This window comes from Cyanobium sp. Copco_Reservoir_LC18, assembly GCF_009834675.1.
In the GTDB taxonomy this organism is placed as follows: Bacteria; Cyanobacteriota; Cyanobacteriia; order PCC-6307; family Cyanobiaceae; genus Cyanobium; species Cyanobium minutissimum.
In genome coordinates this window covers 1-54,749 of sequence record NZ_ASAC01000024.1, presented here as the reverse complement: position 1 = coordinate 54,749, position 54,749 = coordinate 1, and the positions used below count along the sequence as shown (strand labels likewise).

Annotated in this window: 57 protein-coding genes, 1 tRNA gene and 1 pseudogene (1 of these 59 running past the window's edge); 30 read left to right on the top strand and 29 right to left on the bottom strand. The window is 70.7% G+C overall.

The features are described 5' to 3' along the window. Positions 1 to 1,615, bottom strand: partial view of an AarF/ABC1/UbiB kinase family protein gene (locus tag L107_RS13975; RefSeq protein WP_236550708.1) — the 5' portion only. The gene continues 101 nt to the left of window position 1, outside the view; 1,615 of the gene's 1,716 nt are visible here — the first part of the coding sequence; the start codon lies at positions 1,613 to 1,615; its stop codon lies off the left edge, out of view. Here L107_RS13975 and L107_RS13970 point away from each other — a divergent pair. Genes L107_RS13970 through L107_RS13960 form a run of 3 tightly spaced genes read left to right on the top strand, consistent with a single transcriptional unit; the run spans position 1,614 to position 4,496 of the window. Further along, positions 1,614 to 2,975, top strand: coding sequence for an aminotransferase class I/II-fold pyridoxal phosphate-dependent enzyme (locus tag L107_RS13970; RefSeq protein ID WP_159819839.1), 1,362 nt, complete (start codon positions 1,614 to 1,616; stop codon positions 2,973 to 2,975). The genes L107_RS13975 and L107_RS13970 overlap by 2 nt on opposite strands. Before the next feature lie 5 nt (positions 2,976 to 2,980). Next, positions 2,981 to 3,580, top strand: coding sequence for a precorrin-6Y C5,15-methyltransferase subunit CbiT (cbiT, locus tag L107_RS13965; protein ID WP_106221172.1), 600 nt, complete (start codon positions 2,981 to 2,983; stop codon positions 3,578 to 3,580). Between the two features lie 10 nt (positions 3,581 to 3,590). Then, a complete protein-coding gene (locus tag L107_RS13960; protein ID WP_159819837.1) occupies positions 3,591 to 4,496 on the top strand; it encodes a phosphatidate cytidylyltransferase in 906 nt (301 codons plus the stop codon). A gap of 16 nt (positions 4,497 to 4,512) precedes the next feature. Here L107_RS13960 and L107_RS13955 read toward each other — a convergent pair whose 3' ends face one another. After that, positions 4,513 to 5,160: a DUF2993 domain-containing protein gene (locus L107_RS13955; protein WP_106221177.1), complete on the bottom strand. Its 648-nt coding sequence runs from the start codon at positions 5,158 to 5,160 to the stop codon at positions 4,513 to 4,515. A 31-nt stretch (positions 5,161 to 5,191) separates the two neighbouring features. Beyond that, a complete protein-coding gene (locus tag L107_RS13950; protein ID WP_159819835.1) occupies positions 5,192 to 5,512 on the bottom strand; it encodes a hypothetical protein in 321 nt (106 codons plus the stop codon). 72 nt (positions 5,513 to 5,584) lie between these two features. Here L107_RS13950 and L107_RS17055 point away from each other — a divergent pair, with 72 nt between their 5' ends. Continuing rightward, a complete protein-coding gene (locus tag L107_RS17055; RefSeq protein WP_370515496.1) occupies positions 5,585 to 7,087 on the top strand; it encodes an NAD(P)-binding protein in 1,503 nt (500 codons plus the stop codon). On the opposite strand, the gene L107_RS13940 is transcribed toward L107_RS17055, so the two are convergent. The 5 genes from L107_RS13940 to L107_RS13920 all read right to left on the bottom strand — a co-directional run bounded on the left by L107_RS13940 (position 7,038) and on the right by L107_RS13920 (position 12,786). Continuing rightward, entirely contained in the window at positions 7,038 to 7,511 is a 474-nt protein-coding gene (locus L107_RS13940; RefSeq protein ID WP_159819833.1) for a DUF1499 domain-containing protein, read from the bottom strand. The genes L107_RS17055 and L107_RS13940 overlap by 50 nt on opposite strands. Next, positions 7,508 to 8,419 carry an alpha/beta fold hydrolase gene (locus L107_RS13935; protein ID WP_159819831.1) on the bottom strand — a complete coding sequence of 304 codons (912 nt, stop codon included), beginning with the start codon at positions 8,417 to 8,419 and terminating at the stop codon, positions 7,508 to 7,510. Before L107_RS13935 ends, L107_RS13940 begins: the two co-directional genes overlap by 4 nt. Then, on the bottom strand, positions 8,416 to 9,519 hold the full coding sequence (locus L107_RS13930; RefSeq protein ID WP_159819829.1) for an iron-containing alcohol dehydrogenase: 1,104 nt from the start codon (positions 9,517 to 9,519) through the stop codon (positions 8,416 to 8,418). The genes L107_RS13935 and L107_RS13930 overlap by 4 nt, the downstream gene beginning before the upstream one ends. Positions 9,520 to 9,573: 54 nt before the next feature. Next, positions 9,574 to 12,123 carry an ATP-dependent Clp protease ATP-binding subunit gene (locus L107_RS13925; protein WP_159819827.1) on the bottom strand — a complete coding sequence of 850 codons (2,550 nt, stop codon included), beginning with the start codon at positions 12,121 to 12,123 and terminating at the stop codon, positions 9,574 to 9,576. Between the two features lie 186 nt (positions 12,124 to 12,309). After that, positions 12,310 to 12,786: a GNAT family N-acetyltransferase gene (locus tag L107_RS13920; protein WP_159819825.1), complete on the bottom strand. Its 477-nt coding sequence runs from the start codon at positions 12,784 to 12,786 to the stop codon at positions 12,310 to 12,312. A gap of 62 nt (positions 12,787 to 12,848) precedes the next feature. On the opposite strand from L107_RS13920, the gene lysA reads away from it, so the two are divergent. Genes lysA through L107_RS13880 form a run of 8 tightly spaced genes read left to right on the top strand, consistent with a single transcriptional unit; the run spans position 12,849 to position 21,026 of the window. Next, positions 12,849 to 14,273 carry a diaminopimelate decarboxylase gene (gene lysA, locus L107_RS13915; protein ID WP_159819823.1) on the top strand — a complete coding sequence of 475 codons (1,425 nt, stop codon included), beginning with the start codon at positions 12,849 to 12,851 and terminating at the stop codon, positions 14,271 to 14,273. 48 nt (positions 14,274 to 14,321) lie between these two features. After that, positions 14,322 to 15,137, top strand: coding sequence for a diadenylate cyclase CdaA (gene cdaA, locus L107_RS13910; protein WP_159819821.1), 816 nt, complete (start codon positions 14,322 to 14,324; stop codon positions 15,135 to 15,137). Next, the gene (locus tag L107_RS13905; RefSeq protein WP_159819819.1) at positions 15,134 to 15,934 is read left to right on the top strand and encodes an isoprenyl transferase; all 801 of its coding nucleotides are present in this window, start codon (positions 15,134 to 15,136) and stop codon (positions 15,932 to 15,934) included. Before cdaA ends, L107_RS13905 begins: the two co-directional genes overlap by 4 nt. Next, entirely contained in the window at positions 15,931 to 16,929 is a 999-nt protein-coding gene (bioB, locus tag L107_RS13900) for a biotin synthase BioB (protein WP_159819817.1), read from the top strand. The genes L107_RS13905 and bioB overlap by 4 nt, the downstream gene beginning before the upstream one ends. Further along, a complete protein-coding gene (locus L107_RS13895) occupies positions 16,926 to 17,870 on the top strand; it encodes a rhodanese-related sulfurtransferase (RefSeq protein ID WP_370515497.1) in 945 nt (314 codons plus the stop codon). Before bioB ends, L107_RS13895 begins: the two co-directional genes overlap by 4 nt. A 4-nt stretch (positions 17,871 to 17,874) precedes the next feature. Next, a complete protein-coding gene (locus L107_RS13890) occupies positions 17,875 to 18,909 on the top strand; it encodes a DUF952 domain-containing protein (RefSeq protein WP_159819813.1) in 1,035 nt (344 codons plus the stop codon). Beyond that, entirely contained in the window at positions 18,903 to 19,403 is a 501-nt protein-coding gene (locus L107_RS13885; protein WP_159819811.1) for a hypothetical protein, read from the top strand. The genes L107_RS13890 and L107_RS13885 overlap by 7 nt, the downstream gene beginning before the upstream one ends. A gap of 33 nt (positions 19,404 to 19,436) precedes the next feature. After that, on the top strand, positions 19,437 to 21,026 hold the full coding sequence (locus L107_RS13880; RefSeq protein WP_159819809.1) for a M10 family metallopeptidase C-terminal domain-containing protein: 1,590 nt from the start codon (positions 19,437 to 19,439) through the stop codon (positions 21,024 to 21,026). Between the two features lie 96 nt (positions 21,027 to 21,122). On the opposite strand, the gene L107_RS13875 is transcribed toward L107_RS13880, so the two are convergent. Beyond that, entirely contained in the window at positions 21,123 to 21,317 is a 195-nt protein-coding gene (locus L107_RS13875) for a DUF2256 domain-containing protein (protein WP_159819807.1), read from the bottom strand. Positions 21,318 to 21,388: 71 nt separating this feature from the next. Here L107_RS13875 and L107_RS13870 point away from each other — a divergent pair, with 71 nt between their 5' ends. Beyond that, entirely contained in the window at positions 21,389 to 22,435 is a 1,047-nt protein-coding gene (locus tag L107_RS13870; protein WP_159819805.1) for a magnesium transporter CorA family protein, read from the top strand. Here the strand turns inward: L107_RS13870 and L107_RS13865 are convergent. The 3 genes from L107_RS13865 to L107_RS13855 form a co-directional block, all read right to left on the bottom strand. Then, positions 22,408 to 22,851, bottom strand: a complete 444-nt coding sequence (locus L107_RS13865; RefSeq protein WP_159819803.1) for a hypothetical protein — start codon at positions 22,849 to 22,851, stop codon at positions 22,408 to 22,410. The genes L107_RS13870 and L107_RS13865 overlap by 28 nt on opposite strands. A 4-nt stretch (positions 22,852 to 22,855) precedes the next feature. Beyond that, positions 22,856 to 23,551 carry a hypothetical protein gene (locus L107_RS13860; protein WP_159819801.1) on the bottom strand — a complete coding sequence of 232 codons (696 nt, stop codon included), beginning with the start codon at positions 23,549 to 23,551 and terminating at the stop codon, positions 22,856 to 22,858. A 65-nt stretch (positions 23,552 to 23,616) separates the two neighbouring features. Beyond that, positions 23,617 to 23,835, bottom strand: a complete 219-nt coding sequence (locus L107_RS13855) for a hypothetical protein (protein ID WP_236550707.1) — start codon at positions 23,833 to 23,835, stop codon at positions 23,617 to 23,619. 193 nt (positions 23,836 to 24,028) lie between these two features. On the opposite strand from L107_RS13855, the gene L107_RS13850 reads away from it, so the two are divergent. Both L107_RS13850 and L107_RS13845 read left to right on the top strand, forming a co-directional pair. Beyond that, positions 24,029 to 24,424 carry a hypothetical protein gene (locus L107_RS13850; RefSeq protein WP_159819797.1) on the top strand — a complete coding sequence of 132 codons (396 nt, stop codon included), beginning with the start codon at positions 24,029 to 24,031 and terminating at the stop codon, positions 24,422 to 24,424. A 12-nt stretch (positions 24,425 to 24,436) separates the two neighbouring features. Further along, positions 24,437 to 24,640, top strand: coding sequence for a Nif11-like leader peptide family natural product precursor (locus L107_RS13845; protein WP_159819795.1), 204 nt, complete (start codon positions 24,437 to 24,439; stop codon positions 24,638 to 24,640). Positions 24,641 to 24,648: 8 nt separating this feature from the next. On the opposite strand, the gene L107_RS13840 is transcribed toward L107_RS13845, so the two are convergent. From L107_RS13840 to L107_RS13825, 4 genes are read right to left on the bottom strand one after another with little or no spacing between them, the layout of a single operon-like run. Further along, the gene (locus L107_RS13840) at positions 24,649 to 25,092 is read right to left on the bottom strand and encodes a nuclear transport factor 2 family protein (RefSeq protein WP_159819793.1); all 444 of its coding nucleotides are present in this window, start codon (positions 25,090 to 25,092) and stop codon (positions 24,649 to 24,651) included. A 13-nt stretch (positions 25,093 to 25,105) separates the two neighbouring features. Continuing rightward, positions 25,106 to 25,345: a hypothetical protein gene (locus L107_RS13835; RefSeq protein WP_159819791.1), complete on the bottom strand. Its 240-nt coding sequence runs from the start codon at positions 25,343 to 25,345 to the stop codon at positions 25,106 to 25,108. 13 nt (positions 25,346 to 25,358) lie between these two features. Continuing rightward, entirely contained in the window at positions 25,359 to 25,595 is a 237-nt protein-coding gene (locus L107_RS13830) for a chlorophyll a/b-binding protein (protein WP_094585176.1), read from the bottom strand. A 48-nt stretch (positions 25,596 to 25,643) separates the two neighbouring features. Further along, positions 25,644 to 25,787, bottom strand: a complete 144-nt coding sequence (locus L107_RS13825; RefSeq protein WP_159819789.1) for a chlorophyll a/b-binding protein — start codon at positions 25,785 to 25,787, stop codon at positions 25,644 to 25,646. A 115-nt stretch (positions 25,788 to 25,902) separates the two neighbouring features. On the opposite strand from L107_RS13825, the gene L107_RS13820 reads away from it, so the two are divergent. After that, positions 25,903 to 26,487: an EF-hand domain-containing protein gene (locus tag L107_RS13820; RefSeq protein WP_159819787.1), complete on the top strand. Its 585-nt coding sequence runs from the start codon at positions 25,903 to 25,905 to the stop codon at positions 26,485 to 26,487. 2 nt (positions 26,488 to 26,489) lie between these two features. Here L107_RS13820 and L107_RS13815 read toward each other — a convergent pair whose 3' ends face one another. Beyond that, on the bottom strand, positions 26,490 to 27,566 hold the full coding sequence (locus L107_RS13815) for a DUF3616 domain-containing protein (RefSeq protein ID WP_159819785.1): 1,077 nt from the start codon (positions 27,564 to 27,566) through the stop codon (positions 26,490 to 26,492). Between the two features lie 72 nt (positions 27,567 to 27,638). Beyond that, positions 27,639 to 28,907, bottom strand: a complete 1,269-nt coding sequence (locus L107_RS13810) for a glycoside hydrolase family 10 protein (protein WP_159819783.1) — start codon at positions 28,905 to 28,907, stop codon at positions 27,639 to 27,641. A 130-nt stretch (positions 28,908 to 29,037) separates the two neighbouring features. On the opposite strand from L107_RS13810, the gene L107_RS13805 reads away from it, so the two are divergent. Continuing rightward, positions 29,038 to 30,057 carry a glutathione S-transferase family protein gene (locus L107_RS13805; RefSeq protein WP_159819848.1) on the top strand — a complete coding sequence of 340 codons (1,020 nt, stop codon included), beginning with the start codon at positions 29,038 to 29,040 and terminating at the stop codon, positions 30,055 to 30,057. Here L107_RS13805 and L107_RS13800 read toward each other — a convergent pair. Beyond that, the gene (locus L107_RS13800; protein WP_159819781.1) at positions 29,942 to 30,925 is read right to left on the bottom strand and encodes an ion channel; all 984 of its coding nucleotides are present in this window, start codon (positions 30,923 to 30,925) and stop codon (positions 29,942 to 29,944) included. The genes L107_RS13805 and L107_RS13800 overlap by 116 nt on opposite strands. A gap of 149 nt (positions 30,926 to 31,074) precedes the next feature. On the opposite strand from L107_RS13800, the gene L107_RS13795 reads away from it, so the two are divergent. Continuing rightward, positions 31,075 to 32,214 carry a hypothetical protein gene (locus L107_RS13795; protein WP_159819779.1) on the top strand — a complete coding sequence of 380 codons (1,140 nt, stop codon included), beginning with the start codon at positions 31,075 to 31,077 and terminating at the stop codon, positions 32,212 to 32,214. A 77-nt stretch (positions 32,215 to 32,291) separates the two neighbouring features. Here L107_RS13795 and L107_RS13790 read toward each other — a convergent pair whose 3' ends face one another. Beyond that, positions 32,292 to 32,474, bottom strand: coding sequence for a metallothionein (locus tag L107_RS13790; RefSeq protein ID WP_159819777.1), 183 nt, complete (start codon positions 32,472 to 32,474; stop codon positions 32,292 to 32,294). A gap of 149 nt (positions 32,475 to 32,623) precedes the next feature. Continuing rightward, positions 32,624 to 32,920: pseudogene (locus L107_RS16725) on the bottom strand (MTH1187 family thiamine-binding protein); the annotation flags it as partial. A 377-nt stretch (positions 32,921 to 33,297) separates the two neighbouring features. On the opposite strand from L107_RS16725, the gene L107_RS13780 reads away from it, so the two are divergent. Then, positions 33,298 to 33,999 (top strand): hypothetical protein, encoded by a 702-nt coding sequence (locus tag L107_RS13780; protein WP_236550706.1) that lies wholly within the window; start codon positions 33,298 to 33,300, stop codon positions 33,997 to 33,999. A 51-nt stretch (positions 34,000 to 34,050) separates the two neighbouring features. On the opposite strand, the gene L107_RS13775 is transcribed toward L107_RS13780, so the two are convergent. Next, on the bottom strand, positions 34,051 to 35,454 hold the full coding sequence (locus L107_RS13775; protein WP_159819771.1) for a cytochrome P450: 1,404 nt from the start codon (positions 35,452 to 35,454) through the stop codon (positions 34,051 to 34,053). Between the two features lie 448 nt (positions 35,455 to 35,902). On the opposite strand from L107_RS13775, the gene cynS reads away from it, so the two are divergent. Then, positions 35,903 to 36,349, top strand: a complete 447-nt coding sequence (gene cynS / locus L107_RS13770; protein WP_159819769.1) for a cyanase — start codon at positions 35,903 to 35,905, stop codon at positions 36,347 to 36,349. 245 nt (positions 36,350 to 36,594) lie between these two features. Here the strand turns inward: cynS and L107_RS13765 are convergent. The 6 genes from L107_RS13765 to L107_RS16950 form a co-directional block, all read right to left on the bottom strand. After that, positions 36,595 to 36,668: transfer RNA gene (locus L107_RS13765), tRNA-Pro, on the bottom strand. Positions 36,669 to 36,761: 93 nt separating this feature from the next. Next, positions 36,762 to 37,151 carry a PilZ domain-containing protein gene (locus L107_RS13760; protein ID WP_159819767.1) on the bottom strand — a complete coding sequence of 130 codons (390 nt, stop codon included), beginning with the start codon at positions 37,149 to 37,151 and terminating at the stop codon, positions 36,762 to 36,764. Positions 37,152 to 37,465: 314 nt separating this feature from the next. Next, positions 37,466 to 37,828, bottom strand: coding sequence for a dihydroneopterin aldolase (locus L107_RS13755; RefSeq protein ID WP_159819765.1), 363 nt, complete (start codon positions 37,826 to 37,828; stop codon positions 37,466 to 37,468). Further along, positions 37,825 to 39,156, bottom strand: a complete 1,332-nt coding sequence (locus L107_RS13750; RefSeq protein ID WP_201295906.1) for a glutamate-5-semialdehyde dehydrogenase — start codon at positions 39,154 to 39,156, stop codon at positions 37,825 to 37,827. Before L107_RS13750 ends, L107_RS13755 begins: the two co-directional genes overlap by 4 nt. Before the next feature lie 8 nt (positions 39,157 to 39,164). Beyond that, complete coding sequence (locus L107_RS13745) at positions 39,165 to 40,079, bottom strand: ROK family protein (protein ID WP_159819761.1); 915 nt, start codon at positions 40,077 to 40,079, stop codon at positions 39,165 to 39,167. Next, positions 40,079 to 44,368, bottom strand: coding sequence for a translocation/assembly module TamB domain-containing protein (locus L107_RS16950; protein WP_159819759.1), 4,290 nt, complete (start codon positions 44,366 to 44,368; stop codon positions 40,079 to 40,081). The genes L107_RS13745 and L107_RS16950 overlap by 1 nt, the downstream gene beginning before the upstream one ends. Before the next feature lie 113 nt (positions 44,369 to 44,481). Here L107_RS16950 and L107_RS13735 point away from each other — a divergent pair, with 113 nt between their 5' ends. The 10 genes from L107_RS13735 (at position 44,482) to L107_RS13690 (ending at position 53,939) form a co-directional block, all read left to right on the top strand. Continuing rightward, on the top strand, positions 44,482 to 44,946 hold the full coding sequence (locus L107_RS13735; protein ID WP_159819757.1) for a DUF2518 family protein: 465 nt from the start codon (positions 44,482 to 44,484) through the stop codon (positions 44,944 to 44,946). A gap of 6 nt (positions 44,947 to 44,952) precedes the next feature. Beyond that, positions 44,953 to 45,354, top strand: a complete 402-nt coding sequence (locus tag L107_RS13730) for a DUF4332 domain-containing protein (protein ID WP_159819756.1) — start codon at positions 44,953 to 44,955, stop codon at positions 45,352 to 45,354. A 63-nt stretch (positions 45,355 to 45,417) separates the two neighbouring features. Beyond that, entirely contained in the window at positions 45,418 to 45,792 is a 375-nt protein-coding gene (locus tag L107_RS17050) for a hypothetical protein (protein WP_370515495.1), read from the top strand. 56 nt (positions 45,793 to 45,848) lie between these two features. After that, positions 45,849 to 47,483 carry a CocE/NonD family hydrolase gene (locus L107_RS13720; protein WP_236550709.1) on the top strand — a complete coding sequence of 545 codons (1,635 nt, stop codon included), beginning with the start codon at positions 45,849 to 45,851 and terminating at the stop codon, positions 47,481 to 47,483. A gap of 22 nt (positions 47,484 to 47,505) precedes the next feature. Next, positions 47,506 to 48,276: a DUF3887 domain-containing protein gene (locus L107_RS13715; protein ID WP_159819754.1), complete on the top strand. Its 771-nt coding sequence runs from the start codon at positions 47,506 to 47,508 to the stop codon at positions 48,274 to 48,276. A 51-nt stretch (positions 48,277 to 48,327) separates the two neighbouring features. Beyond that, the gene (gene glgB, locus L107_RS13710) at positions 48,328 to 50,622 is read left to right on the top strand and encodes a 1,4-alpha-glucan branching protein GlgB (RefSeq protein ID WP_159819753.1); all 2,295 of its coding nucleotides are present in this window, start codon (positions 48,328 to 48,330) and stop codon (positions 50,620 to 50,622) included. A gap of 97 nt (positions 50,623 to 50,719) precedes the next feature. Then, the gene (gene hemE / locus L107_RS13705; protein WP_159819752.1) at positions 50,720 to 51,778 is read left to right on the top strand and encodes a uroporphyrinogen decarboxylase; all 1,059 of its coding nucleotides are present in this window, start codon (positions 50,720 to 50,722) and stop codon (positions 51,776 to 51,778) included. Then, positions 51,775 to 52,806, top strand: a complete 1,032-nt coding sequence (locus L107_RS13700; protein ID WP_159819751.1) for an NAD(P)-dependent oxidoreductase — start codon at positions 51,775 to 51,777, stop codon at positions 52,804 to 52,806. The genes hemE and L107_RS13700 overlap by 4 nt, the downstream gene beginning before the upstream one ends. A gap of 134 nt (positions 52,807 to 52,940) precedes the next feature. Further along, positions 52,941 to 53,282, top strand: a complete 342-nt coding sequence (locus L107_RS13695) for a c-type cytochrome (RefSeq protein WP_159819750.1) — start codon at positions 52,941 to 52,943, stop codon at positions 53,280 to 53,282. Positions 53,283 to 53,594: 312 nt separating this feature from the next. Further along, entirely contained in the window at positions 53,595 to 53,939 is a 345-nt protein-coding gene (locus L107_RS13690) for a hypothetical protein (RefSeq protein WP_159819749.1), read from the top strand. Positions 53,940 to 54,011: 72 nt separating this feature from the next. Here L107_RS13690 and L107_RS16415 read toward each other — a convergent pair. After that, on the bottom strand, positions 54,012 to 54,749 hold a 738-nt coding region (locus L107_RS16415; protein ID WP_370515493.1), incomplete at its 5' end, for a L,D-transpeptidase family protein.

Here is a 54,749-nt window from a genome sequence, read left to right as displayed (position 1 = left end):
TGTGCAGCCGGTCGTGGCTCACCAGGCTCAGCAGCAGCCGCTGGCGCAGGCTGGTGCCCTCCTTGCCCAGCAGCAGGCGCAGGCCGTCGCGGGCCACCGGCAGCAGATCGGTGGAGGCCGAACCGTTCTCGACCACGGCCAGCAGGTTCTCCAGCCGCTCCACCCGCAGGCGCCCGTCCTTGTCGAAGATCACCTCCAGCAGCTTCTCGCGCATCTCGGCGGTGTCACCGGCCAGCAGACGCTTCGCCACGTAGGGATAGGCCACGCGGATGATGCGGAAGTCGGGGTCGAGCCGCATCGCCAGGCCCTCCTGGCTCACCACCGCCCGGATGATCAGGGCGAAGCGGGCCGGCACCCGGAAGGGGTAGTCGTACATCAGCTCCGAGAAGCGATCGGTGATCGCCTTGAAGTTGAAGCTGCCCACGTTCTCCCCCAGGGCACCCCCGAGCACCTCCTCGAGGGCCGGCACGATCGGCCCCAGGGGGGTGCTGGGGTTGAGGAAGCCCAGGGCAACGAAATCCCTGGCCAGGGCATCGAAATCCCGGTTGATCAGATGCACCACCGCCCCGGTGAGGGTGAGCCGGTCGGCATCACTGAGGGAATCCATCATGCCGAAGTCGACATAGGCCACATGGCCCAGGCCGTTGGTCTTGCCCGGCAGGGCGAACAGGTTGCCCGGATGGGGATCGGCGTGGAAGTAGCCGAACTCCAGCAGCTGCTGCAGGCCGGCGATCACACCGGTGCGGATCAGGGCCGCCGGATCCAGGTGGTGGGCCTCCAGCTCGCGGCGGCTCTGCAGCTTGGTGCCGTTGATCCAGCTGGTGGTCAGCACCCGGCGGCTGCTGAGGGACCGGACCACCGCCGGAACGGTCACCTCGGGATGGTCCTGGAACAGGCTGGCGAAGCGTTCGGCGTTATCGGCTTCGCGCCGGTAGTCGATCTCCTCGAAGAGGGTGGAGCCGAATTCGTCGATGATCGCCCCGAGCCCGAAGCCCAGGTTCAGGGGCAGGAACGGGGCCGCCAGCACCGCCAGGGAGCGGATGAGGACCAGGTCGCGGCGCAGGATGAAGGGCAGGTCGGGCCGCTGCACCTTCACCGCCACCCAGTGGCCCTCCGCCAGGCGGGCCCGGTAGACCTGACCGAGGCTGGCGGCCGCCATCGGGTAGTCGGGGAACTCCTCGAACAGCTGGTGGGCCGGGGCCCCGAGTTCCGCCTCGATCAGGGCCAGGGCGACCGGGTGGGGGAAGGGGGGCAGGTCGTCCTGGAGGCGGGCCAGTTCCTCCAGCCAGTCGCGCCGCACCAGGTCGGGGCGGGTGGAGAGGGCCTGGCCCACCTTGATGAAGCAGGGGCCCAGGTCGTTGAGGGTCTCGAGGATGGCGCGGGCCAGCCGCTGCTGCACCCGGGCGTCGGTGCTGCTGGACTGCACGGCCAGCCGCAGGCCCAGCCCCGCCAGGCGCCACAGCACCACGATCAGCCGGCTGACCAGGACCCAGGGGCGCCGCAGCAGCCAGCGCAGGTCGGCGTTGGGGTCGTAGCGGGGGGTGGGGGAAACGTCCTCGGCCAGGGTCCTGCCGCATCGATGGCCAGACTCTAGGAACTGCGTTCCCCGGTCCATGGGCCCCTTCTGGCGGCCAGCGCCGCTGGCTCTGCACCTGCCGGCCCACGGCCGCGGCCGGGCCCTGGCCCCCGAGCTGCGGCGCCTGCTGCGCGAGCCTCCGGGCAGCTGGGATCTGCCCGAACTGCCCGGCTTCGGGGGGCCGCTGGAGCCGGAAGGAACGGTGGCCGAGGCCCAGGGGCGCGCGGCGGCCCTGCTGGGGGCCGATCGCTGCTGGTTCGGGGTGAATGGCGCCTCGGGGCTGCTGCAGGCGGCCCTGCTCGCCCTCGGCCCGCCGGGCTCCCGGGTGCTGCTGCCCCGCAACCTGCACCGCAGCCTGCTGCACGGCTGCGTGCTGGGGGGCCTCGAACCGCTGCTGTTCGATCTGGCCAGCGATCCGCTCACGGGCCTGTGGCAACCGCCGGAGCCCGAGCGGCTGGAGCGGGTGCTGGCGGCGGCGGCCGCCCTCCCCGGCGGGCCCGTGGCGGCCCTGGTGCTGGTGGATCCCACCTACCAGGGGCTGGCGGCCGATCTGCCGGCCCTGGTGGCCCTGGCCCACCGGGCGGGCCTGCCGGTGCTGGTGGACCAGGCCCACGGCGGCGGTGGGGCCCTGGCCGCCGGCGCCGATCTGGTGGTGCTCTCCGTCCAGAAGAGCGGCACCGGCCTGGCCCAGAGCGCCGCCCTGCTCGCGCAGGGCGCGCGGGTGGCTCCCACCGCCATCGAGCGGGCCCTGCTGTGGCTCCAGACCTCCAGCCCCAGCGCCCTGCTGCTGGCGTCGACGGCGGCGGCCCTGGAGCACGGCGCCAGCGCCACCGGCCAGCGCCAGCGCCAGCGGGCCGAGGCCCGGGCGGGCCGGCTGCGCCGGCGGCTGGAGGGCCTGGGTCTGCCGCTGGTGGCCAACGGCGATCCCCTGCGCCTGGTGCTGGCCACCGCCCCGCTGGGGATCAACGGGCTGGAGGCCGACACCTGGCTGCTGGATCGGGGGGTGATGGCGGAACTGCCGGAACCCGGCGCCCTCACCTTCTGCCTGGGGCTCAACCCGCCCCGGGGCGTGGAGCGGCGCCTGCCGGTCCAGCTCGAGGGCCTGCGCCGGGCCCTCGGCGGACCACCCCTGCCCCCCTTCACCCCGCCCCCCCTGCCGCTGCTGGCGGCACCGGAGCTGGCGATCGGCGTGGCCTGGCGGAGTCCCGCCGCAGCCATCCCCCTGGAGCAGGCCGCCGGTCGGCTGGCGGCGGCCCCGATCTGTCCGTACCCGCCGGGGATCCCGCTGCTCGTGCCCGGGGAGCGGATCGATCCGGCCCGCGCCGCCTGGCTGCTGGAGCAACGGCGTCTCTGGCCCGGTCAGATCGCTGATACGGTGAGCGTCGTGGCCGGTTCGTGAGCCCGTTGCCGAACCCCTTCCACTGGGATTTCGTCACCCCCGGACTGCCGGACAGCGCCTTCGAGGACGCCCCGGGCTTCAGCCCCACGCCGCTGGAGCTGCGGGTGATGCTGCTGGCCCATCTGCGGCCCCGGGCCGATTCCCTCGTCTGGGACGTGGGCGGCGGCACCGGCGCCCTGGCCCTGGAGATCGCCCGGCTGATGCCCGGCGGCGCGGTGCACACCCTGGAGCGGGATCCGGAGGCGATCGAGCTGCTGGAGCGCAACCGGCAGCGTTTCGACATCCACAACCTGCACATCCACGCCGGCGAGGCCCCGGAGGACCTGGCCCTGCTGCCCCCCCACCCGGACCGGGTGCTGCTGGAGGTGGGGCGGCCCCTGGAGGACGTGCTGCGGGCCGTCTGGGAGGCGCTGCAGCCCTCCGGACGGCTGGTGATCAGCACCGTCAACCTGGAGGGCCTGGTGAAGGCCACCGACACCCTCGCCCAGCTGGGCGCCCACGATGTCCAGGTGGTGCAGGCCACCGTGCACCGCATGCAGCGCCGCGGCAGCCAGGCCAAGCTGGCGGCCGCCGAACCGCTGTTCGTGATCGCCGCCGAGCGCTGAGTCCAAGCCCTTGCTTCCCGCCCCCCGCACCGCCACCTCCCTCCCGCGCCTGCTGAGCGGCTGGCTGGCCGGCGGCTTCGGGCTGGTGGTGGTGGGCCTGGGCGGCTGGTGGTTCACCGTCGCCGTGGGGGTGATCGTGCACCTGGGCCTGCTGGAGTTCTTCCGCATGGCCCAGTTCAAGGGCATCCGGCCGGCCGTCAAGACCACCCTGGTGGCGGTCCAGCTGCTGCTGGTCTCCACCCAGGTGGCCGCCGGCAGCCTCTGGGGGGGTGGCGGCATGGCGGGCGACGTGGCGGCGGCCGTGCTGCCCGCCTCCGGGGCGGTGATCTGCGGCTGGCTGCTGCTGCAGCCCGTCACCGGCACCATCGCCGACATCGCCGCCTCGGTGTTCGGCCTGTTCTATCTGGGCTTCCTGCCCAGCCACTGGATCAAGCTGCGGGACCTGACCGACCCGGCCCTGGCCCCCGCCCTCGACGGCCTGGGCTGGCCCTGGAGTCCGGGCATGGCCCTCACCCTGCTGGCCTGCCTGATGATCGTGGCCACCGACATCGGCTCCTACGTGATCGGCCGGCGCCTGGGGCGCCACGCCCTCTCGCCGATCTCCCCAGGCAAGACGGTGGAAGGGGCCCTGGGCGGGGTGGTCTGCGCCCTGCTGGTGGGGGGCCTGGGCGGAGTGCTGCTGGGCTGGCGCTGGGGCTGGCTGATCGGCGCGGTGCTGGGGGCGGTGGTCTCTCTGTTCGCCCTGGTGGGTGACCTGACCGAATCGATGATGAAGCGGGATGCGGGCCTGAAGGATTCCGGCGATGCCATCCCCGGCCACGGCGGCATCCTCGACCGGATCGACAGCTACCTGTTCGTGCCGGCGGTGGTCTATTCCCTGGTGACCCTGGTGCTGCCCCTGCTGCAGCGGGGCTGAGCTGTCGCCTGGGCCCTCAGGGGGAGACCCGGGCCTCCCCCTCCAGGTGCAGCAGGCCGGCACCGAGCTCGGCCCGCTCGATGCGGATGTTGGGATCCATCGGCAGCCGGGCCTGGGGGGTGCCCTCGGCGCAGCGCAGTTCCACGGTGCCGCCATCGGCCCGCACCACCACCTCCCGCTCCACCGGATCCCGGTCGCCGCTGGCGAAGGCCCGCAGCAGCAGCCGGTCCTCGCGGATGCGCAGCCCCGCCAGGGGGGTGAGGCCCAGCAGGTCGTCGGCCAGGCCGTCGCCGAGGCCGCGCCAGGCCGGGGTGCTGAGGGAACGGCTCAGCCCATCGCCGCTGAAGCTCACCTGCCCCTGGATGCGGAAGGGCGACTCCAGCTTCACCGCCTGGTTGCGCACCAGGGAGCCCATGCGCACCTGGATGCCGTCGCAGCGCAGCTCCACCTCCTCGATCTCCATCGCCTGGTAGACCACCCGCCGGGCCCGCAGCCGCACGCCGTCGAGGCGGCCCCGCAGCAGCCGCAGCCCCGAGCCCTCCAGGCGGATCTCCAGCCGTTCGATGGCGTCGCACTGCTGGCGCAGCCACAGCTCCAGCCCCCGGGCCAGCAGGCCCATCACCGGGCCCTCGGTGGGTCTCTCGCCGTCCGGGGTCTCGCTCATCCACCACCAGGGGACAGGGCTCCCCAGATTCTCACTCCAACCGGGGGCCGTCCGTCCGCGCCTGGCGGGCGGCGCGGAAGGCCTCGGCGGCCGTGATCGCCGCCAGCAGCAGCAGCCCCCCCAGGCCGATCAGCTGGTCGGTGGGATCGGCGGCCGCCGGGTCCGCCCCGAGGCCGCCGCCGCCCAGCGCCGCCCCGAGCAGGAACCAGCCCGTGGCGAGGGCCGTGGTGATCCAGTAGGCGCGCCAGCGGCGCTGGTAGATGTAGCCGCCGCCCAGGCCGGGCACCACGTTGAGCAGGGCCCCCAGCCAGGGGGCGGAGGCCGCCAGGATGGTCTTGTCGTCAGGCGTCATCGGGATCGCTCCTTGGCCGGTACCTCCCCAGAGTCTGGCCAGCCGCAGCCTGGAGGTGGGCCCTCCCTGGCGGTGATCGGCGCCGGGGTGGCCGGCTGCGCCCTGGCCGCGGGGCTGCGGCGGGGCGGCTGGGGGGGGGCGATCGTTCTCTGGGAGGCGGGCCGGGGTCCCGGCGGCCGGGCCGCCACCCGCCGCTCCCGCCACGACCCCGGCTGGCACATCGACCATGGGGCCCCGCTGTTCAATCTGCGCGAAGGGCCGGAACCGGATCTGGTGGCGCCGCTGCGGGCGGGGGGCTGGATCGAGCCCTGGAAGGAGCCGGCGGCGCTGCTCGACGCTGAGGGGGCCCTGGGGCCAGCCGATGGGGATCCCCTGTTGAGCGGCCACCTGTTTCGGGGCCGCCGGGGCATGGACGACCTCGCCCGGGGGCTGCTGGCCCTGGCGGAGGCCCCGGCGGTGGCGGCTGCGGCGCCCGGGAGCCTGTCCTGCCGCTACGGCACCCTGATCCACCAGCTGGAGGTCAGGCCCGGCGGGGGCTGGCGCCTGGCCGACGCCACCGGGGCGGTGCAGGGGGAGGCCGACTGGCTGGTGCTCAGCGGCACCCTGCTGGCCCATCCCCGCGCCCTCGAGAGGTTCGGCTGGCCCCAGGTGCCGCTGCAGCGGGCCTCCCAGGGCCTGGGCGATGGGGAGCTGGAGGCCGCCCTGGCGGCCATCGCCAGCATGGAGATGGAAGCGCGCACCAACCTGATGCTGACGATCGAGCCCACCGCCGCCGCCCGCTGGCTGGCCCTGCCCTTCCGGCTCCTGGGCCTGGACGGCCCCGCCCAGCGGCGCTGGGGGCTGCGGCGGCTGTCGATCCAGCCCCTGGCCGATGGCCGCTGCGCCGTTGTGGCCCATGGGCTTCTGGCGGAGCCCGATGACGCCGCCGCGATCACCGCCTTGGAGCGGGCCGTCGCCGGGGCCCTGGCCCCCTGGCTGGGCGATGGGGCCGGCGCTGGCGAGACGCTGGTGGGGGTGGAGCGGCGTCAGCTGATGCGCTGGGGGGCCGCCTTCCCCAAGGCCCCCGGCCTCCCGGCCACCGCCACGGTCTGTCGCCGCAGCCGGGTGGCCTTCTGCGGCGACTTCATCGCCGGGCCGGGCTTCGGCCGGATCGAGGGGGCCCTGCGCAGCGCCCAGGCCCTGGCGGGCCGGCTGCTGGTCCTGGTGCTGCTGCTCGGCCTGGCCCTGGGCAACCCGGCAGCGGCCACGGCGGCCGCCGCAACCACGACCACCCCCTACCGCTGCGACGGCGACCTGCTGCTGGCGACCGCCGACAACGGGGCCGTGGATGCCCCGGGCATCCCCAACACGGTCGCCGGCACGGTGCCCGGCGCCACCGTGCTGCTGGAGTGGCGCGGCCTGCGCCTGCAGCTGCCGCGCACCAACAACGCCGGTCCGCCCAGCTACACCGACGGGATCTGGTGGTGGAGCCTGGAGGATCCGGCCCAGCCCCGCTTCCTGCGCCGCCGCGGCGCCATCGAGAGTTTCAGCTGCCGGGCAGGTCCTGCCGCAGGGCCGCCAGCCGACGGCCGTTGACGCCCAGGTCCGAATCGCCCAGCCGGGAGCTGGAGCGGGCCTGCAGCACACCGGACGCCGGCAGGGCGTAAAGCTCGAGGTCGTCCACGAAGCCGAACAGCCGGCTGGTGGCGGTGGCGTGCAGATAGGGTCCGTCCCGCTCGACGATCCTCACCCCCTCGGTGGTCTCCAGGATCGGCACCAGCGCGTCCAGGGCCGCCTCGGGGTCGGTGCGCGGCCAGTCGGCCCTGGCGCAGTGGGCCGGCGCGGCGCAGGGGGAGAGGGAGCCGCCCCGCACGCCGAGGTCCTCCGGCACCGGCCCCTCCAGGTGCAGGAGCGAGGCGTCGGCCGGGCCGGGGAGGGCCAGGGCGGGGACCCCGAGCAGCAGCACGAGCAGCAGGCCGGCGATCAGACGCGGCAGGGAAAGGCGAGGGGCAGAGGTCATGGGTGGGTGGGGATCGGGGCGCAGGGAACGCCCAGCCAGGCAGCGGCGACCTGCTCGGGCTGGTCGATGTGGGGCAGGTGGCCGCAGGCCGCCAGTTCGGTGATGCGGGGGCCCAGCAGGGCCTGGGCGGCGCGCTTCTGGGGGGCCCGCAGGATCCGGTCGTCGGCGCCCCAGAGCACCGCCAGGGGCTGGGGGGGCAGGGGGTCGCCGCAGCCGGCGAAGCCGCCGCTGCGGGCGAAACGGCCCAGGGCGCCGGCCCAGCCCGGCGTCTGCAGGTGCAGCGAGGCGATCTCCAGCTCCGCCGGCCCCACATCCCGATCGGGGTCGGCGAAGGCACTGCGGCAGAGACCGCGGCGCACCGAGGGCAGGGCCAGGAAGCGCACCCCCAGCCCGTCCAGCAGGGGCGGCAGGGGCATGGGCCGGCCGGTCAGGCCGGCCGGGGCCAGCAGCAGCAGGCGCTCGAAGCGGCCGGGATGGCGCCGGGCCAGGGCCACGGCCACCGCACCCCCCATCGAGGCGCCGATCAGGCCGAGGCGGCGGCCCCCGCAGGACTCCCGCCGCTCCAGCTCCTCCAGCAGCGCGTCGAGGTGGGCCAGCACGGCCTCGGGGGTGTAGGCGCGCTCCACGGGCCTGGGACAGAATCCGAACCCGTGCAGATCCGGGATCAGCAGCCGGTGATGGGCCGCCAGCAGGGGGGCCAGGCGGCGGAACTCCAGGAACGAGCTGTCGAAGCCGTGCAGGAGCAGCAGGGGCGGACCCTCCCCCAGCACGGCCACGGGCCACTGCCCGGGGTGCTGCGGCAGCTCCCACCACTGCACCAGGGCGGCCAGGTCGCGGCCGAGGGGATCGAGCAACGAGGCGGCGGCGGTCGCGACCAGCTCGCGGCCACTGGGGGGGCCCGCCGTCACGCCTGCTGCCGCTCGGCCGTGGCGCCCACCATGGCGGCGAGCAGGTCCTCGGGGGCGACCGCGAAGGGCAGCCGGTGCAGGTCGGAACCTTCCAGGCAGGCGAAGCGGCAGACCTGGCGCAGCTGGTCGAGGCTGGCACCGGCCAGCCCCAGGGATTCGAGATCGGTGGGCAGCCCCAGCCGGCGGAAGAAGGGCAGCAGCTGACGCCGGGCCTGGGCCGCCAGGCGGTTGCCGGCCAGCTGCTCCTCCAGCCACAGCTGCACCAGCACGCCGAAGCCCACCTTCTCGCCGTGCAGGGCGCCGTGGGTGGCGGCGAGCTGGGTGAGCCCGTTGTGGACCGCATGGGCGGCCACGGTGCGGCAGCGGGCCCCGCCGATGCCGCCGATCAGGCCGGCGGTGAGGGCGCAGCCCTCCGCCACCCGCACCCAGGCCTCGCCGGAGGGGTCGGCGAGGGCGGCTTCCCCCTCCAGCAGCAGCAGATCGCGCAGCAGGCGCGCCATCTGCACCGCCTGCTGGATCAGCCCATCGCCACTGGAGCCGCTGCTCACCGAGGCCTCGTACCACTTGGCCACCGCATCGGCGATGCCGCTGGCCAGGGTGCGCGGCGGCGCCTGCCGCACCAGGGCATGGTCGAAGACGAGCAGGTCCGGGCAGCGGTCGAGGGCGACGTCCCCGAGGAAGGCGCCCTCGGGGGTGTAGAGGTTGGCCAGGGCCGTCCAGCCGGCGCAGGTGGCGGCGCTGGTGGGCACCGTGATGCAGGGGAGGCCGAGGCGGTGGGCCATCAGCTTGCCCGCGTCCAGCACCTTGCCGCCACCGGCGGCGATGACCGCATCACAGCCGGCGGCCGCAGCGTCAAGGGCCAGGGGGCCGAGGTCGTCGTCGCAGCAGTCGCGCAGGCCCTGGCTGACCAGGGGACAGGCCCCCCCCTGCTCCAGGTCGAACGCCAGCTGCTGACGCAACCCGAAGGTGGAGGCACTGCGGCCGAGCAGCAGGGGGCGGCGCCCCAGGGCGACGATACGGGGCAGGGCCTGCTGCCAGGCCCCCTCCCCACGGAGGACCACCGCCGGGGCGATGGCCTGGGTCTGAAGAGGATCCGTCATGGCCGCCATCTCATCAAAGAAATGTAGAAGTCGGCCGATCCGGGTCGCGATCGATCAGGCGCTGGCGCTGGCCAGCTCCGGCAGGGATGGGGTGACCGACTGCTTGCGGATCACCACCTGCTTGTCGTCGTCGACATCCACCAGGCAGGCATCGCCCTCGCCGATCCGGCCGGAGAGGAATTCCTCCGCCAGGGAATCCTCGAGCAGGCGCATCACGGCACGGCGCAGGGGACGGGCGCCGTAGCTGGGGTTGTAGCCCTCCTCCACGAGGCGCTCCTTGAAGGCCTCGGTGACGGACATGCCGATGCCCTTGTCCTGCATGCGGGCGAAGACCTCCCGCAGCATGATCTCGGCGATCAGCTTCACCTCGTCGCGGCTGAGCTGACGGAAGACGATGATCTCGTCGAGACGGTTGAGGAACTCGGGGCGGAAGTACTGCTTCAGCTCCTCGTTGACCAGGGAGCGGATGCGATTGTACTGGGTTTCCTCCACGTCGCCGCCGCCGAACTCGAAGCCGAGGCCGCCGCCACCCTTCTCGATCACCTTCGAACCGATGTTCGAGGTCATGATGATCAGGGTGTTCTTGAAGTCGACCGTGCGTCCCTTGGAATCGGTGAGCCGGCCGTCCTCCAGCAGCTGCAGCAGCAGGTTGAAGACGTCGGGGTGGGCCTTCTCGATCTCGTCGAACAGCACCACGGTGTAGGGACGCCGCCGCACGGCCTCGGTGAGCTGGCCGCCCTCGTTGAAGCCCACGTAGCCCGGAGGCGAACCGATCAGCTTGCTGACGGTGTGGCGCTCCATGAACTCGCTCATGTCGAGCCGGATCATGGCGTCCTCGCTGCCGAAGAAGTAGGCGGCGAGAGCCTTGGTGAGCTCCGTCTTGCCGACGCCGGTGGGGCCGGAGAAGATGAAGCTGGCGATGGGGCGGTTGGGGTTCTTGAGGCCGACCCGCGCCCGGCGGATGGCCCGGGACACGGCCTTGACGGCCTCGTCCTGGCCGATGAGGCGCTGGTGGAGGGTCTCCTCCATGTTGAGCAGCTTCACCGACTCGCTCTCGGTCAGCTTCTGGACGGGCACGCCGGTCCATGAGGCGACGATCTGGGCGATGTCCTCCTCGGTGACGAGGGGGGAGCGGCTTTCCTCGCTGGCGTCATCGGCCACGGGGCCGCCCAGCAGGGCCGGGGTGTCGGTCTCGACGGAGGTGCCGGCGGGTTCGTCGTCGCGACGGGCCTGCAGGATCGTGCGGATCTGGTCGCGCAGTTCGACCTCCTTGTCGCGCAGTTCACCGGCCTTGGTGAAGTCCTGCTGGCGGACGGCATCCTCCTTCTCCTTCTGGACGCCGCGCAGCTGCTTGTCGACCTCCTTGGCCGCCGGCGGCAGCTTGGAGTTGAGCAGGCGCACCCGGCTGCCGGCCTCGTCGATCAGGTCGATGGCCTTGTCGGGGAGGAAGCGGTCGCTGATGTAGCGGTCGCCGAGGGTGGCGGCGGCGACGAGGGCCTCATCGCTGATCTTGAGGCGGTGGTGCTGCTCGTAGCGCTCCCGCAGGCCCTTGAGGATCTCGATCGTGTCGACGACGGAGGGCTCGCCCACCATCACCGGCTGGAAGCGGCGCTCCAGGGCGGCGTCGCGCTCGATGTGCTTGCGGTACTCATCGAGGGTGGTGGCGCCGATGCACTGCAGTTCACCGCGGGCCAGGGCCGGCTTGAGGATGTTGGCGGCGTCGATGGCGCCTTCGGCGGCACCGGCGCCGATCAGGGTGTGCACCTCATCGATCACCAGGATCACGTTCCCGGCGGAGCGGATCTCCTCCATGATCTTCTTGAGCCGTTCCTCGAACTCACCCCGGTACTTGGTGCCGGCCACCAGCAGGCCGATGTCGAGGGTGAGGACGCGCTTGTCCTCGAGGATGTCGGGGATCTCGCCCTGGGTGATCCGCTGGGCCAGGCCCTCGGCGATGGCGGTCTTGCCCACGCCCGGCTCACCGATCAGGACGGGGTTGTTCTTGGTGCGGCGGCCGAGGATCTGAATGACCCGGTCGATCTCGTTCTGGCGGCCCACGACGGGGTCGAGCTTGGACTCGGCCGCCAGCTGGGTGAGGTTGCTGCCGAATTCGTCGAGGGTGGGGGTCTTGGTGGATCCCTTGCCCGAGCTGCCGGAGGCCACCTCGGCCGTCTCGCCCAGCATGCGGATCACCTGGGTGCGGACCTTGGCCAGGTCGACGCCGAGGTTCTCGAGCACCCGGGCGGCCACGCCCTCGCCCTCACGGATCAACCCCAGCAGCAGGTGCTCGGTGCCGATGTAGTTGTGCCCGAGCTGGCGGGCCTCCTCCAGGGAGAGCTCCAGCACCCGCTTGGCCCGCGGGGTGAAGGGGATCTCCACGGCGACGAAGCCGGAGCCGCGGCCGATGATCTTCTCGACCTCGACCCGGGCGTCCTTCAGGTTGACCCCCATCGACTTGAGGACCTTGGCGGCGACACCGGTGCCCTCGCCGATCAGGCCGAGCAGGATCTGCTCGGTGCCGACGAAGTTGTGGCCGAGGCGGCGGGCCTCTTCCTGGGCCAGCATGATCACCTTGATGGCCTTCTCGGTAAACCGCTCGAACATGGGGCGGGACCAGATGCAAGTGGCACCAACCTATCAGGATTGAAGGGCCGTGTGGGAGGTGGGGAGCACACTCCTCAGAAACCCACGTGCCGCAGGCGCTCAGACGAATCAGAACACAAACCAAGCACCAGGATTGACAAGAAATAGGTATAGGAATCTACGGTTATCCACACCCCAATCACGTTGTCAGGATCCCGGGGTCAGTTTGACCCATTGGATCAGGGCGTCCTCCCCGTTGCGGTAGTAACCATGACGGATGCCGGCGGTGCGGAACCCCAGGGCTGCATACAGGGCGATCCCCGGTCCATTGCCAACCGCCACCTCCAGGGTGGCGCGGCGGGCGCCGCGCTCGCGGGCGGCCGCCATCAGCGCCTGCAGCACCCGGCGCCCCAGCCCCCGGCGGCGCTGGCCCGGGGCCACCGCCACCAGGGTGATGTGCAGCTCGTCAACCACGAGCCAGCCACTGGCCATGGCCAGCAGGTCGGCCCCCCGGCGCAGCCCCAGGCCCGGCCGGCCCTCCTCCTCCAGCTCCCGGCGCCACTGCTCCAGGCTCCAGAGGCCGCCGAGGGCGGCCCGGTCGAGGGCCAGGCAGGCCGCGGCGTCCGCCGGGACCAGCGGAGACAGGGTCGGGGCGGGCAGCGGTGGCGGAGGTGGCGCCGGCACGGCCGTTGGACACGAACATCCTTACGATCGGACATCCTGACCCTTTCCCCGAACAGGCCGCCATGGTGACCAGCGCCTCCCCGGCGACCGATCCGGTCGCTCCCCTTTCCGCGGCCCCGATCGCCTCCGGAGGTCCCTTCGAGCAGGGAGCCGATCCGCTCAGCCCCAACCGCAACCTGGCCCCGCTCACCGCCCGCCTCGATGCCCTGGGCCGCCTGGAGGTGGGGGGATGCCTGCTGAGCGACCTGGCGCGCACCTACGGCACGCCGCTCTACGTGCTCGACGAGGCCACCCTGCGGGCCACCTGCCGGGCCTACCGGGAGGCGCTGGACGCCCACTACCCCGGCGAGGCCCTGGCCCTCTACGCCTCCAAGGCCAACAGTTCCCTGGCGATCACGGCACTGGTGGCCGCCGAGGGCCTGGGCCTCGATGCGGTCTCGGCCGGGGAGCTGCTCACGGCGCTGCAGGGCGGCATGCCGGCGGAGCGGATCGTCTTCCACGGCAACAACAAATCCGCCGAGGAGCTCCAGCTCGCCGTCGACCGCGGCGTGACGGTGATCCTCGACAACTGGAACGACATCAGCCTGCTCGCCACCCTGGCGACCGGGCGGCCCGCACCGGTGCGGGTGCTGGTGCGGTTCACCCCGGGCATCGAGTGCCACACCCACGAGTACATCCGCACCGGTCACCTCGACAGCAAGTTCGGCTTCGACCCCGACCAGCTGGAGGCCGTGCTGCGCCACCTGGCCGCCTGCCCCTGGGCGCGGGTGGATGGCCTGCACGCCCACATCGGCTCCCAGATCTTCGAGCTGGAACCCCACCGCGACCTGGCCGGGGTGATGGCCGAGGCCCTGGGCCTGGCCCGTTCCCTCGGCCACCCCTGCGGCGACCTCAACGTCGGCGGCGGCCTCGGCATCCGCTACGTGGGCTCCGATGACCCGCCGAGCATCCAGGAATGGGTGCGGGTGGTGGCGACGGCGGTGGCCGAGGCCTGCGGCCAGCGCCAGCTGGCCCTGCCGCGGCTGCTGTGCGAACCCGGCCGCTCCCTGGTGGCGACGGCGGGGCTGACGCTCTACACCCTGGGCAGCCGCAAGGAGATCCCCGGCCTGCGCACCTACCTGTCGGTGGATGGCGGCATGAGCGACAACCCGCGGCCGATCACCTATCAGTCGCTGTACACCGCGGTGCTGGCCGACCGGCCGCTGGCGGAGGCCACCGAGGCGGTGACCGTGGCCGGCAAGCACTGCGAGTCCGGCGACGTGCTGCTCCACGACGTGCGCCTGCCGCTCACCAGCCCCGGCGACGTGCTCACCGTGTTCGCCACCGGCGCCTACAACGCCTCGATGGGCTCCAACTACAACCGCATCCCCCGGCCGGCGGCGGTGCTCGTCCACGAGGGCGTGGCCGAGGTGGTGCAGCGGCGTGAGCAGCCGGAAGACCTACTGCGCTACGACGTCCTGCCCCACCGGCTCCTGCCGGTATCCTGACCGCGTCAGGCGGCTACCCGTTGAACCGGCCTGCCCCTCCTTTGTGTTGTGATCTGGCTGCGGCTCATCGATTTCCGCCTGCTGCTGGATCTCCTGTTCGCTTCCCTGCTGGGGCTTGTGCTGCTCGGCAGGGTCACCGAGGCGCGCACCCTGTGGCTGCTGCGCGGCTATCTGTTCCTGGTGGCGCTGGCCTGGTTCGTGCAGCGCTACGCCAACCTGCCCCTCACCAGCAGCCTGGTGGATGCACTGGTGCTGGCCTGCAGCCTCGCCCTGGCGATCCTGTGGCAGGGGGAGCTGCGGCGCCTGATGGAACTGCTGGGCACCGGACGCCTCGGGGTGCTGTTCGCCGACCGCAGCCGGGACCAGCTGGCGTCGGGGTCGGTGAGCCTGCTCACCGAGGCGGCCGGGCGTCTGTCCCAGGCGCGCTGTGGCGCCCTGATCGTGCTCGACCTGGGCAGTGATCTGCGCCCCGAGGACTTCCTCAACCCCGGCATCCGCATCGATGCCCAGCTTTCCGTCGACCTGCTGCTCAACCTCTTCGCGGTGGACACGCCTCTGCACGACGGGGCGGTGCTGGTCCAAAAGAACCGCATCGTGGCGGCCGGGGTGATCCTGCCCCTGTCCCGCCAGGGCCTGAACCGCTACGGCACCCGCCACCTGGCCGCCATGGGACTGACCGAGCGCCACGACGGCTGTTTCTGCATCGTCGTCTCCGAGGAGACGGGCACCCTGTCACTCGCCTCCCAGGGCCGGCTGGAACGGCCGATCACCAGCAGCCGCCTTCACGACCTGCTCACCGACGCCCTGGCCTCCGCTCCCACGGGGCGTAGCGTGGCCGCGGACCCGCCGGAACATCGCGGATGAGTCGCGCCCTGGCGACCACTCCATCGTCCGATCCCGACCAGCTGCCCGCCCAGCTGGATCCGGCTCGGCTGCCCCGCCACGTGGCGGTGATCATGGACGGCAACGGCCGCTGGGCCCGTCATCGGGGGCTGCCCCGGGCCATGGGCCACCGGGCCGGGGTGGAGGTGCTGAAACGCACCCTGCGCCACTGCAGCGACTGGGGGATCGGCGCCCTCACCGCTTACGCCTTCTCCACCGAGAACTGGACCCGGCCGGGCGAGGAGGTGGCCTTCCTGATGGCCCTGTTCGAACGGGTGCTGGCCAGGGAGCTCGAGGCGCTCGAGCGCCAGCAGGTGCGCATCCGCTTCCTCGGCGATCTGGAGCCCCTGCCGGAGGGCCTCAGGGTCCTGATCAACGACGCCACCGAGCGCACGGCCGGCAACACCGGGATCCACTTCAACGTCTGCACCAACTACGGCGGCCGCAGCGAACTGGTGCGGGCGGCCCGCCGCCTGGCCGATCGGGCCGCCCGCGGCGAGCTCGACCCGGCCAGCATCGACGAGGAGCTGTTCGCCTCCGAACTGTTCACTGCCGGCGATGCCGACCCCGACCTGCTGATCCGCACCAGCGGCGAGCAGCGCATCAGCAACTTCCTGCTCTGGCAGCTGGCCTACGCCGAGCTGCACATCACCGAGGTGCTCTGGCCCGACTTCGACACCGAGGCCCTGCTGGCGGCGCTGCTGGATTATCAGGGGCGCCAGCGCCGCTTCGGTGGCGTGCAGAGTGGCGTCCAGAACGGTGTGGAGACCACCCCATGAGCGTGCGCCACGACTGGTCCCGCCAGGAGATCCAGGACCTGCTCGACCTGCCCCTGGTGGATCTGCTCTGGCAGGCCCAGGCGGTGCACCGCAGCGCCAACCCCGGCTACCACGTGCAGCTGGCCTCGCTGCTGAGTGTCAAGACCGGGGGCTGCGAGGAGGACTGCGCCTACTGCCCCCAGTCGATGCACCACCCCAGCGACGTGGGCGGCCGCCCGGAGCTGGCGGTGGAGCCGGTGCTGGAGCGCGCCCGGCAGGCCAAGGCGGCCGGCGCCCACCGTTTCTGCATGGGCTGGGCCTGGCGGGAGATCCGGGATGGGGCCCCCTTCGAGGCCATGCTCGCCATGGTGCGGGGGGTGCGGGAGCTGGGGCTGGAGGCCTGCGTCACCGCCGGCATGCTCTCAGACGGCCAGGCGGCCCGACTGGCGGAGGCGGGACTGACCGCCTACAACCACAACCTGGACACCAGCCCCGAGCACTACGACCGGGTCATCTCCACCCGCACCTACCAGGAGCGGCTCGACACCCTGCAGCGGGTGAGGAGCGCCGGCATCGACCTCTGCTGCGGCGGCATCATCGGCATGGGCGAGACGCCGGAAGACCGGGCCGCCCTGCTGCAGGTGCTGGCCTGCCTGGATCCCCATCCCGAAAGCGTGCCGATCAATGCCCTGGTGGCCGTGGAGGGCACGCCGCTGGAGGACCGGCCGCCGGTCGACCCCCTGGAGCTGGTGCGCATGGTCGCCACCGCCCGCATCCTCATGCCCCACAGTCGGGTGCGGCTCAGCGCGGGACGGGAGCAGCTGGGACGGGAGGCCCAGATCCTCTGCCTGCTGGCGGGGGCCGATTCGATCTTCTACGGCGACACCCTGCTCACCACCTCCAATCCGGCGGTGAGCAGCGACCGGGAGCTGCTGCGGGCCGCCGGGGTGCGGGTGCAGCTGGAGGGGCAGCCCACCGCAGCCACCCCAGCCGCCACCGCCATCGCCGGCCGCTGAGGGTGCAGGTCGCCAGCTTCTACCGGTTCGTCCCCTTTGGCAGCGAGGAGCTGCCGCTCTGGCGGGCCCGGCTGCTGGCCCTGGGCAGCGCGGCCGGCCTCAAGGGCACGGTGCTGCTGGCCCGCGAGGGCATCAACGGCACCGTCTGCGGGCCGGCCTCCGCCGTGGCCGCCCTGCTGGCGCTGCTGGAGGCCGACCCACGCCTGGCGCACCTGGAGGTGAAGCGCAGTGAGGCCACCGGAGCGGTGTTCCACCGCTTCAAGGTACGCCTCAAGGCGGAGATCGTGACGATGGCCGAGCCCTCGGCCCAGCCGGCCCTGGGCACGGGAATCCCGGTGCCCCCCGAGCACTGGAATGCCCTGCTGGACGACCCCGACACCCTGACCATCGACACCCGCAACCACTACGAGGTGGCCCTGGGCAGCTTCGCGGGGGCCATCGACCCCGCCACCGAGAATTTCAGCGACTTCCCCGCCTGGGTGGAGCGGCACCTGCGGCCCCTGGTGGCCCAGCGGCGGCCGCAGCGGCTGGCCCTGTTCTGCACCGGCGGCATCCGCTGCGAGAAGGCCACCGCCCACCTGCTGAAGCAGGGCTTCGACAACGTGCTGCAGCTGCAGGGGGGGATCCTCAACTACCTGGAGCAGGTGCCGGAAGCGGAGAGCCGCTGGCACGGCGAGTGCTACGTGTTCGACCAGCGGGTGGCCCTCGACCACCGCCTGCAGCCGGGCACTTACCACGCGTGCCATGCCTGCGGCCTGCCCCTGGCCCCCGCCGACCTGGGCCTGGCGAGCTATGTGGCCGGGGTGAGCTGCCGCCACTGCATCGATCGCTTCTCCGACGCCGACCGGGAGCGGTTCGCCGAACGCCAGCGCCAGATGCGGCGCGCCGAGGCTTCCGGTGAGTCCCACATCGGCCGGGTGATGCCCGCCGTGGGCGGCTGAGCGGATGGCGCCGCGCCTGCCCATCCTGTACAGCTTCCGCCGCTGCCCCTACGCGATCCGGGCCCGGCTGGCCCTGGCGGCGGCGGGGCTGACGCCGGGGGGGGATCTGGAGCTGAGGGAGGTGCACCTGGGGCGCAAGCCCCCCGAACTGCTGGAGGCCTCCGCCGCCGCCACCGTGCCGGCCCTGGTGCTGCCGCCGGACGTCGGCACTGATCCCCAGGGGGCCGGCCGGGTGCTGCCGGACAGCCTGTCCGTGATCGCCTGGGCCCTGGAGCGCCACGACCCCGGCGACCTGCGACGCCAGGGGAGCAGCGAGACCGCTGGGCAGGAGCGGGCCCGGATCGCCGCCCTGATCGAGCAGAACGATGGGGCCTTCAAGCACCATCTCGACCGCTTCAAGTACCCCGAGCGCCACCCCGGCGACGACCGGGAGCAGCACCGCCGCGACGCGCTGGCGATCCTGCGCCGCTGGAGCGCCGCCCTGGAGGCCGGCGGCTGGCTGGTGGGGGGGCGGCCCTCCCTGGCCGATCTGGCCCTGCTGCCCTTCGTACGCCAGTTCCGGCTCGCCGATCCCGAGGGGTTCGACCGGCTGGGCGATCTGCCTCCGCTGCAACGCTGGCTGCAGCGCTTCCTTGAGGGACCCGAGCTGGCGGCGGTGATGGCCGGGGCCTGGGGGCCCCGGCGGCCCTGGCGCTCCGGGCAGTGGATCTATCACCTGGCCCTGGCCGACGACTGGCGGGACGCCAAAGCCCGCGGGGTGTACGAGCGCTCGACCCGCGGCCAGTCGCTGCAGGAGGTGGGCTTCATCCATGCCAGCGGGGCCGACCAGGTGGAGGCCACCTACGGGCGTTTCTACGCCGATGCGGGGGAGGTGCTGCTGCTGACCATCGACCCCGGGCGCCTGAGCGCCCCCCTGCGCTGGGAGCCGGCCCCGGAGAGCGGCGAAGGCTTCCCCCACATCCACGGACCGCTGCCGCTGGAGGCGGTGCTGGCCGCCGAGGCCTATCCGCCCCCGCCGCCGGGCGGCGCACCATGCTGAACCTGGAGGCTCTGGAGCGGCAGGCCCGGGAGCGCGGCCTGCTGCTGCGGCTGCAGGTGCAGGGGCTGGCGGGGGTGCGGGGGCTGCGGGTGGCGGTGGCGCGCCCCCGGCCGGAGCAGCCGCCCCTGCTGCTGGGGGAGCTCAAGGGCTGGTGCCTGCCCCTGGCCGATGGCCTGCGGCTCGACACGATGCGGGTGCAGGGGGAGCGCAGCGAAGCCGTGGGGCCGCTGATCTGGGCCACCACCTTCGCCTGGTCCCTCGAGGAGACGCCCTGCCGCTCGGCGCGCCTGCTCGCGATCCGCGATGGGGAGCGCCAGCACCGGCGGCTGGTGCGCTACTTCCGGCGGCTCGGCTTCACGCCGCTGCGGGAGCTGGGCGGCGGCCCGCTGGATCTGGCCCCGCGGCTGGTCTGGGGCGGGGCGGGCCTGCTGATGCGGGGCGACTGCGACGAAGGCCTGCGGCGCAGCGCCCGCTGGCTGACGTCCGTCCGGTGACACCTACGTTGGAGCCGGGTAACGAGCTGGACCATGGCCACCGCCTCCCTGAGCATCAACAACCAGTCGGGAGGCAGCCTCTACTACTACGTCGTCGGGCCAGGGTTCAGCGTTGAGCCGCTCCAGCCCGGCCAGAGCAACAGCCTCTCCCCGGGTCTGAACAAGGTTCCGATTCTGGCGGCTCCTCAGATGAGGATCTACGTCTCGAGCTCCGCCACACTGTTCGCCAACCCTGGCCAGGAACCGATCGGCTGGAACACCACAGCCCCCTTCTCCTTCTACGAATACACGATCGATGGCAGCGGCTTTTCCGCTGATATGTCGTATATCGATGACTGGGCCTATCCGATCCAGACCAACATCACCGACAGCAGCGGAAACCTCCACAATTTCGGCTTCCTGAACGCGGCCGCGATCGCCATGGATTTCGCCGCCCTGCCACCGGGCGGATTCACCACCAGTGCCGCCTCGGGGAAGGGTGTGGGGACGGCCTCGAATCTTTGGGATGCCCCGAACCGTCGATTCGTCGGCCCGATGCGGCTGTGGCAGCAGCAGGTGATCATGGCCAATGCCGTGCAGAACGGACAACCGGCCTACTGGCCGCCGAATGCACCCGCCGGCTGGATCCAGTTCCTCGAGGAGGTGCCCTACGGGCCCTCCCCCTTTGGCTACCCGCGCTCCGCCGGCGCCAGCAGCCTCAATCCCCAGCGGACCTATCCCGCCTTCGGTTTCGACTTCTCCACCAACACCTCCTGGGGCGCCATGAACGGCGGGCAGGGGGCGCTGGTGCCCCAGCCCCGGGGGGAACAGCTCTTCGCCCACAACTGGAATGTATGGAACTACGGCTACACCGATGCCGACCCCAGTGCGGACAAACCGAATCCGAACTATTCCTTTGAATCGAATGCCTACACGTCCATCCTCCGCTCCCAGGCGGCACGGGAGAAGGCGGCCGGCCGACTCCCCGACACCGCCGGAACATCACCGACGGCCGGCAACCCGAACTTCGTCGGCTTCTATACGGCATCCAAGGACGACTACTACGGCACCTTCACGGTCGCCGCGATCGCCGATGTCAGCCTCACCATCGGCGCCCTGGCCCCGTCCAGCATCGGCACCAGCGGCCCTGACGGCATCGTCGGCACTGGCGGCCACGACATCATCTCGGGTGGCTACGGAGCCGACTGGCTGGCTGGCGCCCCCCTGGCCCCGAACTGGTCCGCCCCCAACAACTTCCGCGACCTGGCCTTCTTCGGTGTTCCCGGAGGACTGGCCCAGTGGAGAGGTCTGGTCGGCGGCGGACGCGACACCTTCGTCTATGTCCGGGCCGACAGCAGTCTGAGCAGCCCGGGGCAGCGCGATGTGATCACCGACTTCGCCGCGGACGACAGGATTGATCTTTCGAGGGTGGACGCTGACAGCCGCCGGGCTGGCCTCCAGTCCTTCACCTGGATCGGCTCCAGGGCGTTCTACGGGGAGGCGGGCCAGCTGCGGCTGGAGCAGAACCGCCGGCAGAACCACGCCCTGCTGCAGGGGGATCTCGACGGCAACGGCAGCAGCGACTTCGAGGTGATGCTGATGGGACCGGTCCAGTTCTCGGCCGCCAACCTGATCCTCTCCTGACCCTGAGCAGGACCGCCGAGGAGACTTGGGCTGGGCATCGGGGGGTTGCGGCGGTGGCTCACGGCCGCATCGCCGTGGCATGGAGCCTGGGTCGGGTCATGGGGCGCTGGCGGCGCGCTTCTGGACCGAAGCGGGAGCGGAAGGATCCGGGAGGGCGCGATGACGGTTGCGGCGGCAGCGCTCGGAGCAGTAGCGCACCTCGTCCCAGACATCCTTCCACTTCCTGCGCCACTGGAACGGTCGTCCGCAGACCGGGCAGGTCTTGGTTGGGCGATCCAGGTGATGGGGCATCCGGCCAAAGGGATGGGATGGGCCCATCAGCCTGACAAACGCGAACCCGCTCCCGTGACACCATGGGGCCAATGGCCGACCCCAGCTGCTATCGGATCGGCCGCACCGGCCCGGCGATGCGTGTGGCGTCAGCCGAGGAGGCTCTGAGCGCCAGCGAAGCGGACGGATATGCCTGGCTGCATTACCGCGAAGCCAGCCGGGACGATCTGGACCAGCTCGTCGGTCTGCTGGGCCTGCACGCGCTGTCGATCGAGGATTGCTTCGATGATCATCAGATTCCCAAGATCGACGATTTCCCCAACAACACCTTCATTCTCTTCAATACGTTCCTGTACGACCGTGGCGTCCTGGAGGTGGGGGAGATCAACCTCTTCCTCGGCCAGCGATTTCTGGTCAGCATCAGCCATCTGGATTCCAGTCACCGCTCCTACCTCGATGGGGTGGAGAGGATGGTCGAGAGGGGGATCGAGGAGGCCCGCCAGGGCCCGTCCCACCTCATGCACCTGATCCTCGATCAGGTCGTCGATCAGAAGTTCGTGGCCATCGAGGCCCTCGAGGATGAGCTGAATGGAGTGGAAGAAGCCCTGATGGCGGATCCGGCCAGCTTCAAACCCGCCGAACTGATCCGATTCAGGCGCTACCTGCTGCGGCTGCGCAAGAGCCTGTTTCACGAACGGGAGATCCTCAGCAAGATCTGCCGGGGGGATTTCCCTTTGATTTCCCTGAAGGCGATCTACCACTTTCGCGATATCTACGACCATCTGGTGCGCTTCTATGAAGTCACCGAGTCGTACCGGGACATCGTCACCAGCCTGATGGAGATGTACCTGTCGATGCTCAACAATCAGATGGCCAGGGCCGCCAACGACACCAACGCCACGGTTCGGCGCCTGACGCTGATCACGACGATCTTCATGCCGCTGACCCTGCTGGCGGGCATCGGCGGCATGTCCGAGTGGACGATGATCACTGGCCCGGATAACTGGCGTGTCTCCTATCCGGCCTTCATGCTCGCCATGGTCGTGATCGGCTTCGCCAGTTATGTCTTTCTCAGCCGTCTGGACCGGAACCGCAACACGACGCGACGCCCTCAGTTGAGCCGACGCTGGCGCGCCTGACGGCGGGACGCGGCCTGGACCGTGCTGAGCTCGTCGGCCTCCTGAAGCAGCTCGCCGGAGAGGGACTCCAGATCATCGGCCGCCCTCTGGAGCTGGGCGCTGAGCCTCAGACCCTCCTCGATCGACTGGCCGTAGGCCTCGCTGGCCTGATCGATGGCCGCGAACAGCTCCCTGAACTCCTCGGGTGGATGGGTGTCCCAGTCGGGGTAGGCGACCGCCGCCTGCTGGAGCACCTGCAGGGCGGTACCCCAGCTCGCCTTGAGGCGGAAATCGAGATGGCGCAGGTCCTGGTTGGTGCGCTTGAGCTCCCGGGTACTGGAGACCCCGGCCAGGGCCAGGGCCTCGCGTTTCAGCTCGGTGATGGTGGGCGGCTTGGTTCGGGCAGTCGCGGAGCGAGGGGATGGGGGTCTGGCCATGGCCCTACTCGGCCAGGCCGAGGCCCAGCTGCTCCCCGGCCCGGAGCCGTTCCAGCTCCCCGCGCAGCTGCCGGGTGGTCTGCCGTTCGGCCCGGAGGGCCTCCTGAAGTTCGTCGCGCTGGCGCCGGTAACGATCGGTGTGGGCAACACGGCCGCCGAGGCTCTGGTTGTTCCTGGCGAGTTGCCGGCGACGTTCCACCTCGGCATCGAGGGCTCGCTGCAGGGCCACCAGCTCCTTCTGCAGTTGCAGCTCGGCCTTCGACTGCTGCTGCTCGCAGCGAAGCGCAGCATTTTCCGCCTCCAGGGCCTGGAGGCGGGCTTCGAGGCGATCGATCTTGATCTGCTGGCCCCGCAACGCCTGCTTGAGCTTCTGCAGCAGGGCGCCAAGGCGCGAGCGTTCCTTCTGCTGGGTCAGGCTGTTGGCTTCACACTGCCGGGCGTAGTCCCTCAGCAGTCCCGTGCGTCGCTGCAGCACCTTGGCGGTGCACTCGTACTTGATGATGGCGATGACGCGGCAGCGCTCCAGTTCGTCCAGCTCCTGAACGGCCTTGAGGCGCCTGAGCTCGTCGTAGTTGGTGCACTCATGCCGCAGCACCTGGGTCGGCACGTGGTCCTGGGCGCCGATGCGCGGCAGGTTCTTCAGCCGGACACGGTCGTGCCAGTAATCAAACAGAGCTTTCTGGTCGACAGCTTCGAGCATCGCGCCCACTCCCTGGTGCATGGCCAGTCGTTGAAGGACTTTAGGAACCGGATCCGCCTCGCCGGTCACGGCTGGGAGGGCAGGGTGTCACGGAGTTTCTCCAGCCGCAGGAGGCGCTGGGCGTGGAGATCGGTCTCCTCTGACCAGCCACCGGGGATCCTTGCTGGCGCCTCCGGCTCCTTGGCCGGCGGATCCTGCGCGGGCTCCACAGGGCGCGGGCCATCCAGGGTGGCGACCACAAACAGAGCCACCAGCAGCTCCGCCAGAAAGGGCAGATCGATCATGGGGATGGACATGGGCGGCAAGGATTCGGTTCAGTTGCTCAGCCACCTTCCACCGGGCGAGGGGAGTCCGTTCCCATTCACCTGCGAAGAAGGGCTCGGGCCGCCCAGCCCAGTGCACTGCCCGGGAGGTGGCGCCAAATTCTGTAGCAGCAGATACAGTTGGATCCGAATCTCCAGCGGCAGGACTCACCCCATGGCCAGCGGTTGCTTTCCCCATCAGTTCGAAGGCAGCTTCTCCGCCTTCAAGGAGCGGCAGCTGGTGTTCGCTCTCACCCGCCAACTGGCCGACGCCCAGTTCCGGCGGGGGGACCGGTCCCGGAGCGAGCGGCTCTGGCAGGAAGCCGCTGCGGAGGCCATGGACGCCGAGCGGATCACCGGCCTCCTCTACGGCGTCCACGACCATGAGGACGAGGAGGCGATGGAAGCGGTGGATCGCCCCTACCGCGAGCGGCAGCGGGAGGCCCTGCGTCGCGCCAGCGGCCCCCTGGCCCGGCTGGCCCGCCTCACCGGGCGTCGGACGGCCCGCACTTCCCCGCCCCACCGACCAGCGGAATCGGGCCGGCGACCCCTGGCAGGCTTCGGCCGCTGAGCGCGCCGGACCATGGACAGCAACGAAGCGGCGGAACAGGAGCAGCTGGAAAGCTTTCTGGCCCACGCGGCAGCCTCCGGGGCGCTGAGGGCCCGGCTGGGCGGGTTGGACGCCTACCAGGTGGTGGCCATCGCGGCCGAGGAAGGATTCCACTTCGGCGTGACCACCCTGCATCGGGCTGTCTGCACGGGCTACGTCATGCGCAGACCCCGCTGATCGAACCCTCAGGCCACGAAGCGGCCGTAGAGCCAGCGCACGAAACCACCCACCAGCGGCACCGGGGTGAAGGTGGGGCCGACGAAGTCGAAATAGTCGCGATGGTCGACGATCCGGCCGTCGGCGCCGAGTCGAAGGCGGCTGGTGCCGGGATAGATGAATTCGATGCCCTTGATTTTCAGGCCCATCGTCCACTCCACGAAGGCGACGTCACCGCTCAGGGCCACGGCAACCGGCTCCAGGTAGACGTCATCGCAGCGTTGCAGCAATCCCTCCTGGGCCACGATGTAGGCCTCGAGGCCCTGCCGCTCCTGGGTGGGGTCGGTGAAGTGGACCGATTCGTCGTACACGGCCCGCCACTGCTCCGGTGTCGGCCCCGGGGCGCCGTAGGGCTTGGTGAACAGGGCCCTGAGCCCGTCTTCCCCCAACGGCGGTTGGAGCACGGTGGTCATGGCGGGTGCGATGTCAGGTGGCGGTCGTCCGGGGACGGGTCAGGGCGAGGGCCGCGCCGCCGATGGCCAGCAGGCCGAGGGCACCCGTCGCCGCCAGGAACACCAGGGTCTGAAGGGCCAGCAAGGCCAGGCCGAGGGCGGAGGCCGCCTTGATCTGCACCCGGGCCTTGATCAGCAGGGTGAGCAGCAGCAGCACCGTGGCCTGCAGGCCGGCGATCCGGGCCGCCGTGAAGGGACAGAGAGGCAGCGGCATCAGGGGGAACCGATCAGAAGCAGAAGGGGAGGAACTGGGTGCGGCAGGCGGCGTAGCCGTCGGTCAGGGCGCCGAGGCCGATCTGATGGGCGATGCCGGAGCCGGTGATGGCTTCGGTGAGCACGCCGATCACCAGGCCGAGCATGGCAGCACGGCCGTTGAAGAGTTCGACGCGCTTGAGCTGCTCCATGTGGATGGAACGCTCACTGTCGCCCTGAAGGAAGGCGTCGTTGGCGGGGGTGTTGGTCATGGGTGGTCGAGCAGGGGGGATGGGATGGAGAGCTGGGCCGTCGGTCGTTCAGCCGAGGCCGATCTGGGTGAGGATCCCCTGGCCGGTGAGCAGTTCGGTTCCGAGGCCGATCACGAAGCCGAGCATGGCGAGGCGGCCGTTCCAGGTTTCGGCGAAGGCGACGAAGCCGAAGCGGGCGGAGGAGTCGGACATGAGTGTTTCAGTTTGTTTCGTGAATTGTAACAGCTTGTGAAGGTTGGCGACAAGGGTGGTGCCGGGGCGGGAAGCGGCAGCCCCGGTACCATCGGGATCGATTGCGGCCCGGTGGATGGTGAACGTCTCCCTGCCGGCCGAACTGACGGGGCGCTATCGCCGGCTGTTCCGCTTCTACGACCGCGACGGCGACGGTCGCCACACGCTGGAGGGTGACTTCGAACCGGTGGCGGTGCGGATCGCGCGGCGCTGGCAGGGCCGGCCCAGCCGCTTCCCCAACCTGCTGCGGCTGCTGCTCGACACCTACCGGCACGAGAACGGGCGCCGCGACCAGAACCACGACGGCATGGTGGACCAGGAGGAGTTCGTCGCCTCCCATGGCCGGGTGTTCACCGCCTTCGGTGCCGATCCCCAGGCCGCCCGGGAGTTCATGGCCCGCTCCGCCGGCGGCTTCTTCGATGTGCTCGACCTGGACGGCGATGGCCAGCTCGAGCTCGACGACCTGGCCGCCTTCGCCGCCGCCTACGGCCACACCACCGCCGGCATCGCCGCCAACCTCGACCGGATGCTCGACGCCCTTGGCCTTCCCCCCGGCCGTCTGCCGCGGCAGGCCTTCCTGACGCTGGTGGAGCAGTACTGGTTCGACCCCTCGCCGGAGGCCCCCGGCCGCCATCTGTTCGACGGGGTGGAGCTGGGCTGACGTCAGTCCGGCAGCACAAAGCCATCCAGGCGGGTTCTGGCTCCCTGCCCTTCAATCCTGGCGGCCCTGGGGTCGTCGTAGGCCACCCAGGCCAGCAGCTGGCCGCCATGGCGCTGCACATCCAGGCCCTCCGGCTTGTCGCTGCCCTCCCCGGGGCGGCCGGGGCGGCCATCCCGGACCCACAGCAGCGGCTCCGTGCACTCCAGGGTGACGCCCTCCTTCCGGGGTGCATCCTCCGGGCCAAGGGCGTGGCGCCAGCGGTGCAGGTAGCAGGGGCCCGCCAGGTCCATCGTCGGCCCGGCCAGCACCAGCACGTCATCGCTGCCGGGGACCACGGCCAGATCCCGCACCGCCAGGCCGCTGAGGGAGAGGTAGCGGCAGCGGTGGGCCTCCAGGGCAAGGGTGGGGCCGTCGCCATCGAGGCCACCCAGACGCAGGTCGACCACCAGGGCGATGCCCCGCAGGACGGGCCCGCGCAACCCCACCAGCACCCGCTCGCCACGGGCGGCGATGCCTTCGATGTCGAGGCCGTTGTCCTTGCTGGGGATCGCCAGAAACGGGGCAATCCGCCGGTCCGTCGCCAGGGCATCGGTGAGGGCATCGCGGCCCTCGGCGGCATCGAACGCCAGCCGCTGCCCCGCCACCGGCCGGCCCTGCCCATCCAGCCGCAGACAGCCGAGCACCTGGGCGTTGCGGCTTTGCCGGTCATGCAGCTTGAGGGGTCCTGCCTTGGCGTCGTGCCGGCGGCGGCGCAGGGAATGGGAGCCCACCAGCCACAGCCGATCGCCATCGCGCGCCAGGCCCTCGAGGTCCGATTCGCCGTCGTCCTTGCCAGCCGCAAGGCCGAAGTCCCTGAGCTTCACTTCGCTGAGATCGCCGTAGTGGTGATCGCCGAGGCGCTGCAACCGGTACAGGCTTCGGCCCTCATCACCTCCCAGCCACAGCACCCGATCGAGGGCCACCAGGGCGGAGAGGTTCTGCCGCAGCTCCACCGCCTCCGTGTCCTTCGATGGGGACAGCTCGAGGAGACGCTGGTGGGTCGGGACAGCCAGGGGCAGGTCGGCTTCCTGCTTGGGCATGGAGAGAGAACTGGAGCACCTTTCCTTGGTAGTGGGACCCAGGGTGGTGTCAACGTCAGCCAGAGGCTTTCGCTAAAGAGGCGGCGGCGGCAGGGGCGGCGATGAAGCTCCACGGGTCGCGGGGGTGCCCAGCTCTTGCCGACGGGGGCCCAACATCTGCGCCAGCCCGGCGATCCGCTCCTGGGGCGGCTCGGGGCCCAGGCTCCACAGGCTCTCGAAGTAGAAGAACGCCACCCCCAGGCCCCGGGACCGGTTGGCGGCCACCTTCTGAGCCAGCAAGGCCAGCGGGGTGGGGCGGTTACGCTGGCCGCTCATCACGGCGATGGCGGTGGGGATGCGCTGGCGGGCCTCCTGCACCTCCGGCCGGCTGAGGTGGGGTTGATAACTCTGCAGGTCGGGCCGGTAGATCTGCACCAGCAGCTCATCGGCGATGCCGCGCCGCACCCACTCGCGCCAGTCCTGCAGCTGCAGCTTGTAGGCGAAGTCGTAGTAGTTGGGGGAGATCGAGATCAGGGCGCCGGGGCGGGCGGCCCGCACCGCCTGGGCGAGGCGCTCCAGGAAGGCGGTGATGCGGTCGGCACGCCATTGCACCCAGGCCGGGTCCTCGGGGTTGGCCGGTGGATCCTTGCCGGTCTGCTTGCGGTAGAGCGCCGTGGTGAAGGGGTCGTAGCCGAACTCCCGCGGCAGGCTCATGTGGTCGTCGAACTGGATGCCATCGGCGCCCCAGTCGTTGACCACCTCCAGAACAAGGTCGGTGATCAGCTGCTGCACCTCCGGCCGGAAGGGATTGAGCCACACCACCCGGCCGGCGGCACTGCTGGAAGTGAGCCCACCGTCGCGCGTCTGGGTGAGCCAGCTGCGGTGCCGTTGGGCCAGCGGCGACTCCGGTGGCGCCATGAAGCCGAATTCGAACCAGGGGATGACCTTGAGCCCGCGGTGGCGGCCGGCGCTGATCAGCTCGGCCAGGATGTCCTGCCCCTGCAGACCGCGGAAGGTGAAGTCCTGCAGCAGGCGCGCCTCGCTCACCCGGCTGGGGAAGTAGGCGAAGCCGCCATTCCAGACCACCGGATAGAGCCGGTTGAAGCCCAGCTCCGCCAGCTGGTTCACGGCGGCCTGCATGCGGCCGCGGTCCCGCAGCACCGGCATGTCGTTGGCGGTGAGCCACACCCCCCGCAGTTCCTCGGCCGGTACCGGAGCCGTCGCCGGCGACTCCTGGGCTTTCGCGGCCGGCGACAGGAGCGGCAGGCTCGCCGGCAGACCCCCCAGGGCCACGGCCAGCAGGCTGCCGCAGAGGACGAGAGCGACCCAGCGAAGGGGACCGTGTCGGTTCAAGCCGGCCATGGCTTCAGGGGATCAGCGCTGCTGTGGCCTCCACGATGGGACCGGATCCGTGCTGCAGTGGCCGGGCTCCGCCGGGCGATCAGGTGGCGCCCCAGGCCCGGTAGGGTCAGCGGGCGTCATGGCAACCGCGATGGGCCTGCTCGTGGACGGGGTCTGGCAAGACCAGTGGTACGACACCGCCAGCAGCGCCGGGCGCTTCGAGCGCTCGCGGGCGGCGTTCCGCAACTGGATCACCCCGGACGGATCGGCCGGTCCGAGCGGGGAGGCCGGCTTTGCCGCCGAGGCCGGCCGCTACCACCTCTACGTGTCACTGGCCTGCCCCTGGGCGCACCGCACCCTGATCGTGCGCGCCCTCAAGGGGCTGGAAGAGCTGATCCCGCTCTCCGTCGTGCACTGGTTCATGGGCGAGCGGGGCTGGACCTTCCAGGCGGGGGAGGGGGTGGTGCCGGATCCGAACGAAGGCGCCGAAGCCCTGCACCAGCTGTACACGGTGGCCGATCCCCACTATTCCGGGCGCGTCACCGTACCGGTGCTGTGGGACAGGCAACGGCGCACGATCGTGAACAATGAATCCGCCGAGATCATCCGGATGTTCAACGGCGCCTTCGATCATCTGGGGGCCCGGGAAGGCGACCTCTACCCGGCGGGATTGCGTGACCAGATCGACCGCCTCAATGAGCGGGTCTACGGCACGGTGAACAACGGGGTGTATCGCTGTGGTTTCGCCACCACCCAGGAGGCCTACGAGGAGGCGCTGGGTCCCCTGTTCGGCACGCTCGACTGGCTGGACGGGCACCTGGCGACCAGCCGCTACCTGCTGGGATCGGCGATCACCGAGGCCGACTGGCGCCTGTTCACCACCCTGCTGCGTTTCGATCCGGTCTACGTGGGGCACTTCAAGTGCAACCTGAAGCGCCTGGTGGATTACCCCCACCTGTTCGCCTACACCCGCGACCTCTACCAGGTGCCGGGGGTGGCGGAAACCGTGAACATGGCGCACATCAAGCGCCACTACTACCAGAGCCACACCATGATCAACCCCACCGGTGTGGTGCCCGTGGGCCCGGAGATCGACTTTCTGCTTCCCCATGGCCGGGAACTGGTGGGAGCGGCGGCGGAACCTGGGGATCGGTCGCATCGAAACAGCTGAAGTCGAGGAACACGCTGTCCGGGCCGTCGATCTGGACCATGTCGCGGAACTGTTCCCCCAGCCTCAGATCGGCCGCCCCGTAGCTGCAGCGAAAATGCACCGGTGCCAGCAGGATCTCGTCGAGCCCCTGGAAGGCCACGAGAATTTCGGCCTGGCGCCGCTCCAGGTCCTCCCTGCTGAGGCCGAAGAGGGGGCTGTGCCGGTCGACGCGGTGCATCACGGTCCACATGAGCTGGAAGCTGATCGACTGATCACGCACCAACGGCAGGGGGACCAGACGTCGCATCCTGCGGCCTTCGCTCTGCTCGTTCATGGCCAGGGAGGCCTGGATCCGCCCATCCACCAGGCTGTTCTGGCGCACGTTGGCCACCCGGAAGGTGAGGGTGGGGTGTCCCTGCCAGGGTTCGATCGTGGCCACGCGGCTGAAGCGCAGGCGGGCCCGGCTGCGGGAGAAGCGGGCGAAGGCCAGGCCGGTGGTGACGGCAAGGAACAGCAGCCCGAAGAAGGCCTCCACCGTGACCACCAGATTCACCCAGAGGCTGCTGGGATGGAGCACGCCATACCCGATCGAGCCCAGGGTCTGGACGCTGAAGAAGAAGGCATCCAGCAGGGTGAGGCGCTGCCCATCGGGGGCCCCGCCGATGCCCTCGAGATCCAGCCCATAGAGCAGCATGAAAGCGAGATTGAGCAGCAGATAGCTGGCGGCGATGCTGAGCAGAAAGCCCGGCCAGGGAATGGCCAGCATGAAGCGATAGGGCTCCCGCCAGTGGCGGTGCCAGGCCCGCCGTTCCTCCGCATGGAGCACCCCGCCCCGCTGGCTCAGCCGTACCGAGCGGATCGGCTGGCGATGCTCGAGCGATGGCCCCATCCCCAATCCAGTGGTGGCGGAAACCATCGTGACAGGGGTAAGAAGCCGGGACAGCCGCCGTGAACACCAATAAGAAATGTGGGACACGTCATGGGTGCCTTGCCATGGCACTGAGACTGCGCCTGGGATAGGCGTCGCTGAGAACACGAATGCCGGATACCGAACGCGGCAGAACCTTCAACAATATCGTTTCTGGCATCGCCGCCATCGCTGGCACCATTGGCCTGATCATCGCCAGCATCACCTCCAACGAAGTCAATAAGCTCTCGCAACAATCACGAACGGCGGGGCTGGTTGGCGACCTCACCGATAAACTCACCTCAAAACAACTCGGCCGAGACATCTCCCTGCTGGCCATCGAGCACATGCTCAACACGGAGCCGGGGAAGGACAAGGCACCGAGGGATAAATTACTCCTGGCGAGAATTTCGATTCTGCTGATTGAAGGCTCATCCGGAGAAGAATCGATCCATGCCCAGAACAGCAATTCCCGCCTGGCGTCCGCCACCCAGACCCAGTTCAACCATGGCGTCGACCAGGCCGCGAGGGTGCTGAACCGCCTGGTCCAGAGTTCCGGCGAGGATTGCCATGCGTATTACCAGCAGCAGGTCTTCCAACTGAACCTGAAGCTCGGCGGCAGGAATCTGACTCCGGTCTCCGCCATTGAGGCCCATTGCGGGGAAGCCGGCACCCTGGCGATTGAAGCGCTGCGCAAGCAGGTGGAAGGCAAGGACAGCAACGGCGAGCCGTCCGTCAGCGTCTCCCAGCTGGCCCTGGACCCGGTTCCCGATCCCCGGCTGGTGGCGGCTTCCCTGGCCCAGGCCAGGGTGGTCAACCAGCTCAATGCCGTCAGGCTCGAAGCGGACCATGCCAGGAGTCCGTACACCGAACCCAGCCTGGCCGTCGTCACCGTCCACCTGGATGATCCCTCCATCGCCGCCCGACTGGAACCCCTCCTGCTCCAGCTGTCGGACAAGCGTTGGTACATCGTCTCCGGCGTGCGTGTCGTGGAGCCATCAGCCAGCAGCTGCGGTCCCTACAACTCCGTTCGGTTCTTCCACAGGGGCGACATCGACCTGGCCAGGAAGCTGATCGCCCAGATCGAGACCCTCAAACCGGCCTCAGCACCGGTGGCTGCCCTTCTGGCCGGATCCGGCAACACAAAGCCGGGCATCACGCCCATCGACCTGAGCGCATGGACATACGCCCGTTCCGTCCCCGCAGGCTCCATGGAACTGTGGCTGGCGTCGAAAGGGAGCCGCTGCCAGGCGGCAGTGAGCCGCTTGTGACGGGGACAGGCTGAGGGGTGTTCGGCGTCGTGGGCCTCGCCTGGTGCGGCCAGGTGGGCAGGTGCTGGTCGGAGGGATCAGCCGTGGCACTCGCAGCCGCAGCCGGCGTGGCAGGGCTCCTGGTTGGGATGGCCTTTGGCACAGGCCTCGCTGCAGAACAGCAGGGCACCGTTGCGGAAGGGGGTATCCAGCTGCACCGTGCAGTGGCAGTCAGGGCAGGCGCACTGCCGTGTGGCGGGTTTCTCGAGGGTGGTGGTCATGGTGTCTCCGGGCGGCAGACCGTCGCCACCAGTCTGATGCCGCCGCCGCCGGAGAGGAACAGCGGCTCGGCATGACACCCGCGGTTGGCGGATCCATCGATGGCTGCAAGACCCCGGCGCCCTGCTCCACCGCCCCCTTCCGGCATCTGCTGGAGCCGTGCTGCAACGCTGGCCGCCTTGTCCTCCAGCGTCTGGTCCCGATCGGTGCGGGTGTTGACCTTCTCGGTGGTGCAGACGCGCGGACAACCCATCGCGTGCACGGCCCTATGGCAGGCTTCGATCGCCCGGAACACGGGCGCCCACTCGCCCTCGATCGCGGTGCCGTTGGGGTGCAGCTGGATCTTGAGGCCGGCGTCCAGCAGCACCCGCTCACAGGCCGCGAGATAGCGCGCCAGGTTGACGCCGACACCGATCGGCACGACGCAGAGATCGACGATCACTTTCAACGACCCGCCTCCGGAGATCCCTTGGGCTCGGTGCTTCCTTCCATGCCCCGACCCTCCGCGCCGCAGCAGGGAACCGGCTTCCCAGGCCATGCCGAGCGGCTGAGGTCCGCAGGGTCGTGATGGGTCGCGCGGCCCTGGCGGTGGCCTGGGCGATCGGTGCACCCCTCCATCGTGCAGCGGAACCAGGAGTGCCGCGACCTCCAGCCGCTGCGCGCAGCAGATTGGCAGCGATCGTGCGGGCAGGATCTATCTCAGGGACAGCGAGGGAATCATCATGAGAACACATCTGCGACTGGAGAATGAAGGTTCTACGCAGTGCTCCATCTTTATGTCTCGCATGCGGCGCGTTTCAGCTGGCTGCCATCGCCGCTGGAGGGTTGCTCCCACAACCTGCCGCAGCTGCTCTGGATTTCGGCTTCTCCTTTTCAGGAGTCGAGGGTGTCATCGAGGGGCTTGTCGATAACAGCATCAGTCAGCCAGCCAGGGTGGACGTCAAAGGGGGAATGGGGGTGCCAACGGAATCACTCGGCACCTACCTGCAGATCGGTGGGACTGGGTTCAGCGTTTCCGGTGGAATCATCCTCCCTTACCTGCCCCCGGAGCCGCCGCCCTCTTCGGAGTACTCACCGTTTTTTGTCGGGCAGAACACCATCGGACATACCCTGTCCTTCGAATCATCGCCTGCGACTCCTGAGGTCATCGTCGGCTCGTTGAGTGGATTGGCCTGGGACCCGTGGCTGCCGTTTGGTGGTGACGTCACCTTCCATCAACGTTCCCCCGCTTCGGTGCCTTCGCCGTTGCCACTCGCAGGTTGCGGCCTTGCCTTCGTCCTCAGCCGCGAGCTCAGGAGACGCAGGCATCGGATCTCGTCCATCAACAACGCCACCCAGCCCATCGTTGACGCGCCCCATCAGCAGCCAGAGCGGGCTCATCCGCCTTCGGCGGATCTCACTGCCGGGCTGGCTGCAGACTCCATGCAGCCAACTCGACGCCGCGAACGCCAGGCTCCCTCTCCTTCCGGACGTTGGAAAAGGAGTTGGCAACGAACGAGAGAACCGCAGGAACGGCCCGTGGGGTGATCCCACCACTCAGGCTCCTGGGCGTGTCCCATCGGGGAGGCCGTTCAACGGTCATCCTGCGCTTGCCCTTGATGTTCCGATGTCATGGATTGAGTGCCCAGACTGCCCTGGACCGGCAGCGTTGCTGCGCGGGCAAGGGTGCACCAGCAGGCCATCCTTCGGCGAGGGACTGGGAATGACCAGCAGTGTCAGGTCCTGATCGGGAGCCAACTCAAGGGAGAGCTGTTTCAACAGCCCCACCGCCAGCAGACGGATATCCAGCTCCGCCAGCGCCTTGCCCAGGCAGACCCGCTCACCGCCGCCGTAGGGCAGCAGGGTCACGGGCTGGGCTCCCCCCAGATGGCGCTGGGGCCGGAAGGCGGCCAGGTCCTCGGGGTCCGGGCCGTGGCGATGGCTGGCGGTGAGGCTCACCTGCACCACCCGCTCGGCCGGCACCAGCACACCCGCCAGGGCGATGGGCTCCCGGGTGCGGCGAAAGAAGCCCCCCACCGGCGGACTCAGCCGCATCACCTCCTTCACCACCGCATCCAGCCGGGGCGCCCGCACGGCGTCGTAGGCGCTCACGCCGTCCCCCTCGGCCGGGGGCCAGAACAGGCCGTCGAGTTCCTCCCGGAGCCAGGCCAACTCGGCGGGATGCTGCAGCAGGGTGAGCAGCAGGCAGCTGAGGGCGGAGGCGGTGGTTTCGTAGCCGGCGAACAGCAGCAGGAGCAGCTGCTCGGCCACATCGTCGTCCGCCAGGGGCAGGCCGGCCTCATCGAGGCCGCCGGCCAGCAGGTCGAGGCCGCCGGCCGCGAGGGGGGCTCCGGAGACCGAGGCGACCTGGGCCTTCCGAAGCACGGAGCCGAGGCGCCGCAACAGGCGCTGGCGGGCCTGACGGGCGCGGACGAAGGGGCTGCCGGGAAGGGCCACGGGGAAGGAGAACAGGCCCCGGCACCAGAGTTCGAAATCCTCGAACAGGGCGTCGCGATCGGCGCCATCAAGGCCCAGCACCGTGGTGGCGATCACGGCAAAGGCGAAACGCCGCAACCGGGGCACCAGGGCCACGGGCGCTGGCGCATCCAGCAGTTCCTGGTTGAGTCCCTCCACCAAGGCCACGATCGCCGGGCTGTAGCGCCGCAGGGCGGCGGCGGCGAACAGCTGGCCCACCACCCGCCGGCGCGCCTTGTGCTCGGCGCCGTTGCGGTTGGCCAGTGACAGCGGCCCCAGCAGTTGCCTCACACTGTCGGGCCACCAGCCCTCGACCGCGTCAGCCTGGGCAAACAGGTCGGCGATGGCCTGCCCACCACGGATGAACACGGTGCGCTGCCCCAGCAGGCTGGTTTCGTAGACATCGCCATGACGCTTGAAGCGGGAGCGGGCGAAATCCGGATCACGAAAGAAGGCGAGGGTTTCGAGCACCCCACTCACCGCTGCTGTGCGGGGGACGGGTCGAAGGGTGGCGGGATCGGGGAGCAAGCCGCGTCAACTGGAGTGGCCTTCAGGCTGGCAGCCAGGGGATGGCGGTGCGAGACCGGGCGGCAGGCGCGCCGCTGACGGCAGCAGAGGGAAGGGGAGGAAAGCCAACACGCCGGAGCGGACCAACGCTGGCGAGACGATCCATCCGAAGCCCCATGGCCTGATGAAGGGGAACGGCTCCTGATGGGCTTCGGCGGTCAGGCCGTCGGGCTGGAACGGCTGTTTCGGCAGCCCCCTGACGAGGGCAACGGCCCGGCCACCAGGCCGCTGACCACGGCGTCGGTGGACGTGCGGTGTGGAGACGGGATCCCCAAAGCCCGGGGCGGGCTCAACCCTCAGCAGCGATCTGGGCCGCTGGAGGCATGAACACCCCGGTGGGAAAGCACCATTAACCTCACCCGGGCCCCCCACCGCCTGGTCCCCTTCTCTCGCCCATCCGCATCGCGCCATGAGCCCACTGACCCCTCTCAGCCAAACTCTGCTGAGCGCCAAGCGCCGCAAGGGCGTGAGCTTCGCTGAGCTGGAAACACTTCTCCAGCGCGATGAGGTCTGGATCGCCAGCTTGCTGTACGGACAGGCCACAGCCTCGCCGGAGGAAGCAGAGAAACTTCTGGCGGCCCTGGATCTGGATCCAAAGCTGGCCGGCGAACTGACAGTCCCTCCTGTGAAGGGCTGCCTGGATCCGGAGGTTCCGACCGATCCGTTGATTTATCGCTTCTACGAAATCATGCAGGTGTACGGCCTTCCGCTCAAAGATGTGATCCAGGAAAAGTTCGGCGATGGCATCATGAGCGCCATCGACTTCACCATGGAGGTGGACAAAGTGGAGGACCCTGCCGGCAACAGGGTCAGAGTCACCATGTGCGGCAAGTTTCTGCCCTACAAGAAGTGGTGATCGGAACCCCCGGATGCTGGTCTGAGGCCGTGGCGGTGGGGGCCCATGGGAGCCCCCACCCGAGCGTTGGCCAAGCCTTCCTTGAACGATGACCGCAGGTTGAACGTCTCGGCGAAACCATCACCGGGCAAACCACACAGCCCTGGGAGGACCTGAAGCCAAAGCTGCCTTCAACGGACCGGGACACATCGCATCCAGTGGGCGGACGAGGCGCGGTTCCTGTTAGGTGGATCGGCAGAGATCAATCGGGGCGACAGGATTCGAACCTGCGACCTAGTGCTCCCAAAGCACCCGCGCTACCAAGCTGCGCCACGCCCCGTCTGGAACACCTTAGTCCATGAACCGGCGACCACCCCTCCGGTGACAGGACGTCAGGCCCGCAGAAGGATCCGCTGGGCTGAGCTGGGGAGCGTCAGGTGCCCAAGGATCGGGGGGCCAGCAGAGCCCTGTCCAGGTATTGATCCAGGATGGTTCCTGGCAGCAGCGGGCCCTCGGTGAAGGCAAGGCCGAGCAGAGTCCTGTGATTCCAGGTCTTCACCCACTGAACGCAAGCAGACAGATGGATATTGCGGAAAAGTCCGTAGTCACTGATGTTCAGGAAGACCCGATCACTGGGCTTCACTTCAAGCCTTCCGCGGCGGACGATGCAGGCTCCAGCCCTGCTGATGTCGGCCAACATCACAAAGCCGGTGTCTCCTGAGGGAAGATGGATGCTGGCAGGGACTCCCGACGGCAGAACCTGGCGCAGTGAACTGCGTCGATCGTGGAGTTGTGGCTGAACATCGGAATCCTCAGGCGACATGGATCCAGCAACCAGCCTCTTCATACCGACCCTAACCAAGTGCCCCTACCCCGTCAAGGCATAGTATCGGTACGCATCCATCATGACCAATTCAATAAATCCAGGCAAAGAAGTGGTTAAGCCCGCTCAGAAGAGGACGGGAAATGATGTCGATGGATGCAAGGTTCAGCAGAACCAGGAATCACGGCAGATCGTCCTGGCGGTTGAACCGTCACTTCACGCACGGGCCACCTGCGGAACGGCTCACCCTGCCCAGGTCCAGGTCAGAGACCTCACGGTGTCGTGATGGTTCCGGAGAACAGCCGGATCCCCTCTCAGCCCCAGCGCCGCCTGCGGCTCACCGCCACGGTGCCGTCGAAGCCGGGAACCGGTACCTGGCACTTGCTGACCTCCACCGCCAGGGGGATCGGCCCGTAGCAGGACTCCAGGGCCTCGAGGATCCGCTCGCTGTAGTGCTCCAGGGTCTGGCAGCGGATGGTGCGGGCCTGCGCCTGCAGCACGGCGATGCCACGGCCGTAGTCGTAGCCCTGGCTGAGGTCGTCGCTGCGGGCCACGGCGGCCAGATCCGCCCCCAGGGAGAAGGCGATCTCAAACCACTGGCCGTGGCGCCGCTCCTGCTCGTAGACCCCCACATGGGCCCACACCCGCAGGCCCCGCACGTGGATCGCCTCGGTCACAGGGGCAGGGGGCGGTGGCTGAACTGCCGGATGCCGTCGGCGTAGTCGGCGGCGATGTGGCCCTCGCCCCGCAGCCGGTAGCGGTAGGTGACCAGCCCCTCAAGCCCCACCGGACCCCGCGGCGGCAGGGTCTGGGTGCTGATGCCCACCTCGGCGCCGAAGCCGTAGCGGTTGCCGTCGGCAAAGCGGGTGGAGCAGTTGAGGAACACCCCGGCGCTGTCCACCGCAGCCAAAAAGCGATTGGCCGCCACCGGATCAGTGGTGGCGATCGCATCGGTGTGGCGGGAGCCGTGGCGGCGGATGTGCTCCAGGGCCGCCTCCAGGTCCTCCACCACCTTCACATTCAGGATCAGATCCGAGTACTCCGTGTCCCAGGCGCCGGGCCCGGCGGCCTGAGCCACCCCCAGGGCGCAGGCGGCAGGATCGCCGCGCAGCTCCACGCCCGCCGCGGCGAAGGCCGTCAGGGCCGCCCCCAGGAAGACGGGGGCGGTGGCCTGGTGCACCAGCAGGGTTTCGATGGCGTTGCAGGCCGCCGGGTACTGGGTCTTGCTGTCGAGGGCGATGCGCAGGGCCAGGGCCGGATCGGCGGCCTGATCCACGTAGAGGTGGCAGATGCCGTCGGCGTGGCCCAGCACGGGGATGCGGGTGTTGTCCTGGATGAAGCGCACCAGGGCGTTCGATCCCCTGGGGATGATCAGATCCACCAGGCCATCGAGCCGCAGCAGACCCAGGCTCTCCTGGCGGCTGGTGAGCAGCTCCAGGCAGCCGGGGTCGACGGCGCTGCCGGCCAGCCCCCGCTGCAGGGCCGCCGCGATCGCCTGGCAGCTGCGGCTGGCTTCCCGGCCCCCCTTGAGCAGGGCGCCGTTGCCCGACCGGATCGCCAGTGAGGCGATCTGCATCACCGCATCGGGGCGGGCCTCGAAGATCACCCCCAGCACCCCCAGGGGCACGCTCAGCCGCTCCAGCACCAGCCCGTCATCGAGTTCGGTGTGCAGCTGGCGCCGGCCCACGGGATCGGCCAGGGCCGCCACCTGGCGCACCCCGGCGATGGCCCCCGCCAGCTTGGGGCCATCCAGCTTCAGACGCGCCCCCAGGGCCGGCGCCAGCCCCTCGGCAGCGGCGGCGGCCAGGTCGGCCCGGTTGGCCTCCAGGATCCCGTCGCCGGCGGCCTCGAGGGCGTCGGCCATCGCCGCCACGGCGCCACGGCGTTCGGCGTCGCTGGCCTGGCCCAGGGCCATGGCGGCCCGGCGCACCGCCGCGGCCCGCTGCAGCAGCTGGGGGTCGGGCTCCGGCACGACGCTGGCAGGGGAGGGGAGGGTCTGGCTCATGGCCCCCATCATCCCAACCGGTCCAGCGCCAGCCGCACCGCCCCCAGCCGACCGGCACCGTTGCCCAGCGCGCAGCGGCGGATCGCCAGCCCCTCCCGGCTCACCGCCAGCACCCGCTCCTCCACCTCCCGCCAGACCGCCGGCAGGAAGTGGTGGCTGGCGGCGCTGAGGCCGCCGCCGATCAGCACCAGCTCCGGGGTGAGCACGTAGAGCAGGGAGCTGAGCCCCACCCCGAGGGGACGTCCGTAGGCCTCCCACACCGCCAGGGCTTCGGTGTCGCCGGCGTCGGCGCGGCGGCAGAGCTCGCGCGGATCGAGCGGGCTGAGGCGGGCCAGGCCGCCGAGGCTGCAGAACTGCTCCAGGGAGCCCCGGTTGCCGCTGCGACACACCGGGCCGTCGGGGTCGACACCGATCAGGCCTGGCTCAGCAGCCGCGCCGCCGTGGCCGGTGAACAGCCGGCCCCCCAGCAGCACCGCCCCGCCCACGCCCGTGCCCAGGGTGAGCAGCAGCACGTCGCCCACACCCCGGGCGGCCCCGAGCCAGGCCTCACCGAGCAGGGCGCCGTTGGCATCGTTGCCCATCACCACCCGCCGCCCCAGCCGGGCCTCGAGCCAGGCGGCCAGGGGCACATCCCGCCACCCCGGCAGGTTGATGGAGATCCGCGCCACCCGACCCGCCGCGTCACAGGGCCCCGGCAGGCCGATGCCCACCCGGTCGGCGAGGCGGTCGGGGTCGATCGCGTCGACCGCGTCGGCCAGGGCCATGCAGACCGCCCCCGGCACCGCCGGCTGGGGCGTGGGCACCTCGGCCTCGGCGAGCACGGTGCCGTGGCGATCACAGCGGGCCAGCTTGATGGCCGTGCCCCCCAGATCGATGCCGATCAGCTGGGCCTCACAAGGCGGTGTGGGGAAGGACGACGCCATCAGAAGCGCAGGAACACCTGCAGCAGCGACTGCCAGGCCCCCTCGGTGTCGACGGAGGTCTGCAGGTTGAAGGTGTCGGAGGCCTTGTAGGTGAGCGTCACCTGGGGGGGCACATCGGAGCGGTTCGGGGCCGCCAGCACCGACATGCTGAAGCGGTTGGTGATGTCGACGCCGATCTCGGCGCCGAGCACCAGCTGGGGCGGCACCCGCCGCCGGGTGGTGCCCTCCTGCTGGGTGTCGATCGCCTGGTTCACGTAGGTGGGATAGAGGGCCAGGCTCACCCGCTGGCCGAAGGCATCGCTCAGCGAGGAGAGCAGCGGCGACAGCAGGGTCTGACCCACCACCGTGGCCAGGGCGGCGCCGGCCCCGCCGCCGCTCAGGCCCGCCAGGGAGTTGCCGCCGATCAGGGCCACCAGCCGCTCCTGCGGCAGGGGCGGGCTGCTGCGCAGCTTGAGGTTCTCGGCGATGCGGTCGGCCGGACCGCTCACCGACACCACCACCAGGATCAGGTTCAGCTGGTTGAGGGCCGAGAGACCGGCCTGGTTGGGGGCGTTCTGCACCGAGGGGCCCAGGTCCCCCACCCCGGAGGGCGACAGCACGCTGAGACTGTCGGAGATGCGGGTGCGCAGGGCGATGTCGAGGTAGGGCACCAGCCCCAGCGACGGGGTGAAGATCGCCACGTTGGGGGCATCGGGATCGAGGCTGAAACTGGTGGTGAACAGGTTCAGGCGCCCCCCCAGCAGCCGCACCACCCCGGAGGCCCGCAGGGAGGGATCGAGGCGGCCGGCGATCCGCAGCTGACCGGCGGTGGTGAAGTTGGCGATGTTGGGGATCACCACCCGCAGATCGGGCCCCAGCCGCAGGACCATGTCCTCGAAGGCCAGGTAGGGGAAGCGGGGCACCGAGGAGCGCAGGGCTTCGGCGGTGGTGGACTCCACATCGGGGCCCAGCAGCACCAGGGGCTGCTGGAAATTCCACTTCGACTCCAGCAGCTCGGGCATGGTGCGCGGCTGGACCGGCTGGTCGGACACGGGCTCGCTGGCCGCCAGCTGGCCCGGCTGGACGTTGATGGTGCCGCGGCTGATCGCCACGTTGCCTCCGAGCACCGGGGCCAGCAGGCTGCCGCTCAGATGCAGCTGGCCATCCCCCACCGCCGCCAGGCGCGGCACCTTGAAGGGCACCTGCTCCAGTTTCATCACCAGGGTCCGGTCCTGGGCGAGGGGCCGGAACAGCCCCAGGCGACCCTCGCCGCCCACCAGCCCCTGGGGCCCCACCCGGGCGCGGAACTCCTGGACCACCAGCTGCTCGAAGTCGAACAGGATCGTGGCGTCCACCTCCCGCACCTCCTGGCCGATGAAGCGGCAGCGGAGCTGCCGCAGCCGCAGGAAGCCGTTGGCGATCGGGTCGTCAAGGCTGCCGCGCACCAGCAGCTGCAGGTCGGCGCCCCCCTCCTGCCATTCGAAGGCCTGCCCCCCCAGGCGGGTGAGGAAGCGCAGGCCGTCCCCCCGGGTGGCCAGGCGCAGCTCCAGCCCCTGCTGGGAGGCCACCAGCGGGATGGTGCCCGCCAGGTCGACGCTGCGGGAGGCCCCCTCGGCCCGCAGGGCCAGATCCAGGACGATCCCTTCGTCCCTGAGCTCCACCCGCCCCCGCTCCAGCTCCAGCGCCTGCTCCCCGAGGCGCCCCTCCACCAGCGCCAGGTCGAGGGCCAGCTCGGGACGGGGGCCGCCCAGCCGGTAGCGCCCCTTGGCGGCCAGGCTGCCGCGCAGGTTGTCCGGCAGGGGCGTGAGCAGGGCCAGCAGGGAGAGGGGCAGGTCGGCGAGGCTGAAGCGACCGCTGCCGCCACTGAGCGGCCCCTCCAGCCGCACCTCGAAGGGCTTGCCGGCGAGGGCCTGGGCCCGGTCGCCCTGGTTGAACCAGAGGTGGCCGGTGGCCCGCAGGTCGGCCCGGGTGCGGGCGAAGTCCGGGCCGCTGAGCAGCAGATCGGCATCGATCCGGGCCTGCAGCCGTTCCAGCTTCTCGGCCCGGCTGGCCCGGCTGGCCTCCTGTGCCCGGGCGGCGACCCGCTCCTCGGCCTCGGCCAGGGCGCGCAGCTGGTCGGCGACCGTGCCGGCCATGGTGTCGACCACCAGGGTGCCCAGGTCACTGGCCCGCCCGCGGGCCGGGGCCGGCGCCCCGCGCCAGATCGGCCAGGCGTCGGTGAACTGGCGGAACAGCAGGGTGGAGAGCTGGCGTGCTTCGAAACGGGCCCGGAACGGGCCCCGCCAGCGGCCGGACACCGTGGCGGCGATCGTGCCCTGGCCCAGGGGCTCGATCACGCCCTTGACCTGGTAACGGCGTTCGTCGTACTGCACGTCGGCCTGGATCCGCCGTCCTCCGACCCCCAGGAACTCGGGCGAGAGCAGCTCCACCCGCCCGTCGAAACCGAGCGGCTGCAGCCCCAGCCGTCCGCTGCCGCTGAGGTCCCCCTGCAGGGGGCGCAGGCGGCGCTGCGGGCCGGTGGCCACCGCCAGACCGCGCAGGGGGAAGGCACGGGCCAGCCAGCGGTAGTTCGCCGGCTTTCCTTCCAGGGTGAACACACCGCCGTTCCGTTCGATGGCGGCCCGCACCGGCTGCCAGCGGCGGTCGAGCAGGGCGGTGAGGCGACCGTCCGGCGTCGGGGCCACGGTGGTGAGGTCGAGGGACCGGTCGCGCAGGCGGCCGCGCCAGGTCTCCCGCAGCAGCAGGGGGCCGGCACCGGGCTGCTGCAGGCGCAGCTGCAGGTCGGGACGCAGCTCCGCCAGGGGGCCGGCGATGGTGCCCTCCGCATCCAGCTGGCCCTGGAGGGTGGTGCCCAGCAGCGGGTCGAGGCGGGACAGGGGGTAGTCGCGCACCTCCACCCGGGCCTGCAGCGGACCGGCCACCAGGCCCTTGCCCGCCTGGAAGGCGAGGGGCAGGCGGGCCGTGGCCGTGAGACGGTCGGCACCGAAGCGCTCCAGCCGCAGCACCCGGTCGCTCCACACCAGAGCCGCCTGCCAGGGTCCCAGGAGGCGCTGGGAGGCCTGGCCCGTCTCCACCCGCAGACGCGGCGTCGCCAGCCGGCCGTCCGCCCGCAGGCGGCCGGCCAGGGGCTGGCGCGCCCATACCGGCAGGCGGGAGGCGGCGGCGAAGTCGTCGGGATCGAGGCGCCAGCGGGCCTCCAGGGCCAGGGAGCGGCCGACGCTGCCGCTGGCCCGCACGCTGGAGCCCCCCAGCCGGCCATCGAGCCGGGCGAGGCGGAGCAGGCCCTCCCCCCAGCTCCCCTGCAGGTCGACCTTGATGGGCTGGCGTCCGAGCGGATGGCGGGGCGGCGGCTGGGCTTCGAGCTGGACCGCCAGGCGGCGGTCCGCATCGGCCCTGGCCGTCAGGCGGCCGCCCCAGGGGCCGAACCGCCAGGCGCTGGCGGGCAGGATCAGGGCCCGGTCACGGCAGGAGAGGGGCAGCCGCTCCGCCGTCAGCGGCATGGCGCCGCTTCCCAGCCGCCAGCGCACGTTCCGCAGCTCCAGACCCCCCTCGCAGCGGGCCAGGCCCCGCTGGATCCGCAGCCCCACCCGTCCGTCGGCCTCCCCGGCGAGGCTGCCCCCGACCCGATCCCCCGCCGGCAGCAGCGGCCGCAGCAGGGCCAGCGGCAGGCGGCGGGCGGTCAGCCGGCCCTGCCAGTGCTGCTTCTGCCACTGGCCCTCCCCATCCAGCCGCAGCGAGCCGCCCCGTTCGCCGGCGGGGGGCGTCAGGCGCAGGCCCAGGTCGATCTCGCGGCGGTGCAGGCTCAGGGCCACCTGACCCGAGAGCCTCAGGTCGAGGGGCAGGGACGTCGCTCCGGCGCCCCGGACCCGCAGGTCGGCGGGCTGGAGCAGACCCAGACGCAGGTCGATGCGTGGCGGCTCCTGCCCCGGGGGGACCGAGCCGAGCACCCAGAACTGGCCGCTGGCGTTGCGGCGCAGCTCCGCCCGGGCCCGCTCGAAGCCCAGGTCGAGCGCGAACCCACGCAGGGCCAGGCTGGCCAGCGGGTCGAGGCGCACCCGCAAACCCTCGACCGACACCGTGGAGGCATCCCTGGAGCCGGGGAGGAACCGGCTGGGGCCGATCCAGAGCCCGTCGGGCTTCAGGCCCCGGTAGGGGCCCAGCTGCAGGGGGCGGCCCATCGCCCTGCCCACCTGGCGCTCCAGGGTGGGCCGGAAACGGCCGTACAGACCGGCGACGATCCGATCGAACCAGAAGACCCCGACCCCCAGCCCCGCCCCCAGGAACCCGACGACGAGAAGCCCCTTCCCCACACGTCGGCGGGCAGGCCAGGGCCGACTGTCAGGCTTCCATCGCATCCACCGGGGTCGGTTGCCGTCCATGGGCGGCCGCAATATAGGGGGCTTGTCACGCCTTCCCCAGCCCCATGGCCGCTGATCCGATCCTGTTCGTGGCCGGTACCTGGCTGGGTGCCGCCAGCGGGGTGCTGGCGGTGCTCACCATCGCCGGCTTCCTCGCCCGCTGGGGCATCCGCTTCCGCCTCGTGGGGATCACCAGCTTCACGGTGCTGCTGTCCCTCTCCTGCCTCGCCTTCGCCATCAGCTACAACCCCCGGGTGAGCGTGCCGGGGGCGGTCCAGGTGCCGGTCGTGTTCGACAACGGCACCGATCTGGTCATCGCCGCCGCCCCGGCGAGCCTCGAGGGGGAGGCGGTGGCCCCCACCCTCGAGCAGGTGGCCCGCAACCTCCGTGGGGGCGGACGCGGCAGCGGCGGCACGGTGCGGGTGCGGCTGCGCCGGGTCGAGGCCGTCGAGCCGGGGCTGGCCCGGCCCGTGGTGCTGGCGGAGACCACCCGGAATCTGGCGGCCGTCCGCCCCGGCGACGCCCCCTGAACCCCTGTGGTCCACCCGTTCCGGCCGGCACCCCACCTGAAGCGCGAAGCGCAGCGACTGCGCCGGGCGGGCATTGACAGCTGGGAGGAGCTGGCCGGCCTCGATGACGCCCACCTGCGCCACCTGGCCGCCTCCGGGGAGGCCAGCGAGGCGCGCCTCATTCTTCTGCGCGGCCAGGCCCGGCTGGTGAGCGCCGTGGGCCTCGCCCCCGAGGAGGCGGCCCTGCTGCTGCATGGGGGCATCGCCAGCCCGGCCGGTCTCGCCGCAGCCGATCCGCCGCAGCTGCAGCAGCAGCTGGGCCGGCTGCAGCGCCGTCTCACCGGCTCGGCCGTCCCCCCGGTCGACCTGCCGCTGGTCCTGTCCTGGGTCCGCCAGGCCCGGCAGGCCTCCGGTCGCTCCCCGAACTGACCCTCGGCTCCTGCGCCGCCCCGGCACGGGTGACTGGAATGGGGAAAACGGACGGAGGCAGCGATGCCCCGAACAACCCGCCTTTCTCCCCCCAGAGCCACGGACCACCCCGATCGCGACGACCGCCGCCACACCCTGATCACCCGCACGAGCCCCCGTCTTCGCCGCTGCTTCGCCGCCCTTCTCGGCGTCGCCTGTCTGGGTGCCGTGGCGGTTCCCGGTGTGCGGGCCCAGTCCGCCCTGCTGGAATCGGTGAAGCAGAACCCCGCCCTCGCCCAGAGCCTCTGCCAGCAGTTCCGCCAGCTGAACGCCCAGGGCGTCTCGGCCACCTCGAAGGCGTCGATCGCCAGCCTGGCCAGCAGCCGCGGCCTCAGCCCCATGGATGCGGAGGTGCTGGCCACCTACGTCATCGGCCTGCACTGCTCCACGGTGTTCTGAAGCCCGTGGTCCGGACCCGGGACGCCACCCTGCAGCTGGCGGATGGGGTGCGGCTGATGAGTCGGCTCTGGCATCCCGATGGGCGGGGACCCTGGCCGGTGCTGATGATGCGCCAGCCCTACGGGCGGGCGATCGCCTCCACCGTGACCTACGCCCACCCCAGCTGGTACGCCGGCCATGGCTTTCTGGTGGTGGTGCAGGACGTGCGGGGCCGCGGTGCCTCGGAGGGTGACTTCGGCGGCTTCGCCCAGGAGGCGGCCGACGGGGCCGCCACGATCCGCTGGGCCCGGAGCCTCGAGGGCAGCAACGGCCGGGTGGGCAGCTACGGCTTCTCCTACCAGGGCCTGACCCAGCTGCTCAACGCCGGCGGCGACGACGCCCTGCCGGACTGCCTCGCCCCGGCCATGTGCGGCCTCGATGAACGCCTCCACTGGGCCAGTGAGGGGGGAGCCCACTGGTGGGCCCTGGGCCTGGGCTGGGCCCTGCAGCTGGCGGCGGAGGGCTGCCGGCGCCGGGGCGACGGGGCCGGCTGGCGCGAGATCCGCCGCAGCCTCCAGCACGGCGACTACACCGAGGAGGGACTGGTCCTGCTGGAACGCCACGATCCCCGTGGCATGGGCCTGGGCTGGCTGCGGCGCGACCCCTGCGCTGCCGAGGACTGGACGGTCCACCCCGTGGCGCCGGCCCTGCTGCGGCGGCCCCTGCTGCTGGTCGGCGGCTGGCACGATCCCCATCTGAGGGGCGTGCTCGACCTCTGGCAGCGGGCCCGCGGCGCCGGGGGCGACCCCGAGCTGGTCATCGGCGCCTGGAGCCACCTCGACTGGGGCGGGGGGCTGGACCGCGAGCTGCTGGCCTTCTTTCGCCGCCATCTGCAGGGTCCACCGCCCCGTCGGGGCCCGGCGGATCCCACCGCTCACCAGGGCGCGGCAACGGCCCCGATCCGCCTGCAGTGCGCCACCACGGCCACCTGGCACAGCCTGGGCCCGGCGGCGGCCGCCAGCCCCGCAGCGGCGGCCGCCGCCGGCTGGTCGCTGCATTCCGGCGGCCTGGCGGCGATCCGCTGCGACGAGGGGGAACTGCGGCCCCTGGCCGCTCCCGGGGCAAGGCCTGGGTCGGATCCGGCGGCTGACGGCAAAGCCGTGCACGCCACAGCCACGGGCGGCACGGTCGTGATCGTCCACGATCCCTGGCGGCCGGTGCCGGGCCGGGGCGGCCACCTGGGGCCCGACCCAGGACCGGTGGAGCGCGCCGATCTCGACCGGCGCGGCGATGTGGCCTGCTTCACCACCGCGCCGCTGGAGCAGGACCTCTGGCTGCTGGGAACCTTCCGCCTGCGGCTGCGGGTCAGTGCCGACCAGCCCAGCTTCGATCTCTGCGCCGCCCTCTCGGAGGTGTCTGCGGACGGCGGGTCCGTGCGCCAGCTGAGCACCGGCCTGGCCCGCTTCGGACCCCCATCGGCCAGTGCCGGCGCCCCCCGCACCCTGCGCCTGCAGCCCCTGGCGGCCCTGGTGGCCGCCGGGCAGCGGCTGCGGCTGTCCCTGGCGGCGGCGGCCTGGCCCCAGATCGCCGTCAACCCCGGCGACGGCAGCCTGCCGGCGGGGGGCAGCGGCAGCGGGCACCGGGTGATCAGCCTGACCCTGGAGCTGGCGGGCGCCCACCTGGGCCTGGAGCCCCTGATTCGGGCAAACTGAGCCGATCCGTCTTCCGCCGCCCATGCCGCGCCCCCAACCGCGCCGAGCCCTGATCGGCCTGCTGCTGCTGCTGGGCAGCCAGGCCCTGCTGGCACCGCGCGGGGCCTGGGCCCAGGCCACCCCGGCGCCGGCCGCCACCGGCCAGCCCAGTGCCGCCCTCAGCGAAGCCCAGGCCCGGGCGGCGGCCGAGCGGATCCTGACCACGATCCGCAACGGCGACGCCCAGGCCCGCTTCAACCAGTTCTCCCCGGCCCTGCAGAGCGTCAGCAGCCCCAGCATGGTGGCCGCCACCATGAAGACCCAGCCGAAGCTGCTGCGCTGGGCCATCCGCAGCATCCAGCCCGGTTTCGACTCGAGCACGGTGGAGGCCACCCTGTTCACCAGCGCCGGCGAGCGCGACCTGCTGATGGTGATCGACGACCAGGGCCGGATCGATGGCTATCACTTCAACGTCACCGACCAGCCGGCCGAGAAGGTGGTGCGGGACTTCATCACCGCCCTCGCCAGCGGCCACTTCATCTCCGCCAGCAGCTTTCTGGCCCCGCAGATGCAGGAGCAGATCCCCCAGGGTCAGCTGCAGCAGAAATGGCTCAACCTGCAGCGCATCACCGGCAACTTCGTCCGGGTGAAACGCATCAACCGGGCCGAGAGTACGCCGGAGATGCGTCTGGTGATCGTCAACACCGAGTTCAACCGCCTCACCGACAACCTCTTCGTCACCCTGGATTCGGACAACCGGATCATCGGCGTGGATTTCCCCACCGATCCGGCCGCTCCCTCCCCGCCACGCTGAGTCGGCCCTTCCACCGACGTAAGCTCCCGGCGCATGCACGCCCCCTCTTCCATGGCCCTGCCCAGCCTCGAATGGATGGTTGAGGATGCCCGCCGGCTGGCGGAATGCCGCCACGACCATCCGTTCTCCGTGCTGGGGCCCCAGCCCCTCGAAGACGGTGGCTGGGCGGTGCGGGTCTGGATGCCGGACGCCCACACGGTGGAACTGCTCCACGGCGGCGAACGGCTGACCATGGCCAACCCGCACCACCCCTGGATCTTCGAAGCCCGCCTGGAGGCCGATCCCGGCTGCGGCTACCGCGTCCATGTGAGCCGCGGCGGCATCGAGCACGAGCAGCACGACCCCTGGGCGTTCCGCCACGAGTGGATGGGGGAACTGGACCGCCACCTGTTCGCCGAAGGGAATCACCACCACATCTGGCGGCGCATGGGCGCCCACGTCATCGAGCGCGACGGCGTCGCCGGAGTGCAGTTCTGTCTGTGGGCCCCCAATGCCCGCAGCGTCGCCCTGCTGGGTGACTTCAACGGCTGGGACGGCCGCCATCACCCCATGCAGCAGCGCCTCGGGGGGATCTGGGAGCTGTTCATCCCCGGCCTGGGCGCCGGCCAGATCTACAAGTACGAGGTGCGGGCCCAGAACGGCCACTGCTATCAGAAGGCCGACCCCTACGGTTTCCGCCACGAGATCCGGCCGAACACCGGTTCGGTGGTGGCCGAACTGGGCCGCTACCCGTGGAAGGACGGCGCCTGGATCGAGGAGCGGGATGGCCGCGATCCCCTGCCCCAGCCGATCGCGGTGTACGAGATGCACCTGGGCAGCTGGATGCATGCCGCCGCCGACCAGCCCTTCCTCGAAGCCGACGGTCGCCCCCGGCCCCCGGTGCCCGCCGCCGATCTGAAGCCCGGCGCCCGGCTGATGACCTACCCGGAACTGGCCGACAAGGTCATCCCCTACGTCAAGGCCCGCGGCTTCACCCACATCGAGCTGATGCCGGTCTCCGAGCATCCCTTCGACGGCTCCTGGGGGTACCAGGTCACCGGCTGGTACGCCCCCACCAGCCGCTTCGGCAGCCCGGACGAGTTCCGGGCCTTCGTCGACCGCTGCCACGCCGAAGGCATCGGCGTGATCCTCGACTGGGTGCCCGGCCACTTCCCCAAGGACGGCCACGGCCTGGCCTTCTTCGATGGCGCCCACCTCTACGAGCACGCCGATCCCCGCATCGGTGAGCACAAGGAATGGGGCACGCTGATCTTCAACTACAGCCGCAACGAGGTGCGCAACTTCCTCGTCGCCAACCTCATCTACTGGTTCGAGGAGTTCCACATCGACGGCATCCGCGTCGATGCCGTGGCCTCGATGCTCTACCGCGACTACCTGCGTCCGGATGGGGAATGGCTGCCCAACGAGCACGGCGGACGGGAGAACCTGGAGGCGGTGCGCTTCCTGCAGCAGGCCAACCACGTGCTGTTCCAGCACTTCCCCGGCGCCCTCTCGATCGCCGAGGAATCCACCACCTGGCCGATGGTGACCCAGCCCACCGACATGGGCGGCCTGGGGTTCAACCTCAAGTGGAACATGGGCTGGATGCACGACATGCTCGATTACTTCGAGCTGGATCCCTGGTTCCGCCAGTTCCACCAGAACCATGTCACCTTCTCGATCTGGTACGCCTTCACCGAGAACTTCATGCTGGCCCTCAGCCACGATGAAGTGGTGCACGGCAAGAGCAACCTGCTGCACAAGATGCCGGGCGACGACTGGCAGAAGTTCGCCAACGTGCGCGCCCTGCTGGCCTACATGTGGACCCACCCGGGCAAGAAGACCATCTTCATGGGGATGGAGTTCGGCCAGCGGGCCGAATGGAACGTCTGGGGCGATCTGCAGTGGGAGTTGCTCCAGTACGAGGCCCACCAGGGCCTGCTCAACCTGGTGGACGACCTCAACGTCTTCTACAGGTCGGAGCCGGCCCTCTGGGGCGACGACTTCGATCAGTACGGCTTCCAGTGGATCGACTGCAACGACAACCGCCATTCGGTGATCAGCTTCATGCGCCGCGACAGCGGCAGCGGCCGCTGGGTGGTGGTGGTGGCCAACTTCACCCCCCAGAGCCATTCCCACTACCGGGTGGGCGTCCCCCTGGAGGGCTTCTACGCGGAGGTCTTCAACACCGACAGCAGCCGCTACGGCGGCAGCAACCTCGGCAACCTGGGTGGCCGCTTCACCGATGCCTGGGCCATCCACGACTACGAGAACTCCCTGGAGCTCTGCCTGCCGCCCCTGAGCGTGGTGGTGTTCCGGCTGGATGAGTCGCGCAGCCTGCAGCGGCCGGCCATCGGCGAGGGCTGACCGCCCCCCGGGCCGCCCATGCCACGACTGGTGACAGGAGCGGCCGCAGGACGGGGGTGCTCGGTTAGGTTTCGCCGTTGACCTTCCGACCGGCCCCATGAGCGAATCCGCCCCCCTGCTGCTGCGCGCCGCCCGAGGTGAGCAGGTGGAGCGGCCTCCGGTCTGGATGATGCGCCAGGCGGGCCGCTACATGAAGGTGTACCGCGACCTGCGCGACCGCCATCCCGGTTTCCGCGAGCGCTCCGAGAACCCCGATCTCTCCTACGAGATCTCGATGCAGCCCTTCCACGCCTTCCGTCCCGACGGCGTGATCCTCTTCTCCGACATCCTCACGCCCCTGCCGGGCATGGGGATCGACTTCGACATCATCGAGAGCCGGGGGCCGATCATCGAGCCCCCCATCCGCAGCCAGGCCCAGGTGGATGCCCTGCGCCCCCTGGATCCGGCCGAGGCGCTGCCCTTCGTGGGTGAGGTGCTGGGGCGGCTGCGGGCCGACGTGGGCAACGCCGCGGCGGTGCTCGGCTTCGTCGGCGCCCCCTGGACCCTGGCCGCCTACGCGGTGGAGGGCAAGAGCTCCAAGACCTATTCGGTGATCAAGGCGATGGCCTTCCAGGAGCCCGCCCTGCTGCACCGGCTGCTGGGCCACCTGGCCGATTCGATCGCCACCTACGTGCGCTACCAGATCGACAGCGGTGCCCAGGTGGTGCAGCTGTTCGACTCCTGGGCCGGCCAGCTGAGCCCGATCGACTACGACGTGTTTGCGGCCCCCTACCAGAAGCGGGTGATCGACCAGGTGAAGGCCACCCACCCCGACACCCCCCTGATCCTCTACATCTCCGGCAGCGCCGGCGTGCTGGAGCGCATGGCCGCCACCGGGGTGGACTTCATCTCCCTCGACTGGACCGTGGACATGGCCGATGGCTGCGCCCGCCTGCCCCAGCACCTGGGCGTGCAGGGCAACGTGGATCCCGGCCTGCTGTTCGGCACCCCCGAGGCGATCCGCGAGCGGATCCTCGACACGGTGCGCAAGGCCCGCGGCCGCCGCCACATTCTCAACCTGGGCCACGGCATCCTGCCCGGCACCCCTGAGGACAACGCCCGGGTCTTCTTCGAGACCGGCAAGGCCGTCAACGAGCTGCTGGGGGCCGCTGTTTGAGCGCCCCCACCTCCGGGCCCCAGCGGATCCTGATCACCGGCGCCAGCGGCTGCGTCGGCCAGTACATCGCCGAAAACCTGCTGGCCAACAGCGACGCCCACCTGCTGCTGCTGCTGCGGGATCCCGCCAAGCTGAGCGCCGTCCCCGCCGACCACCCGCGCATCACCCTGCTGGTGGGCGATCTGCGCGAGCTGGGCCCCCACGCCGCCGCCATCGCCAGCGCCGACCGGATCATCCACACCGCCACCGCCTGGGGGGATCCCGAGCGGGCCCAGGCGGTGAACGTGGTGGCCGTGAAGGAGCTGCTGCGGCTCACCGACCCGGAGCGGCTGCAGCAGGTGATCTACTTCTCCACCGCCAGCATCCTCGACCGCCGGCTGCAGCTGCTCCCGGAAGCGATGGCCTACGGCACCGAGTACATCCAGACCAAGGCCACCTGCCTGCAGGACCTGGAGCGCCATCCCCTGGCCGAACGCATCGTGGCCGTGTTCCCCACCCTGGTCTTCGGTGGCGCCGTGGCCGGCGCCGATCCCCACCCCACCAGCTACCTCACCGCCGGGCTGAAGGAGGCCCTGGGCTGGCTGTGGCTGGCCCGGTGGCTGCGCACCGACGCCAGCTTCCACTTCATCCACGCCGCCGACATCGCCACCGTCTGCGCCCACCTGGCCACCACCCCCCACGGCCCCAATCCCGAGCCCGACCAGGGCCCGGTGCGGCGGCTGGTGCTGGGCCAGGCGCCGATCACGATCAACGGTGCCGTGGCCGCCCTGTGCCGCTGGCGTCGGGTGTGGGTGCCGCCGGTGGGGATCGACCTGCGCGGCTGGCTGATCGAGGGGCTGATCAAGCTGCTGCGCATCGAAGTGAACGCCTGGGACCGTTTCTCGATCCGGCAGCGCCACTTCGTGCACCAGCCCGTCAGTTCGCCGGAACGCTTCGGCCTGGTGAGCTTCGCCCCCAGCCTCGACGCGGTGCTGGAGACGGCGGGGGTGCCGCACCGGGGCCGGATCGGGCCAGGCCGCCGCCCTTGAGCCGGCCCTCAGCCGCCCGCCGGCCGGCCGCCATGAATTGTTGCGAATCTGTCGGGACGCCCCACCGGGACACGGCCATTGCCTAATTTGTGCCGGTTGCCAGTGCTTTTCGGCACCCCCCTTCGCGCCCTCCCATGCGTCGTCTCCTTTCCCTCTTCGCTCTCTGCCTGGCGCTGGTGCTGGGTGCCACCCCGAGCTTCGCCGCCGATGTGGCCCACGGTGGCCAGATCTTCTCCGCCAACTGCGCCGCCTGCCACATGGGCGGCGGCAACGTGGTGAACGCCGAGCGCACCCTCAAGGCCGATGCCCTGGCCTCCTACCTGGCCAACTACGACGCCGGCCACGAAGCCGCCATCGCCTACCAGGTGACCAACGGCAAGAACGCCATGCCCGCCTTCGGCGGCAAGCTCAGCGACGGCGACATCGCCGACGTGGCCGCCTACGTCGAGGACATGGCCTCCAAGGGCTGGGCCTGATCCACTCCCGGTCGACCCAACCGGTCAACCGGGTCCAGCCAACGGGCCAAGGTCCCGAGGACACTCCAGCGAAGCCCCGGCGATGCCGGGGCTTTTTTCATGGCTCAGTCCAGCGCTCGGCGGGCGGCCAGCACCGCCAGGTAGAGCTCCTCGGGCACCTCACGGATGTCGTAGTGCCGACCCTGTGCTGGCAGGGGGTCTTAGAGGTGGTTCATTAAGCCTGCATCAACCCGAGCAGCGGATCTGAGTCCTGTCCGACATGGCCACTGGTCTCAGTCCAGATACAGTGGCTCCGGCCCACGGGATCCCTCTGTGGACTTCGCCTTCTTTCAAGCCTTCACCAAACTGCAACGGACCGCCATGACCATCCTTTCCCGCGTCACCAAGGTGCTCAGCTACCTGGCCGGCGAGCGTGCCAGCCTGCTGGCTGAGCTGGCCACCACCAAGGCCGCGCTGGAGGAAGCGCTGGCCAACGATGCTGCCGACGCCGAAGCCATCGCCGAGGCGCAGGCCGCTGCCGTTGAAGCGCAGGCCCGTGCCGATGAAGCGGCCGCCCAGCTGGCGCCGCTGCAGGCCTTGGCCGATGAGGACGCCGCCGAGGATGCCGCCATTGCTGATGCCCTCGCGCCGTTCGAGGCAGAGATCCCCGCCGACTGACCCGGGGATAGGATCGACCTGTTCCACCAGAACCACGAAGGGCCCTCGACTACTACCAGACAGGGCCCTTCTTCATGCTTTCGGCGTCGGGCAGGTGCCGAGCCCCCAGTTGACGAACAGGTGCTGCAGCGCCGGCCCGTCCGCCTTCAGCCAGCCGAGCAGGGTTTCGAGGTCGGCCCTGCTGCGGAACACCACGCAGCCGGCCGACCCGGGCGCCACTGCGGCGTTGGCGTCGAGGTGCATGCCGATGGCTGATCGCGCGGTTTGGCCCGGCGCCTCGTAGATCAGGTCGATCCACACCGGCCCTAGGCCGCTGCGGGGGCCGTCCCAGTGGGTGTTCCAGTCGCCGGGCTTGCCCTTCCATTCCACCGGGCCCAGCCGGTAGCGGCCCTCGGGGAGCGGCGTGTTCGTCATGGCCTTGGACCGTGCGCCGGTGGCGAACGACTGCTTACCCGGGGCGCCAGAGACCACCAGCACCTCACCCATAGGGATGCCGTCGCGAATCCGCCGCAGCGTCAGCAGCTCGAGGCCCCGCTCGTCCTTCCGCTTGGTGCGGGTGAGGCTGAGGTGTGGGGGGAGCTTCTTCGGTGCTGTTGCTGGGCTGGTGGCCGGGAGGCCTTCACCGCGCCACATGCGGCCCTCGGCTTCGCGGCGGCGGCGGAGGCCGGCCTCGACCGGCGTGCCCGGATTCCGATAGAGCAGCAGCGCCTCGGGCACCTGGTCCAGCAGCCCGTCGCGCACCCGGGCGGTGATGGTGGCGAAGCCCTCGCCGCCGTACCAGTTGCGGCCGACGTTGTAGGAGAACGACAG

Coding starts and splice junctions, on each gene's coding strand:
- L107_RS13930 (WP_159819829.1), bottom strand. CDS start 9,519: ATGACGGATCCTCTTCAGACCCAGGCCATCGCCCCGGCGGTGGTCCTC.
- L107_RS13720 (WP_236550709.1), top strand. CDS start 45,849: ATGAGTCGGCTCTGGCATCCCGATGGGCGGGGACCCTGGCCGGTGCTG.
- L107_RS13715 (WP_159819754.1), top strand. CDS start 47,506: ATGCCGCGCCCCCAACCGCGCCGAGCCCTGATCGGCCTGCTGCTGCTG.
- L107_RS13885 (WP_159819811.1), top strand. CDS start 18,903: ATGCTGAACCTGGAGGCTCTGGAGCGGCAGGCCCGGGAGCGCGGCCTG.
- L107_RS13855 (WP_236550707.1), bottom strand. CDS start 23,835: ATGATCGATCTGCCCTTTCTGGCGGAGCTGCTGGTGGCTCTGTTTGTG.
- glgB (WP_159819753.1), top strand. CDS start 48,328: ATGGCCCTGCCCAGCCTCGAATGGATGGTTGAGGATGCCCGCCGGCTG.
- L107_RS13830 (WP_094585176.1), bottom strand. CDS start 25,595: ATGACCAACACCCCCGCCAACGACGCCTTCCTTCAGGGCGACAGTGAG.
- L107_RS13805 (WP_159819848.1), top strand. CDS start 29,038: ATGGGCCTGCTCGTGGACGGGGTCTGGCAAGACCAGTGGTACGACACC.
- L107_RS13860 (WP_159819801.1), bottom strand. CDS start 23,551: ATGCTCGAAGCTGTCGACCAGAAAGCTCTGTTTGATTACTGGCACGAC.
- L107_RS13940 (WP_159819833.1), bottom strand. CDS start 7,511: ATGACCTCTGCCCCTCGCCTTTCCCTGCCGCGTCTGATCGCCGGCCTG.
- L107_RS13950 (WP_159819835.1), bottom strand. CDS start 5,512: ATGACGCCTGACGACAAGACCATCCTGGCGGCCTCCGCCCCCTGGCTG.
- L107_RS13970 (WP_159819839.1), top strand. CDS start 1,614: ATGGGCCCCTTCTGGCGGCCAGCGCCGCTGGCTCTGCACCTGCCGGCC.
- bioB (WP_159819817.1), top strand. CDS start 15,931: ATGAGCGTGCGCCACGACTGGTCCCGCCAGGAGATCCAGGACCTGCTC.
- L107_RS13955 (WP_106221177.1), bottom strand. CDS start 5,160: ATGAGCGAGACCCCGGACGGCGAGAGACCCACCGAGGGCCCGGTGATG.
- L107_RS13825 (WP_159819789.1), bottom strand. CDS start 25,787: ATGTCCGACTCCTCCGCCCGCTTCGGCTTCGTCGCCTTCGCCGAAACC.
- L107_RS13925 (WP_159819827.1), bottom strand. CDS start 12,123: ATGTTCGAGCGGTTTACCGAGAAGGCCATCAAGGTGATCATGCTGGCC.
- lysA (WP_159819823.1), top strand. CDS start 12,849: ATGGTGACCAGCGCCTCCCCGGCGACCGATCCGGTCGCTCCCCTTTCC.
- L107_RS13840 (WP_159819793.1), bottom strand. CDS start 25,092: ATGACCACCGTGCTCCAACCGCCGTTGGGGGAAGACGGGCTCAGGGCC.
- L107_RS13880 (WP_159819809.1), top strand. CDS start 19,437: ATGGCCACCGCCTCCCTGAGCATCAACAACCAGTCGGGAGGCAGCCTC.
- L107_RS13760 (WP_159819767.1), bottom strand. CDS start 37,151: ATGTCGCCTGAGGATTCCGATGTTCAGCCACAACTCCACGATCGACGC.
- hemE (WP_159819752.1), top strand. CDS start 50,720: ATGAGCGAATCCGCCCCCCTGCTGCTGCGCGCCGCCCGAGGTGAGCAG.
- L107_RS13845 (WP_159819795.1), top strand. CDS start 24,437: ATGGACAGCAACGAAGCGGCGGAACAGGAGCAGCTGGAAAGCTTTCTG.
- L107_RS13865 (WP_159819803.1), bottom strand. CDS start 22,851: ATGGCCAGACCCCCATCCCCTCGCTCCGCGACTGCCCGAACCAAGCCG.
- L107_RS13875 (WP_159819807.1), bottom strand. CDS start 21,317: ATGCCCCATCACCTGGATCGCCCAACCAAGACCTGCCCGGTCTGCGGA.
- L107_RS13820 (WP_159819787.1), top strand. CDS start 25,903: ATGGTGAACGTCTCCCTGCCGGCCGAACTGACGGGGCGCTATCGCCGG.
- L107_RS13790 (WP_159819777.1), bottom strand. CDS start 32,474: ATGACCACCACCCTCGAGAAACCCGCCACACGGCAGTGCGCCTGCCCT.
- L107_RS13835 (WP_159819791.1), bottom strand. CDS start 25,345: ATGCCGCTGCCTCTCTGTCCCTTCACGGCGGCCCGGATCGCCGGCCTG.
- L107_RS13815 (WP_159819785.1), bottom strand. CDS start 27,566: ATGCCCAAGCAGGAAGCCGACCTGCCCCTGGCTGTCCCGACCCACCAG.
- L107_RS13905 (WP_159819819.1), top strand. CDS start 15,134: ATGAGTCGCGCCCTGGCGACCACTCCATCGTCCGATCCCGACCAGCTG.
- L107_RS13695 (WP_159819750.1), top strand. CDS start 52,941: ATGCGTCGTCTCCTTTCCCTCTTCGCTCTCTGCCTGGCGCTGGTGCTG.
- L107_RS13870 (WP_159819805.1), top strand. CDS start 21,389: ATGGCCGACCCCAGCTGCTATCGGATCGGCCGCACCGGCCCGGCGATG.
- L107_RS17050 (WP_370515495.1), top strand. CDS start 45,418: ATGCCCCGAACAACCCGCCTTTCTCCCCCCAGAGCCACGGACCACCCC.
- L107_RS13735 (WP_159819757.1), top strand. CDS start 44,482: ATGGCCGCTGATCCGATCCTGTTCGTGGCCGGTACCTGGCTGGGTGCC.
- cynS (WP_159819769.1), top strand. CDS start 35,903: ATGAGCCCACTGACCCCTCTCAGCCAAACTCTGCTGAGCGCCAAGCGC.
- L107_RS13890 (WP_159819813.1), top strand. CDS start 17,875: ATGGCGCCGCGCCTGCCCATCCTGTACAGCTTCCGCCGCTGCCCCTAC.
- L107_RS13810 (WP_159819783.1), bottom strand. CDS start 28,907: ATGGCCGGCTTGAACCGACACGGTCCCCTTCGCTGGGTCGCTCTCGTC.
- L107_RS13795 (WP_159819779.1), top strand. CDS start 31,075: ATGCCGGATACCGAACGCGGCAGAACCTTCAACAATATCGTTTCTGGC.
- L107_RS13745 (WP_159819761.1), bottom strand. CDS start 40,079: ATGGCGTCGTCCTTCCCCACACCGCCTTGTGAGGCCCAGCTGATCGGC.
- L107_RS13850 (WP_159819797.1), top strand. CDS start 24,029: ATGGCCAGCGGTTGCTTTCCCCATCAGTTCGAAGGCAGCTTCTCCGCC.
- L107_RS13750 (WP_201295906.1), bottom strand. CDS start 39,156: ATGAGCCAGACCCTCCCCTCCCCTGCCAGCGTCGTGCCGGAGCCCGAC.
- L107_RS13800 (WP_159819781.1), bottom strand. CDS start 30,925: ATGGGGCCATCGCTCGAGCATCGCCAGCCGATCCGCTCGGTACGGCTG.